Below are 41696 nucleotides of genomic sequence, written 5' to 3' on the forward strand. Positions count from 1 at the left end.
ATCGCCACATTATCCTAAAGCACGACAGCTTTACAAATGTAGCAGATTGGTGATATTATGCTCAGATTAACAGATATCTTGGGCTGAAACTAGAAAAGCGCGGCATAAAGTAAGTTAGCTATTCGGCTGATGTGGCGTTGCAGCCCCGATTAAGTCCTCAAACCTACTCCCTAGGGGAGAGCTTCAATGTGCGCTAGTTCAGCCCATCTATCTGGAATCCTGATCACTTGTGTTCTTCAGGAGTAAGAGGCCTGTCTCTCGAAGCGATTTCAATTCCACCAGCAAACGGTCAACTACCAGCACGATTGGTCGTAGCTTTACACGGTTGGGGTGCTAATGCTCAAGCTGTGGCATCTCTAGTGCCATTGTTAAACTTGCCCAACACCCAATTTTTAATTCCCGATGCTCCTTTTAGTCACCCTCAGGTAACTGGTGGCAGAATGTGGTACGACTTGTCAAGAGACGACTATCGGAGATTAGAAGAAAGCGAAGAGCGCTTGAACTACTGGCTCCATTCTCTCCAAGGTTTTACAGGTATTCCCCTGTCCTCGACAATTTTGTGTGGCTTTTCTCAAGGTGGGGCAATGGCTCTAGATGTAGGGTTAACCTTACCCCTGGCAGGTTTAGCCTTATTGAGTGGCTATATGCATCGAACCCCTCAAAAGGTTGATTCATCCTTGCCGTCCATTCTAATTGTTCATGGTAGACAAGATACGGTTGTTCCTTTAACTGCTGCTAACCGGTTACGAGATTATTTGCTCAACTTGGGAGCAGCAGTGCAGTACAGAGAATTAGATATGGGTCATGAGATTTCATCAGAGCTTTTAGAATTGCTCCGGGAATTTATTATATTCAATAGATAGTGAACAGAGATGCTCAATATCCTAACTTCTGTGGAATCCCTTTAAAATAGAAAAAACATTATAAAAAACATTATAAAACATTAATTGGGCAAAACACCTCAAATAACTATGACTGTAGTTAATATACCTGTTGAAACAAGTCCCATAGTGTTGAAAATTCCGACTGTGTTAAGTTCCCTTGTAGTTGGTCAAACCATTGCTGTTTAATGTTCCCCATTCCCAGTTCGTAAGCATTCAGCCGTGAGCCTTGGCCTATGGCCACGCTACGCGAATGGCTCACGCTAGTTGAGGTGCTGTCAGCCGTCAGCTTAAAATAAAATTCAAAGTCTGGGGATTTACCCTTGGCCTTGGCCTTTGGCTGATAGCACCTCAACTAGCACCTCAAGTAGTCCATAGGCTGATACTTGAGGTGCTGATAGCTGATAACTTACCCCTGTTCCCTGGTTTGATCAGTAATTCAGAGGCACAATAGTGGTGCTCAAACCATAACTACTGAGTAATTTCAGCACCCGATCAATATTTTCGAGGGTTGTGAACAATCCGGCTTGCATCACAGTTCTTCCTTCAAAGGAGGTCAGGAAAGAATCGGGAATTAGCGATCGCATTAAATCTTGTTGCTGCTCACTCTCAGCATTTACCAAAATCCGGTAACCCTGACTGGGTAGAGCTGAAGTAGGATTATTCTCTTGAGGTCCCCTTTGTTCCGAGTTTGATTGGGTACTTGTAGAAAACACTGGAATTGAGCTACCTGAATTGGAGCTAGCACTAGTATCTTGATTACTAGTATTTTGATTAACCGGTGTACTGATCTGACTAGACATTGACATCATAACGTTAACCTCCTCAGTCGAGGCTGCTGCCGGTGTTGGTTTTGACCTGTCACTTGACGCATCAATCACTTCCTGTGACGGTGAAGCTGTAGTAAAACTGCTAGAATCCTCTCCTGGTTTAGGTGAAGATGTTGGTTCCTCAAAAGATGACTGCTCCTGATTTTGAATAACTTTCAGAGTTAGGGGTGTCAGGGGTTGAGAATGTGAACGTTGAGTCCTAGCATCAGAAGGCTGTTGGGTTTGAGAGGTTTCCTGACTCTGAGTTTGGGACCTTGCTGCTGGTCTAGAAGATTCAGTACTTGCAGAATTATTTAGTGCTGCGTCTTTGCTGATGTTATCAGTCGAGGTAGATGCCTGAGACTCCAAACTCGATGGAACGGGAAATGAAGCTGCTGAGACCTGAGCAGATGTCGGTTCCTTTGTAGGTTCCTTCTCGGCAGGTGGTTGGGATGGGACGACTTGGCTGGGGGTGGTTGGATTCTCCTGAGAATTAGGCTTAGTCTTCTGTGAGTTATTAGAGTTTTCTGCCATGACAACGGCTTGGTTATCAGAAGCATCAGGTGTACTGGCTGGTTTACTAACAGCTGGTTTACTAAAAGCTGGTGTTTCAACCTCCGACTTTTGAATGATATCGTTTTCAGTTTTTACTGAATTAACCTCACTTTTAGTTTCCTGCCCTAGCTGATTACCAAAAGCAATCACAGTAGGCTCAGACTCCTGATTGTTAATGTCAAACCGCCCATTGCCTCGAAATGTATTGTTTAATTTATTGTTTAATGTATTGTTTGTTGATTCTGGTGAATTTCCCCAATCCGGATTAGCTCCGACCTTGAGGACTAATCCATCCAGTTGGGAATTTTCAATGAGGTTATTCTGGAAAAATGGTTGAGCATTGGTTTCAACCACTACCCCATTTTTATTGCCAGTGATGCGATTATTAACGATATGGGGTGCAACGTTTTCGGCAATCAGAATTCCTAAGTCATTATTTTCAAATACATTGTCATCCACTTGAGTGTTTGAGGTTCCGTAAATACTGAGCCCATTGCCTTTATTGTTGTAGAAGTAGTTACTGCGAATTGTTGGTGTACTATTTCCCTCCACAGCAATCCCACTTTTGGTATTCCCAGTTAAGGTATTGTCTTCCACTAAAACCGAACCGACTTCCAGCCACAAACCATAACCTTCTGGATTAGTATTGTTAAGGGTCACGCCAGAAATAATCGTTTGGTCAGCACCTACGATTAGGACATCGTGACTAGCAGCCGTGGCACTAACAAAGGTACCACCGCCGCGAATCACCACATCGTGACCTCTAGTGCGGGGGTTGCCCTGTAGCTTGATACCGGGTTTCAGAAGTAGGGGGAAGGTTTCACCCATGTCACTGCTGTAGATACCGCTAGAGAGTACAATCACAGTATTGGCCTGGGCAGCTTGTAGCGCCTGAGTGATAGTTTTCAACGGTGAATCCTGGGTGCCATCACCACTACTGTCGTTTCCGGTAACTGGGTTTACAAACAAAAATTTTCTTTCTATGGTAAGATCCAGGTTTCTTGCCCGATCATCCTGAGTTGATTGGGCTAAAGCCGTGGTTCCTCCTAATCCTAGTGGCACCATTGTTGAAGGGATAGCTTGGCTGAAGATGCTAAAGGTTAATCCCAGCAAAATCGTTGTCACTGGTAACCCAAGATCAAAGCCTCTAGGCTGATGTTGGTGATGGCAGTGGGAATGATTGGCCTTCGGCCACGCTACGGGATTGGAAATAGTTAATTCTATGGTGTGAATTCTGATCAAACTCATGGCTGTTCTCCTTTGGTCCAATGTTCATGGAATTTGACATAAGAGTTGAGTTGAATGTCAAGCTTGATCGTATCCATAAACTAGGATATTTGTAATCTATTTGTAATCATTTATCACTTGAAATGTGTCCGTTGCTAAATGTTACTGACCGGATAAACAAGCTTTCCATCCACTGTTAGGATAGAGAATAATGGAGTAGTTAGTAATGGATGACCAACACAGCGGCATTATGGGTCAAAAATCGGCGATCTGCCGAATTTTGGATGCAAATTTAGACCGAGCTAGAGAAGGCTTGCGAATTATTGAGGAGTGGTGCCGCTTTGGTCTCAACAGCGCCCAGATGGCTGGGGAGTGCAAGGAAATGCGCCAGGAATTAGCCCGTTGGCACAGCTCAGAAATCAGGATCTTCCGAGATACCTCAGGGGATCCAGGGACTGGACTAACTCATCCCCAGGAAGAACGACGTTCGAGCATTCAGCAGCTTTTACAGGCTAATTTGTGTCGGGTTCAAGAAGCACTACGGGTGTTGGAAGAATATGGTAAACTATACGATGCTCAGATGGGTATAGCCTTTAAGCAGATGCGCTATCGGGTTTACAGCCTGGAAAGCCATTTACTGGGATATCAGCGTCATCAGTTGCTGGAGCGATCGCATCTCTACTTGATTACATCCTTGTCAGACCAGTGGTTTGCCAAAGTAGAGGCTGCCCTCCAAGGTGGACTAACCTTAGTACAGTACCGGGAAAAACAAGCAGATGATGGGGACAGACTTGCCGATGCTCAGAAACTGTGCCAGCTGTGCCATCACTACGGTGCTTTGTTTATTATGAATGACCGGGTAGATTTAGCTCTAGCAGTGGAGGCTGATGGAGTTCATATCGGACAACAAGATGTACCAATTTCCTTAGCACGGCAGCTACTCGGCTCCCAGCGTATCATTGGTTGCTCGACTACTAACCCTGATGAACTACACCGGGCAATTGCTGAAGGAGCAGATTATATTGGTGTTGGACCGGTCTATGAAACCCCTACTAAACCGAGTAAGCCAGCAGCTGGTTTGGATTATGTCAAGTATGCTAAAGAGCATGCTACAATTCCATGGTTTGCAATTGGGGGAATTGATCCAAACAATTTAAACTATGTCTTGGATGCCGGAGCTCAACGAGTGGCAGTTGTCCGGGGGATCATGGAGGCGGAACAACCAACTCTAGTGACTCAATATTTCCTGTCCCAGCTCAAACGAGAGCACACTCTTCGATCTCTTGAAGCTGGGGTTTCTAAACCCTAATGTCAGAAAACTTGATAATAGTTAGACATGTTAGGTAATAAGTAATGGTTACTAATTTTTAATAGCTTGGTGGTGAATATTAGCTGATGATGTCTAACAACACAACTCAAATTACCCTTGAAGTTAATGGTGAATCCCGTACCTGCTCTTGTGACACTAAACTACCCCAGCTATTAGAACAGCTAGGCTTAAATCCGCGCCTGGTGGCAGTAGAATATAATGGTGAAATTCTCCATCGGCAGTTTTGGAACCAGACTCAAATGCAGGAGGGAGACCAGCTCGAAATTGTCACGATTGTTGGCGGTGGTTGACTTCTCGGAGCCATTTGAAAATCTCCCCATCAATCTTCTTGATGATGGGTTTCCAATCGGACTTGATATCACTAAAGCCAACAGTCAAAAACAATCAAACACAAATTAACTCAGGAGTTAACGAGTAGGGGAGTTTGAGGGGACGAAATTCCCCACCCGTCGCAGGGATGGGGAATTTCGTCCCCTCAATTAGCTTGACATGTTACTGTGATATATATATAATAGTAACAAAGGTCGATAAAAGAGGTTAGCGCAGTGAAACATAAAGCCGTCAAACTCAGGATTTATCCCACTCAAGAACAGGTTCATATATTAGCCCAACATTTTGGGTGTGCTCGCTGGTGGTGGAACTATGCACTAAATCAGTGTATAGAAACCTACAAGGAAACTGGCAAAGGCTTGAAACAATCTGCACTTAACTCTATGCTGCCGAAACTCAAAAAAGAGAAAGAAACTGAATGGCTAAAAGATTGCTACTCTCAGGTTTTACAATCTGTGAGTCTCAATCTCAGTCGTGCATATCAAAACTTTTTTGTTCGCGTAGCGTGGCCTACGGCCAAGGTAGAGCGAAATATCCTAGATTCAAGTCATATCATCACCGTCAGTCAATCCAGTACCCCCAAAAAGTCAAACAAGTGGGCGACTGTCTTAAATTTCCTGGAAAGTTGGGAGTTGTTAAAGCAGTAATTCACCGACCACTAGATGGGGAAATCAAAACTGTAACGGTTAGCAAGACTCCTTCTGGGAAGTACTATGCTTCTGTGCTAATGGAGTATGAGTTGGGTGATGCCAAGCCATCTACAGATGGGAAGGTAATCGGTATTGACTTGGGCATTAAGGATTTTGCGATTACCTATGATGGAGAAAAGACTTCTAAGTTTAGCAATCCAAAACACCTAGCTAAATACGAAAAGAAACTAGCTAAAAAGCAACGTATTGCTGCCCGTAAGAAAAAGGGTAGTAACAGGCGCATAAAAGCCAGAAAGATTTTAGCTAAGGTATACGAACAGATTGGAAATGTCCGTCAAGACTACCTCCATAAGCTATCTAGAAAGATAGTTGACAACAACCAAGTAGTGGTAGTCGAAAATCTAAATGTCAAGGGCATGGTAAGCGCTACGCGCACGCTACGCGAACGTAACCATAAACTAGCTAAAGCAATTTCTGATCTAGGTTGGGGAACTTTTGTCAACTTTCTTTCCTATAAATGTGAAAAAGAAGGAAAAGTGTTGGTTGAGATAAACAGGTGGTTCCCCAGCTCCAAGACCTGCTCTAATTGTCATTACCGCATCAAGGAGTTGCCGCTAGACGTAAGGACTTGGGTTTGTCCAAGTTGTGGAACTCACCACGATAGAGATGGTAATGCAGCTAAAAATATTAGAGCAGAAGGGATCAGAGTGCTATCCTCCTCTGGGACAGGGGAGGTAAACGCCAGTGGAGAAGAAGTAAGACCAAGACGCGGACGTCCGTCCAAATTGAGGCATTCTTCCGTGTTCGCGTAGCGTGGCCAAAGGCCAAGCTGGAAGCCCCGACCTCAAAGAAGTAGGTCGGGGTAGTTCACACCTAGATTTTTGCATAACTGTCGAATCTCCTCTTCATAGATAGGGTTCATCACAATAACCAGATCAGGTTGGTAATCCTGGAGAAACTCTGGTGGAACAATTTCCTGTCCCGTTCCAGCAACGTACTTCCCCTGTTTGCGGGGATTGAGATCTACGATGTAATCAATCACATCTTGGCACTTGAGCAGATTCAAAAAAGTAACCCCTTTCGAGCCAGCACCCCATGCTACGGCTTTTTTCCCAGTTTGAGCGATGGTTGTCAGTTTGTGCTGCCAGCTTTCTAACTTCTCCTGAAACCTAGCGGTAAAGCTGGCAATATCGCGAGCCAATACCTCGATTTCATCCGGTTTTCCATAGCTGTTCGGGATTTCCCCATGGACTGGCTTTGCTTCCAGGCAAAGGAACTGACCACCAAACGCCTCCTTGATTTCACTAACTTGAAACCCAGCATTGACAAAAGCTTGCCCTAGAGAAGAGGGGGCGAAATAGCAGCAGTGTTCATAGATAATGTCCCACACCGCTAGATGGCGAAAGGTATCTAAGGCGTTGGGGACTTCAAAGAAAACAATGGTATTAAGGCGAGAACCGATCGCCTGTCGTAGTGGCTTGAGCAAATCTGCGGGATTGGAAATGTGTTCTAGGGTGTGCCGACAACAAATTAGATCCGCTTGATACTCTTGGTAGAGCTGTGAATAGAAATCTTGAACAAACTTGACTTGAGTCTGGAGTTGTTGATGCTCTGACCTAGGAACATAGCTCGGGTCAAAACCTACTCCTCGGTTATTACCTAGTTCACACAGGCAAAGGAGAAAATCCCCTTTGCCACAACCAATTTCAATAATTTCTTTATTGTAGAGATTGTGGCGCTTCAGCAATCCAGCGGCAAGGGATTGGGCATAGTCCTGAAATCGAGCAGAGTAGTGTAAGGAATTTTCATAGTCCTGGGAATAACCTAATTTAGTAGGGTCAAAGGCTAGGTTGCTAATAAAACCACAGCTAGGACAGAAGCCTAGTTTGATATCTCCCTTGGAACAGTTTTGAGCAGTTTGACGCGATCGCCACAGCAGATTACAGTACACTGGCACCGCCAACATCTCAAAAAACACCTCTAAATCGGCAGAGGCACATACAGGACAGTTGTGGTTAGATAACGTGTTCATTTCACGTTTTAACTCCATTAGACTAGTACAGGGAAAGTACAAATAATCAGCTATCAGCCGTCAGCTGATAGCTGACGGCTGATAGCTTTTAAGGAAACTTGGGTCAGATCATCCTTTCGAGAGTTTTCAGTGTCGGGATTTCACTAGCGATCGCATTACCAATCTCCAAAGAAGCCGTCGCACCAGGAGAGGGAGCGTTACAAACATGCATTGCTTTAGGACTATTGACAATTAAAAAATCATCCACCAGCTTGCCATCATTTTTCAAGGCTTGAGCTCTGACCCCAGCATGGGTGGGAACTAAGTCATCTGCTTGGATTTCAGGAATCAGCCGTTGCAAACTCTTAACAAAGGCAGCTTTACTGAAGGAGCGGATGATTTCCTGAATTCCTGCGTCTCCATGTTTGACAGCTAGTTTCCAGAAACCGGGATAGCTCATGACCTCCACAAAATCTCGCAAGTCAAAATCAGTCTTTCGATAGCCTTCCCGCTTGAAACTAAGTACAGCATTGGGTCCAGCATGGACACTGCCATCAATCATGCGGGTGAAATGAACCCCTAGGAAAGGAAAATTCGGATTAGGAACTGGATAAATTAGGTGCTTGACTAGGTAGCGTTTCTCTGGCTTGAGTTCATAGTACTCACCCCGGAAAGGAACGATTTTAGCTGGAGGCTCAGCATCACCCAACTTAGCAATGCGATCGCTATGTAGTCCAGCACAGTTGATTACAAAGCGAGTGGGATAGTTACCATTGTTGGTTTCCAGTACTAAACCATCCCCAGTTTCCAGGATTTTTTCAACCTTACTATTGAGACGTAAATCCCCTCCCTGGACACTCACCAGTTCAACGTATTTTTCACAGACCTGCTTGTAGTTTACAATCCCAGTCGAATAAACTCGAATTCCAGCTAAACAACGGACATGGGGTTCAATTTCCTTAACCTCTTCACCAGTAATCTTGGCAATCTCTATACCATTTTCCAAACCCCTTTGGTAAAGAGTATCCAGTAATGGTATTTCTTCTGGTTCAGTTGCTACAATCACTTTGCCACAGATGTCATAATCAATGCCATGCTTTTGGCAGAATGCCACCATCGAGCGGTTTCCTTCATAACAAAACCTAGCCTTGAAACTCCCTGGTTTGTAGTAGATTCCAGAATGAATTACACCACTGTTATTGCCAGTTTGGTGAGCAGCCCAACTGCTCTCTTTTTCCAGTACCATAATTTTGGCATCTGGATAACGTTGACCCAATGCCATGGCTGTGGATAAGCCAATGATTCCTCCTCCAATAATCGCCAAGTCGTACATGGTTATTTTTATTACTGAAATTATTCAGGTTAATTTTTAAAGTTGAATGTTGAATGTTGAATGTTGAATGTTGAATGTTAAAAGTTATAAGTTAACCGTATCCCTTAGAAAGGGATAATAAGGGGTAATATATTTTTTTGTATGGTGAGGTACACCTTAAAGCTGAAAAGCTTGTTAATTGAGACTTCTGGTCTAGCTCATTGGAGTATAAACCGCTATAAACAATTAATTAATCCTCAAAAAGTTTGGGTAAGCCTATTCACTTTCCATACTTTTTTGTACCAGAAAACCTATTATAATATTTGCCATTTTGGCCTGAAGGGGCGACCAAAAAAGAAAAAATCACAAATGACAAACACTCTTTTACCTGCAAGTATGCAAGCCTTCCGTTATTGCTAAACTTTGCTGGGTGCTTTCTGTTTGTCTTTAGCCTGATACTCCCGGCAAATGGGAGCATCCCAATTTGGCAAATCCATGGCTCAAACTAACGAGAGTACTAGGGTTTAAAAACATAATTGAAAGTGTTATGGGCAAAAATGGGATGCTCCCCGGCAAATCTCCTCAGTTGCGTCAGTCGAGCAGTTATCTGAAATGATCAACTCGAAATCCTCAAAGGTCTGAGCCAAAATTGAATCTAATGCTTCTCTGAGGAATTCTTCGCCGTTGTAGACTGGTAATCCAATGCTTAAGCGGGGTTGATCAGCACTCATTTGAACATTTTTAACATAAAAATATTTGCTTAACGTATGTAAGTATTCAGCTATCAGCGTGTTGCGTATCAGCTATCAGCTGATAGCTGACAGCTGAATGCTTACCTCATAACTAATGACTGATATTTATAGAGATATAACCTCTGTAGTTACTCCCATCTTATCCAACATTTGCTGAATTTCATCACAATATATGGAATTCATGACAATCACCTGATCGGGTTTGTATTGCTTCAAAAACTCTGGTGCCATAATTTTTTTACCAACACCAGGGATAAATTTCCCATGACGATGGGGATTAATGTCTACCACGTATTCAATTTTGTCTGTGGTATCAAGAGTGGTTAGAAAAGCCACACACTTGGAACCCGAACCCCAAACTACAACACGCTTGCCTTGAGCATGTATCTGCTCTAAGTGCTGCTTCCAATTCTCCAGCTTCTTGCTAATCTCATTGGTGAAGTTTTTGACATGCTGAGTAACTTCCTCAAGACTCTCTTCCAGAGGATGTACTTTCTCAGATGGAATGGTGACAGGTCGGGTTTCAATTAACAAATATTGTTCACCATAAGCTCGATACAGGTCAGTCACTTCAAAACCACAGTTGCGGAATAATCGCGCTAGGGATCCAGGGGTAAAATAGGAGCAGTGTTCGTAGTAAATGTCTTCAAAGGCTAAGTCTTTCAGTACTCGTATGGTATCCGGGATCTCAAAGACCACAACAGTATTGAGGCGATCGCCAATGGAGCGGCGCACGGTACTAATAAACTCAGCAGTAGGATAAATATGCTCCAGGGTATGGCGACAACAGATAAAATCACCTACATACTCAGCATAGCGCTCTGAGTAATAGTCTTGAATAAAGGTGACCCGGTCAGCGGCTTCACTATGGACTCGTCCTACTACAGCAGACGGGTCAATACCAACACCGCGATTGTTACCTAATTCGCACAGCAGCAAGAGGAAATCTCCTTTGCTACAACCAATCTCTATAATGTCTTTGTTATGAAGGTCGTATTTGTCGATCAGATGATTGGCTAGATCAAGGGCAAACTGATTGAAGGTTGGGGAAAAACTCTGTTGGTCTTCATAATTGGGAGCGTAAGCTGACCACCTGGGATCAAAGGAAACATTAGTGATGAAGCCGCAATCTTCACAAAATCCCAAAACCACATCACCGCAAGGGAAGTCTAGGGCTTCTTCCTCGGTTGACATCATTAAGCAACTGTGAACTGGTACGTTGTGTACTTCATAAAATAAGGACAATCCTTGGTTTCCACAGTTGGGACAAATATGTTCTGATAATGAAATCGGTTGTGTGTGAGCAAAATTTTTGGACAATGCTTGTTGTATCATTTTGAGTGACTTTTTTATAATTTAAATGTGCTGTCATTAGGACTGGCTATACTAGTCGATTCTGTAAGCTCAATAAAAAAAAAATTTTTTGTCTTTACTATTTTGCGATCGCATATAGCAATTCTCTATGCCATGAGGTACAAAGATATCCCCCTAAATCCCCCTTATCAAGGGGGACTTTGAGGTTGAGAAGCGTACCTCATAAATCCTAGAAACGCTATAATTCAGGCGTTGCTGAATTAAGGAATGAATGCGCGATCATTTGGTTTTATTGAAGCCCCCTAAATCCCCCAATTCTGGGGGACTTTGATAGTTTTGTTCCCCCCAAGCGAGCAATCCCTCGCTTGGGGGGCTAGGGGGGCAAAACCATACCCAGAATCAGCAACGCCATAATTCAAGCTTACGATCGCCAACACCAACGTTATCAAAACCTATAATTAGCAAAGCATTGACTTGATAGTAAGCATTTGTAACTAGATCAGTTACAAATTACACACCATCTTAACTGTTCACCAATGGTAGTTCTAAAGATCACCCAGATACTTTACGTTTTCTCCAACAGCGAGCTCAATCAGATCCCTATTAGCGTGTGCGAGCAGCAGTTATGACAGAATTAATCTGTGGTTGGAAAAATGAACCTGGGATGTTTTAGGGATGTTTTAATTTTTATGCGATCGCGTAGCGTGACCTAGGGTCAATCGCACAAGCGCGGAAGCTTCGCTTCATCGCGTAGCGTGACCTTTCGGGCTTTGCCCAACGCTTCGCGAACGGTCAATCGCACAAGCGCAGAAGCTTCGCTTCATCGCGTAGCGGCTCTTTCAGAGGATCGCGCTGATCGCTACTCCCTACTCTCTTGCTTGACCGTCAACCATAAACTCTAAACAATCTTTGGTTGTGGAATCGGAATAATAAATTTACCTCCTTGTTGTCGATACTCTTCCTGTTGCTGCAAAATCTCATCAGCAAAATTCCAAGCTAGCAGCAAGACATAATCTGGTTTATCCTCTAACAGTTTTGATGGTGGGAAAATCGGTAAATGATTAATGCCCATGTAGCGACCATGTTTGAATGGATTTAAATCCACTACATAATCCACCAGGGTTTTATTAATCCCAAAATAACTGAGCAGAGTAGTTGCTTTAGCTGCTGCTCCATAGGCTGCTACCTTTTTACCCTTTTTTTTCAAATCCCAGAGGATATCCAGTAAAGAAAGCTTAATTTCCTGGACACGATTAGCAAAATCACGGTAGTAATCAATACGGTCAACTCCCCGCGCTACTTCTTCTGCTAATAGAGATTTTACGGATTCCTTAACCTGTTCCTTAGGCTCCACAAATAGGCGTAACGAACCCCCATGGATTGGAGTACGTTGGATGTCATTTAGGAATAAACCATGTTTCCTAAACAACCGATCCAAAGCAGTTACTGAAAAATAGCATAAGTGCTGATGGTAGATAGTGTCAAATTCACAGTGATCTACCAAGTCAACCACATAGGGTACTTCAATCACAGCTACACCAGTCTCTTTCAGCAGAACCCCAATTCCTGCTACAAAGCCATTCAGATCTGGCACATGAGCCAAGACATTGTTAGCAAGAAAAACATCAGCTTTCCGTCCTTCAGAGTGTAGCTCTATTGCCAAATCTTTCGTAAAGAATGTACAAAGAGTAGGAATACCTGCTTTTTGGGCAGCTTCTGCAGGTCCAGAGGCTGGGTCAATTCCCAGCACTGTAATTCCTTTTTCAAGAAAGTTCTTGAGCATATAGCCATCATTACTAGCTGCTTCAATTACTAGACTGTTGCTGTTGAGTTGTCTTGATTCAATGATGGCTTTGGCACTATCTCCAAAGTGTTTTAGTAACGATTTTGATACAGAAGAAAAATAGGGGTAGTCTCGACAAAATAGGATTTCGGGCGGGACACTTTCGGTGATTTGGACTAAACCACTGCTAGGAGAAAACGCCAGATCCAATGGCGCAGTATATTCAGGTTTATCTAGCTGGTCTTTAGTAAGTAATCCATCAGCTAATGGGGTGTAACCGAAGGAAATAATTAACTCTAAGTCATCAGTGCTGTTAGCACGACAAATAGGCATGGAATTATACATTATTAGTTTAATAATATCACTGTTAATTGTTGACTGTAAACGGTTGGCAATTAACTGTTAACCATCAACAAAAAAAATATCCAGAACCATAGGCAAGTTAACTGTTTGTTAAATTTAACTAATTCTCCAGAGTGCCTGCAACCAGTGTTTCTGGCCTTTTGGTAATTGGTAATTGGCAATTAGAGTAGGATTACCGATTACCGATTACCAATGACCCAACAACTCCTAAACACTCATGGCTTGTATTTGAGGAGATCTAGGTAGCTCCGTACGCCAACGCAGGGTTTGATCTAATCTTCCAGTGCTAAGTAATTGTTTGATGTGAGCGATACGCTGATACCTCGGTCCCTCAAACTCTTCCAAGGTTAAGCCTACGGTTTGATAAGCCTGGTAGAGTTCTTGAGCTCCCCGAGGGGCATTCCATTGGGGTTTGAATTCGGGTAATGTCCGAATAATCTTACTACAATCAACGCGATAACAGCGCTTATCGGGTCCAGCATCTTTAGCGTATTCAATTTCGCAGCCTGGGACTGTTTCTTTGACAATTTCCGCTAACTCTCGAATCCGATAGTTGTCCTCATTCCGTCCGACATTAAACCCTTGATTGTGTACCAGCTCACGAGGTGCTTCCAACACCGCAATAAATGCTTGGGAAATATCTTCAATATGGACAATGGGACGCCAAGGGGTGCCATCGCTCTTGATATACACTTGACCCGTGGTAAATGCCCAAGCCACCAAGTTATTGAGTACTAGATCAAAGCGCAGACGGCGGGAAACACCGTAAGCCGTGGCATTGCGCAGAAAGATAGGACTAAAGTTATCGTCCGCTAACTGAGTAACATCTTGCTCGACACGAACTTTAGAAATGCCGTAAGGAGTGACGGGGTTGAAGGATGATTCCTCAGTCAACCAATCATCACCACCAGCGCCATAGTTACTACAGGAGGATGAGAATACGAAGCGCTCGATGCCTGCGGCTTTGGCTAACTTAGCCAAATGAACTGAAGCAGCATGATTGATCTCATAGGTTAAGTCAGGATTGAGATTCCCCAGAGGATCGTTGGAAAGCCCTGCTAAGTGGATTAGAGCATCAAATCCTTCCAGTTCTGTTGCCGTAACGTCACGGATATCCTTTTTTAGCTCTGGAATTTTTCGAATTCCTTCACCAAAGGTACTCTGTTCAAATAAGTCGCTATCAAGACCAAATACATCATACCCTTGAGCTAGTAGCATTGGCACCATGACTGTGCCGATGTAGCCCTTGTGACCAGTTACTAATACTCGCATTATTTTCCTCCCAAATTTTCCAAGGTGCATTGCCACTGTTCCACAGACTTTCTAACCTGCGCTTGTCACGTAAGGTGTCCATGCATTGCCAGAATGAAGTGTGGTGATAAGCGATCAGTTGCCCATCTCTAGCGAGTCGCTCCAGTGGTGCTTTTTCCCACTGGGTGTCATCACCGTCGATATAATCAAAAACTCCGGGCTCTAAAACAAAGAAAGCACCGTTGATCCAGCCTTCTCGGGTTTGAGGCTTTTCAGAGAATTCCGTAATCTGGTTTCCATCTAGTTCTAAGTAACCAAAACGTGCAGGTGGACGTACTGCAGTTAAGGTAGCTAATTTGCCATGGGAACGATGGAATTCCAGGAGCGCATTTAAATTGACATCAGAAACCCCATCTCCCCAAGTGAGCATAAATGTCTGATTGTTTACATAGGGAGCGAGCCGTTTAATCCGACCGCCTGTATTGGTGTAAATACCAGTATCGATTAAATCAACTGTCCAATCCGGTGCTCCACCACCGTGCTGGATGACTTTGCCATTGTTAAGGTTGACCGTTAAGTTACTATTAAGTGAACTATAGTCCACCATGTATTTTTTAATGACTTCTGCCTTATAGCCGAGGGCAATCACAAAATCTTGGAAGCCATAATGGTAATAATGCATCATGATATGCCAGAGGATTGGTCGCCCTCCGATTGCTACCATTGGCTTTGGTTTTGTGTCGGTTTCTTCGGCTAGACGAGTACCGAGACCCCCGGCAAGAATTGCTACTTTCATATGACTGTTGAGACCAAAATCACTAACAACAAAATAACTAACAGGTTTGACTTATAATCCATCATTTTTTTATTAATTTTATGAGGAATAAACCTATCGATGTATCCTATCAAATTCGGTTGACTAATTATCATAATTCCTGAGCGGTGAATTGGTAATTTGTAATTAGTAATTGTTAGTTGGTAGTTAGTAATTCGTAATTGCTAGTTGATGATAAACCATCCCCCATTACGCATTACCAAAAATTCAGGGATTATTGGGAAACTAATTAACCGGACTTGATATCATTCAGTATTTTCAATTAAACCCAAGTTGTACTTAGATCTGTTGCCAGATTGGCTTGAATTAAATTTAACAAAAATTAATTAATTAAAGATGAAAAATTGTGATTTATTTGACAGAAAGTGGTAAGGTAAAAATGCTAAAAACACGATTAACTAAGAACCGGTACCGCTGGATGATCAGTAAAGGTTTGGCAGTACTGCTCCACAAAGCGTTGTTTTTTATACATCTACCGCGTAAATACCAATCCCAAAGACTTAAAAATCTAGTAGGAATTCCTCCCCACCTAGCCACGCTCATGCTCTTCTCCCTAAACCTGTGCAGCCTACTATTGGTGATCGGCTTACCTGCTAGCTTTTCCAGCTTGGTCAGTTCTTCAGTAGCAGCGAATCCCCTCTATCCTTTGGATGCGAACATGGTGAATGTGCGGGATTACGGTGTCAAAGGTGATGGTATTACTGATGACACAGCCGCCATTCGCCTAGCAGTTCAGGATAATCTCACGAAACATCGCACCCTGTTGTTTCCAACAGGAAGCTATTTGGTCAGTGATTCAATGGAGTCGAAGAATCAGAAGGGTGTGTTTGGGGCATTTCTGACTTGGCAAGGTGAAGGCACTGAGAAAAGTATGAGCAAGCTTCAGGAGAAAGCCAAAGGTTTTGGTAATCCTGAGCAGCCCACCTAGTAGAGTTGAAATGTTTGTATAGGCCAATTCAAGAGCCAAGTAGACTCTCGAACCGCTACTACAGTACCATCCCGCCTTTTATCTATCTGTCTTTAAAGCAACTGTTTTTAGAGAGTTTGTTGATAAAAATAATATGAAACAGTTAGCCAATAAATTATTAGGTTAATAACTAAAACTAAACCTAGGTAAACACAGAAAAAAATACCCTTGATATGTGTTATCGTTGAGGTGTTTGCGGTTTAAATAAACCCTAGGTAATTATCAGGGCTAAGTCGAGGTTATAGCAAATTTAATGCTTGATGAAGTAAACTCGTCCTCAATGACTTACTCACACACAGCCAATGAACATAATCACTCTCATTTTATTTATTGCTGGCTTTGTACTTTTGGTTTTTGGGGCCGAAATCTTGGTCAAGGGCGCATCACAGTTGGCGTTGGTAGCAGGTGTCTCCCCCTTAGTGATCGGGCTGACTATAGTCGCTTACTGCACCAGTGCCCCAGAATTAGCCGTAGCATTGCAGTCGAGTTATGACGGACAAGCGGATATTGCCCTTGGTAACATAGTTGGCAGCAACATTGCCAATATTTTGCTAATCTTAGGCATATCTGCAACTATGTTACCCTTGGTTGTATCCCGGCAGTTGGTACGATTAGATGTACCTTTGATGATTGGCATATCATTCCTACTCTTGTTTATGAGCTTGGATGGCCAACTGGGTAGAGTTGATGGCAGCATCCTGTTGGCTGGCGCGATCGCATATACTTTATTCACCATTATTCAGAGTCGCAAGGAAAATCAGGAAATCCCAGACCAGGATACTCCTCAAACCCAATCTCGCCAGTCTCGTACTAGCCTTAAAAAGATAGTTACTCAGTTAGGGCTGATTGTTTTCGGCTTAGGAATGTTAGTACTAGGTTCCCGCTGGCTGATTAATGGGGCTATTGCTCTAGCCAAGATGTTTGGCTGGAGCGAGTTGATTATTGGCTTAACAATTATCGCTGTTGGCACCTCTCTTCCAGAAATTGCCACCTCCATTATTGCCAGTATCCGTGGTGAGCGAGATCTTGCTGTAGGTAACGCTATTGGCAGCAATATTTTTAATATCCTGTTGGTGCTGGGGATGTGTAGCTTGATTGTGCCTGATGGTGTACAGGTGTCAACTCCCGCCCTAAACTTCGACATTCCAGTAATGATTGCAGTAGCGGTGGCTTGTCTGCCAATTTTCTTTACTGGCTATCAAATTTCCCGGTGGGAGGGATTTCTCTTTTTAAGCTATTACGGTGCCTATACCTTGTATTTATTCCTCAACGCCACACAACACCAAGCTTTATCAAGATTTAGTACTATCATGATGACATTTGTCGTACCGCTAACGATAGTTACCCTAGTAATTTTGGTGATGCGCAGTATACGGACTACAATCAAGTCTGGTTAAATAATTGCCTTAAATAATTGCTGAATTGTTCCGATTAAGCAATTCAGCAATTGTATTTGTTAATTCTTGATTGAGGTAGTGCTAAGCTCAATTTGTCGAGCAGCTACCATATATCTAAAAATATAATCAGCTAACTCCAAGTAGATCTGGGCACGTTCGGTGGAAGACGCCCAAACCGTTATACCGTGGTTCCGAATTAATAGGACATTGACTGATGGGGGTGCAGCCTGAAAGCGATCGCATATCTCACTACTAATGCGAGACACATCTAGATGGTTGACGAATACTGGTACCGTGATTTGGGGGTTCTCCTCCCGTACTCCAAATCCCTTAAGCATTTCTAGCGGTGGCAAAGGCAGGGTATCTTCTTTAGTGAAGCCAGAAACTAAATTCGCCTCAATGGTGTGAACATGATAACAAGCTTTAGCATCTGGGAATAAAGAGTAGATACTTTGATGAATGCTTGTTTCAGCTGAAGGACGAGATTCAGGTGATGGTTTTTCTACCACCCTGCCATCAGCGGCTATGCGAATAAAGTCTTTGCTGCCTAGCTGCCCTTTATGGCATCCACTAGCAGTAATCCAGAAGCTGCCATCGGGCTGTTTAGCCGAGAGGTTACCCGCTGTCCCCACCATCCAACCTAATTGATAGAAGTGACTGGCAGCAGTAATTAAGGTTGGTCTTGGATCAATAGCTGAACGTAATTGCTGGTCATTTCCGATTGAGGAGCTAAGATTAACCATTCTTCCACCGCTGGGATAGCTGTTGTTGTATATCAAAAAAATCATCCCACGGAATGTAGGGCTTCAAAAAATGCTTTAACGCCAGCAGCAGGACCATCGGGATGATCCATAATGCCAGTTCCAGCATTAAGAATAACCTCCTGTCCGTAATCTGCTACAACCTTAGGGACAATCCCAGCATGAATGCCAGCGGAAGGTACAGGAAATACATTACGCGATCGCAAACTATCTCGAATTCGCTTTTCCTCCTCTGGGTCAAAGGGTAAACTACCATAATGGGCGGGATATAGCACCGCATCTGCCCCACCATGAGCCATCAGGGTTCCCAAAACCACTGAGTAAGCCATCCCGTGGTTTGGGGCTCCACACAGGGCTCCTGCTAAGGCGGGATGGGCAAAAATTGGCACATTAATCTCTGGATCAGCAGCTAAGGCTTCTAGGACAGAGAAACCGTAGGTCAAGACATTCAGCCGCAGGGCATTTGCCCCTTCTTTAACCAAGGTATGAGCTTTATCAAGCAATTTGTCAGCCGAACCAGTTACATTAACGGCATAGAGTACAGTGCGCCCAGTTTGCTGTTTGATTTCATCGAGTACCTTACGGCAGACTTCTAGACGTTTCAGGGTTGGTGCTATCTCCAAATCCCCCAGAATCTCATCATCTTTAATAATGTCAAGTCCAGCTCCAGCAACCTCTTGTAAAATCGCTCCATGGTCTTCAGCTGAGAGTCCCAAGGCTGGCTTAAAAATTGCCATAATCAGGGGACGGTCAACTACTCCTAGTCTTTCGCGAATTCCGGTAATTCCGAATTTGGGATGCCTACCGTAGTGTTCTGGCAAGCGCACTGCCATGACTTTAGCTGGTCCTGCCATGGAGTATTTGCCAAAAATCATGGTTAGTAGAGTAGGGATATCGTTTTCCACATTAGCTTCGGGAAAACGGATGGTAGCCAAACCAGAACCATCAGGGTTAATGACACCTTGAACAACAGTACCAAGATGGGAGCGAAACACATTTTCGAGATGGGCAAAACGAGCATTCCAGGTGCCTGCAGTTTGCCCAACAGCAATCACTTTCGCTTGTTTTTCCACATCAACACCGGTTGGAAAGCGGTAGTCAACTTCAATGGACATATTAAATAAGTTATCAACTGGGATATTCTCAAACAGCTACTACCGGCTTCATCCGAATTTCCGTACCCGTGTACTCCGGAACCCAGCCTTCAGTAGTGATAAAGTAGCGCACAGCTTTAACCCGTCGTGATGGTGTCAGATAAAACCAATGTTCAGTATTCGCTGGCACATTAATGTACTCCTCAGGTTGCACAGTCAACTCCATTTGGCTGCCATCAGGACGTACAAACCCAAAAACCCCAACTCCTGCAACTATGTAGCGCACTTCATCGTCAGTATGGTAGTGACAATCCTTAAATTTGGAAAGGAGGGCATCAAGATTAGGTAAGTCTGGGTAAAGAACGATTAAGTCACGGGATTGATAGCCAGCGGTTTCCTTAAGTTGTTCAAAGTAGCTATCTAAAGCTTGGAGTACTGTTTCCTTTTCAATATCACTAAGGGTGTCTTGCTCTAGAAGGCTGTGAATTTCTGGCTTCTCCCCTACAGACCAGTGATTTAGCTCAACCTTCACAGACGCTAATTCTCCGGCAATATCACTTAGCTCGGTATAAGTTTTACCATCTTCAAGTCGTAAAACCGCCATCATGTCCCTCCTGTTGGCTGTTCGATCTCCAAAGCGCTAAATTATAATATTAAGCATTGGCTTAGGTCAACCCACACCAGCCATCCAAACACTATTCTTAGGTATCAAAAGGGATAAAACGCTTCCAGAAAGGCTGTTTTAGGATAAAGTCCACCCAGTTTTCCTCAGAAAGGTTAACATAAATTAATATAAGAAGCTAAATTCTATATTTGCCACATCCTCGAATCTATGGAGGTAACAACGAGTGAATAAAAAGTGGAGAAACGCAGGGCTGTATGCACTCCTAGCCATAGTGGTGATCGCCCTTGGTACAGCATTTTTGGACAAACCGTCCCCAAGTAGAGATACGTGGCGGTACGACCAGCTGATTAGCCAAGTCGAGAGCGGCAAGGTGGAAACCGTTAGAATCAGTGCTGACCGCAGTAAAGCGATCGCGATCGCTCAAGATGGTCGTCAGGTAGAGGTCAATCTCCCCAATGACCCACAACTAATCAACCTTCTGAATAATAACGGTGTAGATATTTCAGTTCTACCCCAGAGTGATGAAGGCTTCTGGTTCAAGACCTTAAGCAGCTTCTTCTTCCCGATTTTGCTCTTGGTGGGATTGTTTCTATTACTGCGGCGTGCCCAGAATGGTCCAGGTTCTCAAGCCATGAACTTTGGCAAGTCTAAGGCTAGAGTCCAAATGGAACCCCAAACTCAGGTAACCTTTGGGGATGTGGCGGGCATTGAGCAAGCCAAGCTAGAGCTTAACGAAGTAGTAGACTTCCTCAAAAATGCTGACCGCTTCACTGCTATTGGAGCTAAAATTCCCAAGGGAGTCCTGCTCGTCGGACCTCCAGGAACCGGTAAAACTCTCTTAGCTCGTGCAGTAGCTGGGGAAGCAGGTGTTCCCTTTTTCTCCATCTCTGGTTCTGAGTTCGTCGAGATGTTCGTAGGGGTTGGTGCTTCTCGGGTGCGAGACCTATTTGAGCAAGCGAAAAACAATGCTCCGTGTATTGTATTCATTGATGAAATCGATGCTGTGGGGCGTCAACGGGGTGCCGGTTTAGGCGGTGGTAATGATGAACGGGAGCAAACCCTCAACCAGCTGCTGACTGAAATGGATGGGTTTGAAGGTAATACCGGTATTATTATTATTGCTGCTACCAACCGCCCAGATGTTCTTGATGCTGCCCTACTACGCCCTGGTCGTTTTGATCGACAGGTAGTAGTAGACCGTCCTGATTATGCCGGACGTTTGGAAATTCTCAACGTTCATGCTCGTGGGAAAACCCTCGCCAAAGATGTGGATCTCGAGAAGATTGCCCGTCGGACCCCTGGTTTCACTGGAGCAGATTTATCCAACTTGCTCAATGAAGCAGCAATTTTGGCAGCCCGTCGCAACTTAACCGAAATCTCGATGGATGAGGTGAATGATGCCATTGACCGGGTACTTGCAGGGCCAGAGAAGAAAGACCGGGTAATGAGCGAGAAACGCAAAACACTCGTAGCGTTTCACGAAGCAGGTCACGCCCTTGTTGGTGCCTTAATGCCCGATTATGACCCAGTGCAGAAAATTAGCATTATTCCTCGGGGTCGTGCTGGTGGTTTGACTTGGTTCACCCCTAGCGAAGACCGGATGGATTCAGGCATGTTTTCCCGTTCTTACCTGCAAAATCAGATGGCAGTGGCTTTAGGTGGTCGGATTGCTGAAGAAATTATCTTCGGTGAAGAAGAAGTGACCACAGGTGCTTCCAATGACTTGCAACAGGTGACTCGGGTGGCACGGCAGATGGTGATGCGCTATGGTATGAGCGATCGCCTTGGCCCAGTAGCTCTAGGACGGCAGAATGGCAGTATGTTCCTAGGTCGGGATATTGCCTCAGACCGGGATTTCTCAGATGCCACAGCATCAACCATTGATGAAGAGGTTCGCAAGCTAGTTGATGAAGCCTACGAACGGGCTAAGAATGTAATTCTTGGCAATAAGCATATCCTCGATAAGCTTGCTGAAATGCTGATTGATAAAGAAACCGTAGATGCTGAAGAACTCCAAGAGATTCTAAGCACTAACGATGTCAAGATGGCTGCGATCGCTCTTTAAAACACCGCGATTTGGGCAATCACCTAGGTAAATACAATGGTGAATACAATAGCCTCTAGCTCTTAATCATCCGTAACAGGATACCTTAATAGAACACCGTAACAGGACAGTGTAACTAAGCACTGTCCTGTATTATTTTTAAATTAAATCTTAAAAAACAATAAGGATATAACTATTCCTGTTCAAAATTCCATAAGCTAATCTAAATAATCTCGAATTCCATAGATTCCCCACGTGTGAATCTATGGCAAGGAGCGCGATCCTAAATCCGAAGGATTTTTTTGTAATACTATAGTCAAACCAAGCTAGGGGTGCCTGAGAAACCAGGCTGAGATTACACCCTTAGAACCTGAGTCCGGTTAATACCGGCGGAGGGAAGCTGTGATCGAGGAAATTAAATATGCGAATTGAATGGGTTGCCAAGCGCCGTGGTCAGAGCAATGTGACTCAAATGTACTATGCTCGCCAGGGTCTCCTGACAGAAGAGATGCACTACGTAGCCCAGCGGGAAAACCTTCCCGTTGAGCTGATCAAAGATGAAGTGGCACAGGGGAGAATGATTATCCCCGCCAATATCAACCACACTAACCTAGAGCCAATGTGTATTGGTATCGCCTCCAAATGTAAGGTGAATGCCAATATCGGTGCCTCCCCCAACTCTTCTAATATGGATGAAGAGCTAGAGAAGGTTAACTTGGCCGTGAAGTACGGGGCCGATACCGTTATGGACTTGTCTACAGGCGGTGGCAACTTGGATGAGATTCGTTCTGCCATCATTAATGCCTCACCCGTACCCATTGGCACAGTACCCGTTTACCAAACCTTAGAAAGTGTCCACGGCAAAGTCGAAAACCTTACTGCCGATGACTTTCTCCACATCATTGAAAAGCACGCTCAGCAAGGAGTTGACTATCAAACCATCCACGCTGGCATCTTAATTGAACATCTGCCTTTGGTCAGAAACCGGCTAACCGGCATTGTTTCTCGTGGTGGTGGTATCCTAGCCAAGTGGATGCTTCATCACCACAAGCAAAATCCCCTCTATACCCACTTTGACGACATTATCGAGATTTTCAAGAAATACGATGTCTCCTTCAGCTTAGGGGATTCCCTGCGTCCTGGCTGCACCCATGATGCATCTGATCAAGCCCAGTTAGCAGAATTGAAAACATTGGGGCAGTTGACTCGTCATGCTTGGGAACATGATGTACAGGTCATGGTAGAAGGACCTGGTCATGTGCCGATGGATCAAATTGAGTTCAATGTCAAAAAGCAGATGGAAGAGTGTTCAGAAGCACCTTTCTATGTCCTAGGACCACTAGTGACAGACATTGCTCCTGGATATGACCATATCACCTCTGCCATTGGGGCAGCTTTAGCTGGCTGGTACGGTACCGCCATGCTGTGCTATGTAACCCCGAAAGAACATTTGGGACTGCCCGATGCTGAAGATGTCCGCAATGGATTAATTGCCTACAAGATTGCTGCTCATGCGGCGGATATTGCCAGGCATCGTCAAGGAGCACGGGACCGGGATGATCAACTCTCCATTGCTCGCTACAACTTCGACTGGAACCGCCAGTTTGAACTTTCCCTTGACCCCGAACGAGCTCGGGAATACCATGATGAAACCCTACCAGCAGATATCTATAAGACAGCAGAGTTTTGTTCCATGTGTGGACCAAAGTTCTGCCCCATGCAAACTAAAGTTGATGCTGATGCCTTGACTGAACTAGAAAAGTTCTTGGCGAAAGAACCTGCCCATCAAGGCTAATTCAATCATCAATAAACTAAACCTTTTAAAAACCCGGTTTCCTAGGAGAAGCCGGTTTTTTTTTGACTTTTACTGCCACTTACCTATTAGAGCGCTACGGGCTGGGAATCGGGAATCGGGAATCGGGAATCGGGAATCGGCAATAGGAAATACGCAATAGGGAATAGGGAATAGCAAATAGGGAATAGGCCATAGGGAATAGGCAATATAAAAGCCAAGTTACACAGCTTTTAGCAATTATCAGATCACCATTATTTGTAAATAAAATAGCGCGTATTTATACCTATAAAAAAATAACTATATGTAGCATTTTTTAAGCTATTTTATATAAATTTGATAATTATAACTCATCTCATAAAATTAGATGCTTCACAGCTGATTAACCAGTTAATTTAAGATAAAACTCAGGAAATTTTCAGATTAGCGAATGATGGTAGTTATAGAGCTAAGATAAAACACACAAAGGATCAAAAAAATGACAACTCGTGATGAATTTTGGACGATAGCAGATCATTCTCGACTGGAAGCTGAATATCTAGCTGATAAGAAACTGCAATATTTACAACATGCCCCACTGTCAGCTTTACAGCAGATATGTATCCAGTACCGTCATTTTACGAAAGAGTTTCCTGATAATTTGGCGATTCTAATTTCAAAAGCTCCTTATGGAAAATTTAAAAGCTTAACCGCTGAGATACTAGCAGAAGAGTTAGGTGAAGGAGATCATGAGAATAATCATCTCCAACTATGGGATAACTATCTGTTAAGCATTGGTATAAATCAAGATTTATTTGATGACTCTCTTAGCGAAGAAAATAAAATTTTGCTTGATGAGATCAAGCAACTAACTTTAAGCAAGCCTACCACCTATGTTATTGGATTATGTGGCATGGGTGGAGAGTGTCTTTGTCAAGTTTATCTCTCTACTATGTACAAATATCTTGTCAAAAACCCATATATCAAAGAAAACAAACACACCATTGATTGGGATTTTTGGAACTTTCATGTTGGCGAAGCTGATATTATCCATCGTCAAAAGGTCAGAGATGCCATTAATGAGATAGTTGATGCGGATCCATCTACCGTAGATCATTTAACAGCTGGCTATCAGAAAGCCAAACATAATTGGGATACATTTTGGACGAATAACTACAAATTAGCCATGACTAAGCAGATGGCAGCTGTAAATTGAGTGAATAATTGAGTGAAATAGAAGTAAGTAGAGTCCATCAATCAAATCACTCTACTACTTCAAAATACCCAATAATAACAAATTGGCTCGATAGTTTATTATAGCAGTTGGCAATTTAATCAGGTACACCTTAAAACCCTGAACGACACACAGGACAAGGAAAAGCAAAAAAGCCGATGCCTGATAGCTCACTGCTAACTGCTATATTAGCTTGACTCAAAATGAAACAAAAATCAGAAATGAAGCATTCTCTTGAAGCTTTGAAGAAACATGGCCAAACCACAGCTTCATCTACTTTAGGCTTGTGGGATTCTATTCGAGCAGATTTTGAGGCTGTGTTTGAGAAAGATCCTGCTGCTTCCTCTTGGCTTGAGGTGTTAACTTGCTATCCAGGCTTACAGGCAGTGACGGTTCATCGCTTTGCTCATATCTTATATCGCCACCGTTTATTTTGGCTGTCTCGCTTCGTATCCTACATTGTCCGTTGGCTAACAGGAATTGACATTCATCCAGGTGCTACCCTTGGTCGGGGCATATTTATTGATCACGGTACAGGTGTAGTAATTGGGCAAACCGCCATCGTTGGAGATGGAACCTTAATTTATCAAGGCGTTACTTTAGGTGGCACTGGCAAACAACTAGGTAAACGTCATCCGACTGTGGGAAAAAATGTAATCGTCGGAGCGGGAGCAAAAATTCTTGGGGACATTGAAATTGGTAACAATAGCCGTATTGGAGCAGGCTCAGTAGTTTTACGGTCTGTTCCTAATGACTGCACTGTTGTTGGGATTCCGGGACGAATAGTTAGGCAATTCGCCCAGCCGATTAGTCCACTTGCTCACAGTAACATCCCTGATCCAGTAGCTAATGTGGTTGATAAACTTATCCAAAGGATAGATGAGTTGGAAATCAAACTAAAGCAATTACAGCAGTTTAGAGAAATGGAGTTCACCGAAAAGCTGTTGTGTCAAGATCAAGCTATCAACTTATCTCACAATACTAATTTAAATAGTCGTCAGCTAGCAAAAGTAGATTAACTGTAAGCATTCAGCCGTCAGCTATCAGCTAATGCGCTACGCGCACGCTACTTGAGGTGCTAGCAGGCGCTTTAACTCCACAGGGTCGGATCAGTACGAGCAGGGATTTTCAACCAGCCGTACCAGCACCCCCCAGCTTTTTTACTACCTCCCGTTGATTAGCATGATAGCTGACGGCTGACGGCTGATAGCTGAATGCTTACGATTAACTTTTGTTAATACAGGAGACAAATGTCTTGGAAATCATAATTGCTACTATGCCCTTGTGGGTAGCCATAGTAATGCTAGTGGTATTGCAGCGACCAAGCCAACAGGCAGGACTTGCTACTTTGATAGCTGCTATCGGATCAACACTACTATTTCCTGTTTTTCGTTTGTTTCCTGGGCAATTACTACTTGCTTTGGTGAAGGGACTTGCGACATCACTATCAGTATTCTATGTCCTATTTCCCAGTTTGCTACTTTACTATCTGCTCAAGTCTGTAGATGGTATGAGCCTTTTAGGACGGGGTATTTCTCGCTTAGTCCCTGAGCGAGACTTACAGGTGTTGTTGCTAGTGATTGGCTTCGCTCCTTTTGCCGAGTCAGTTAGTGGATTTGGAGTTGGTACCATTTTAGTCATTCCACTGTTTCTCGCATTAGGTTATAGTTCTGCTCAGTCAGCTATACTGGGTATTTTGGGTCAAATGGCTGTACCTTGGGGAGGGCTAGCCATAGGTACACTTCTTGGAGCAGAAATAACTAATCTAGATCCTAGTATTCTAGGTTCGACTACTGCTCTTTTGACTGCTCCTCTGCCCGTAGTTTACGGACTGGTGGCACTAGCAGTGAGTGGTGGCAAGAAATCCGTGCAACGCCGATGGCCAGAAGCGATCGCTGCGGGAGTGCTTCTTACCATAGGAGTTTGGGGCTTCAGTTGGATTCCTGGGGTTGAACTTGCCGGTGTACTTGGCAGCACACTGGTAATGTCATTCTTAGTGGTGTGGGCAAACCGAAAACTATTTCATAAACTATTTCATAAACTATTTCATAAGGCAAAACGAAAAAGACCAGTAAATCTAGTCAACAGTGCCCGTAATAGTTCCGAAAAAACGGCTCATGATTCGGCTGAGCATGGTATTACTAAAGTATCCCTCGGGCAGGTAATAGCTCCCTACGGGATTCTGACAGCAATTCTGCTGATTTCTCGCTTAGTTGTTCCTCTAAAAATTTGGCTGAAGAGTCATTTTGTGATATCAATAGCTGCCATCAATCTAAATCTACCCCTGCTTTACAACCCAGGCTTTTATTTACTTTTGACAGCTTTGGCTACAGTCACAATTTTGGGAACAGTCGTACACAAACTGCGAGTGATAACAATACAAGCTTGGCAACAATTTATCCCTGGAGCCATAGCACTCGCCTGTTTTCTAGCAGCTTCTCAAGTTATGCAAGCCAGTGGCATGATAGCTAGTCTAGGCATGGCCGCAGCAACACTTGGTGACAAGTATATATGGGTTGCACCTTGGTTAGCTGCTCTAGGAGGCTGGATTACTGGTTCAAATACTGCGAGTAATGCCCTACTTTCCCAATTACAACAAGAGGTAAGCATTCAGTCTGGCTTACCACTACAGTGGCTGATGGGAGCTCAGAATGGAGCTAGCGCCCACGCCACGATGATTTCACCTGCTCGTGCTATTATTGCTGCCACTGCTGTTGGGTGGTCTGGAGCTGAAGTCTTCTTGCTCCGGCAGATGGGACTAGTAGTTCTAGGAGCAGTGGCAGTTATTATGTCACTTCTGGTTTTGGCTGTACCATAAAATCTCTATTTTTAGATAGAGTAAGTATCAAATAAATAACTGAACATAAATTATGTTAAATTTATGTTCTCTTGGTTAATAAACTTAAAGTTGCTCAAACCCTTTCTGTTCCAAGATACCCGATCCCTGCTCCGAAGTTCCCTGCTCTGAACAGTCAACTTGAATTATGTCTGGCTACCGAGTATGATATGTAAATCCTAGAGATGGTTGAGCGAAATGACCCAGCTGAAATGCCCTAAATGTCAAGGAACCTTAGAAGCAGTTGTGTATTCAACGATTCCTGTAGACCGCTGCACCAGTTGTCAAGGGATCTGGTTTGATTCCATGGAAGCTCAAATGTTGAAGGAGATAAAAGGTTCCGAGATTATAGATACAGGTGACCCGAAAACAGGGAGTAACTTTAATAAAATTAGAGATATCAATTGCCCGAAATGCCAGACAAAACTGACCAAAATGGTTGATATAAAACAGACTCATATTCGGTATGAAAAATGCCCGGTATGCTATGGTCTCTGGTTTGATGCTGGTGAATTTAAGGATTATAAGGAAGAGGTAATAGCAGACTTTTTTAAGGATATCTTTAGCTAATTAATAGGCTAATTAATAGGCTAATTAATAGGCTAAGTAGCAATTTTTAATGTCAATTAATTTGCTGCCACTGGGAAAACCTATGGGAAAAGGTAGTAGCTTGACCAGGATGCTAATTTCCCTGATCAAGCAGGTTCAAAATACTCAAGTCGGAAATGATCAGGTCTATTCGGCTGGTTTAGGTAAAGTGATGATAAATTCACTATATGCTCCCACTTCAGTTTCCAGCTTCAAGGTTCCTCCCTGACTGCCTGACACATCTGTGTGAAAACCAAACAGATCAGGTTCTACACTTTAAAGACCGAATACGGGAAAACCAAATCTGGTCGTAGTAATCATCCTCAGCTTTATGGCATGCAAAGCACGGTTGCGGATCTTTAGGTAACAACGGTACTGGCCCGACTGAGTTGCCTACCTTTATTGACTACTCCTTTGAGCCAGCGCAGACCAATTTTGAGATAGCTTAGACCTCGTTTCCAATGGGGATCTACCTGCCTCCTTCTGCCTTGAAGTTGAACAGCCGAAGACGCAATCACTACTTTTGAGTGCAATTGGGGGGATTGTCATAACTGTCGGATCATCTCAAAGCCATCCATCTGTGGCATCAACAAGTCAGTGATAATCAGGTCTGGTGAAAATGCTGTGGCTTCGTCTAAAGCCTCTTGACCACTGCTAGCTTCGATCAGTTCAAATCCCAGGGGAGCCAGCAGATTGACAATCACCCAGCGATTTTCCTGTTTATCATCCACCACCAGAATGCAATACCAAGTAGGGTTCTAGTGCCAGATTCGATTGACTCAGTGATGGGATAGCCTGGAGCTGTAATCATTATGGGTTAGAATCATTGAACAACATGGACTTCTGTGAGGCCAGTTACATATAGAGTTCCCGGCTAGTCCGACCCAAATAACGGCTTTGTACTTGTAGGGGGATGATTTATGGAGATCGGTAAGAGACGGGAAGTGGGGGAAGATACTGCAAGAAGGGGAAGTAAGCGGTGAGGTATCTAATCTGAATTAGCACGTAAGCATTCAGCTATCAGCTATCAGCTATTAGCTTGCATAGGTAAGCCTTCGTTTAATCTCTGTTAGGTCAGCTGTTCGGGTAGCGTGGCCACAAGCCAAGGGCTTTTACCCAGACTTTCAATTATCATTAATCTCGAATTATTAAATTCTCCCGTTTGTGCATTGCGCATAGGCGCACGCTACGCGAACGGCGCACGCTATGGGAACGAGGTTTGTTTTAAGCTGACAGCTGACAGCTGACAGCTGACGGCTGTCAGCTTACATTAGCACTAGGAATTAGCACTATTAATGCTACAAATGATTTCTTTGATTGAATCCCTAAGGGGGCAGGGGTGCTCAAGAGCAAGGGAGAGGACTTTGAAGTTTTTCCCCCTTACTCAAAAATAGATAAAAAATAGACAATTTAAGTGGCCAACATCGTCAATTAATCCGTATCCACTGGGAAAATGTAGCCCCTTGACCACAATAGTTATTTTCCTCATCAATGAGATTCCAGACGATAAAATCTGAAATCTGGAACCGTTTACCAGTGCTAGAAATGCGGACACCTTGATAGTTGCTAATATAGCCCTGGGTTGTGACTTGGTTAAGCAAGCGTAAGCGCTCCTCCCTTTCCATTGGCTCAGCTGAATATCTCGAAGGCATCTGAGTCAATTGGTTCCAATCCATTTCCCACAATTCTAAACCTTTCCGATTGCCATAGTTTAGAATGGGGTCTGATTCAGTGTTGTGAGAGTAGACGACAAAGGGAGCTTCAAATAGTGCCTGTGCAATTTCCATAGGTGAGCCACTGGTATCGATTAGAGAACGCCCTGTCCAATGATGAAAGCTATGGATTAGACGTTGGCTCTGGCGAATTACGGCGTCTTGTTGCCAAGGAAATTGGAGCTCAGTGTTCATCGGTTTATTATTCTGTACAGATTTATCACCCTTAGGGAACTATAGTAATCCAAAACTCTGTGATTCTGAACTCCTGCAACTCCTTGATTACTCGGCTTCCCCAATCAGAGTAAAAGCCGCCCATTCCACTGGATTTGGGTACTGTTTAAGAGTCGTAAGCATGGCTTGACGTAGAGCAACTGCTTTGTCAGGTGTTTGTTGTAGCTGGCGATAGAATTCAATCATCAGGTCAGCTGTGGAGTCATCAGGTACTTTCCAGAGGGAAACAACCACACTGGGTACACCAGCAGCCACTAAAGAACGGGATAATCCAATCACGCCATCACTGGTAACTCGACCTCTACCAGTGTTGCAAGCGCTTAAAACTACTAACTCAGCACTAAGCTTGAGGTCGAGTATTTCACTAGCACTGAGAAAACCTTTATCTGTTTTAGTCGGAGCAAGGGCGATCGCTCCTGGTAAACCTAATCCCTGGAAGTCATTCAGTAAGCCGTGAGTAGCTAGATGTATGATCTTTGCCTTTGACATTTGCTCAACAACTGATTTCTTGGTGGCTTGATTGCCAATCAGGGCTTGAGTATTGAACATCTCAGCGATCGCTAGCGCTTCTGTTTCTGTTCCAGGAAGAGGGGGCAAACCTTGAGGCATCGTGGGATTACCAATTACTAGCATCTCTTCTCCAGAAACTAGTTGCCGTTGCTGGTTAGTTAAATCCAGCACCTGAATCGAGGGAGCAGTGAGCATAGTATGTTTTTCGATCAGGTATTGACCAGAAGCGTCTTGTAGTGCTGGGAAAGGTACTAGAAACAAGGATTCGTGGGGAATAAAGGTTACACGAGCTTCGGGATTTGTAGGTAAGAGTTCGGCAATTGGTTCAATGAGCAGTTGATGCAGTTGTTTTAATTGTTCAGTTTGACCAGCTCTCTCTGTTTTAGTCAATCTTTCTCTGGGAACTAAATCAACTAGGGATGGGCTTCTTCTGAAAAAAATTGATTTACGAGTGATAACAACCAATTCTTTCAGAGATGTATCTAGATTAGTTAAATCAACCTGACGAAAAGCGATTTTACCTCTAGGGTTAATTACCCAAATGTAAAGCTCTTTGTCTTCAAGTTGGCGCACACCTTCGGCTTCGACGACTTCTTTGATAAGAGAGTATAAAACTATTGTCGAGTTTTGTTCTTCAGTAATTTTTTTTATTTGTTTGATATTCGGAGGGGCAATCGGTTTATTAGTTTTGAGGTTTGATTCAGACTCTGATAAACCTCTCGCTAATAGTTCAACAAAGGCTCTTGCTCGTCCTCTTTCAGTAATTTCTAGGGCTTGATTGAATTGTTTTCGATCTACTAAATACTCTTGTAAAGCGCTATAAGTTGTTTGATGAGTTTCAAAAATGGATACTCTCTCAAGGTCATTGCTGCCTAAGTTTGACCGCAAAGACTCCCAAATTTCAATGGCAGCAAATAGAGCCTCATTTGCTTCTTTAGGATTTCCGGCTTTGTAGAGAGCATCACCTAAGTTGCTTAAAGCTCGTCCCTTGGCGTGGCGATCACCTAGTTGCTTGGCAATTTTTAAACTCTGGCGTTGGTAGTTTACTGCTTGGTTGTAGTCTTCTAGAGCATAGTAAATTATTCCCAAATTTTCTAGGGCTACTAACTGTCCATAGTTATCTTGCAATTTTTGTGCGATCGCTAAACTCTGCTGAGAGTATTCAATTGCTTGGTTATAGTCGGTCAGGGTATAGTACACCAAGCTCAAATTAGATAATGCTCTTGCCTTTCCAGGTAGGTGATCGGATGTTTTAGCGATCGCTAAACTTTTTTCTTTGTATTCAAGTGCTTTGGTATATTCCTTCTTAGCGTAGTAAGCTAATCCGATATTGCTTACTATATTCCTTTCCATCTCAGACTCATCGGTTGAGTTTACTAGTTCTAGACCCTGTTTATAGTATTCAATAGCTTTGTCATAGTTTCCTATTGCACCATAAGCTGCTCCTAAACCACTTAAAGCTTGCGGTTTTCTTCTTAAGTTTGGGTCTGATTGGGCAAGAGTAAAATGCTGTTTATGATAGTCTAGAGCTTTGCCATAATCTCCCAAAATATAGTAAGTTACTCCGAGGTTATGTAGAGCTTTTGATTCTCGCAAGTTATCACCAATTTTTCGTGCAAATTCTAAATTTTTATGATAGCATTCAGCAGCTTTAGTGTAATCTTTTGCACCAACTTGTCTAGAAAATCCTTGAGGATTTATGAGCAATTGTTCTTCTGCCAGACACTCTGTAATTTCCAGTACCAGGATTGTCAGTCGTTCTAGTCCAATTGCTTGAGTCTTGTTTAACCTCTTGCTCTGATTGACCGCCAAATCTGATCGATTAACCTGGCTTGGCAAGGCAGAGTTTTGATTGTCTGACCTTCCTGATGGTGTTGTTGGGGAAGGATTTGAAGGATTTACAGGATTTACAGGTCCAAGAATTTCTCTTCTTGGAGATTCAGGTGGTAGTAGTGCTTGATTCTCTAACTGTGGTTGTGGTGGTAGGGAAGAATTTGAAAGATTTACAGGATTTACAGGTCCAAGAATTACTGTTGTTGGAGGTTGTGGTGGTCGTAGTGGTGGAAAATCTGACTGTAGTTGTGGTGGTAGCGGTGGTAATGGCTTTGGGTCGATGACTGAAGGAGGTTCAATCATGGGTGGATCTAGATCTAAAAAAGGTGGAGGTTCAGGTGCTGGTGAGACTTGAGATTCTGAACTTTGTATAGTATAATTCTGGTTTCTGAAATCTAGAATGGAAATAATAGTAGAAGTAGCAGTAACATTTCCTTTACTGATGTCACTACCAGCAACAAGAGTAACGTTGCCACTGTCACCATTACCACTAGCAGCATTTATATCACCAGCATTAATAGTTCCCTCGGTAGCGAATAATTGAACCTCTCCTCCTTTACCTTTCACAGAGGAAGAATCAACTACGCCAGCACTAGTATCAATACTTCCTCTATCGCTAACGGCAGTAATATCACCACCATCACCATTATTACTGGAAGCCTTGAGACTCCCGGTAGTGATATTACCTTCTGCTTTCAGGTCAATATTTCCACTATCACCACTTACCGCCGTTGAATCCAGTGTGCCACTACTAGTATCAATCTCTCCTTCTCTACTATTGAGGAAAATTCTTCCACCATCGGAAGTAATTGATGCTGTCCGAATATTACCGTCTGCTTCAATAACTACTTGCTTACCAGCGCTGATATCCTGGACCACCACATCACCATCTTCCACCTGGATACCAGAACCTATCAGTTGTACTGTACCCTCACGATTTACCTCAATTCCTGTAGCATCACCGCCGCCAACTGTCAGCAGTTCCGGTAGGGAAAGGGGAGTGAAGGGAACAGTGGCAGAGGGGGAAACTTCTAAACTGAGAATATTACCTGGCTGGGAAATACGGAGTAAATTTTCTCCAGGCACAGCCTCAATAGTAACTTGACCACCAGATGCAGTAAGAGTGCCATTACTGATCACAGTACCACCTACTAAGGTTAAATTCTGCCCCTCTTTAACTGCTAAATCAGCTAAATTGATGATCCCACCTGGTTGGGAGACAGCAAAATCAAAAGTATTGGGCTTGCCTACCAAAGAAGCATAGTCATTGCTACCAATAGCGTTAAACCAGCCGCCATCAAAACCAATACCAGTAGCGGTGGTGGCGGTAAAAGAAGCAGGTAGATCGATGCTGGCACCAGGACCAAAGACAATCCCGGCGGGGTTGATCAGGAATAAATTTGAATTACCCCCTGTAACCTGGATTAAGCCATTAATGACAGAAGCATCACCACCAGTGACTCGCCCTAGGATATTTTGGATATTAGGATTAGAGAGAAAGATGGCAATCTGACCTTCACTCAGACCAAATTTCTGGAAGCTGTGAAACAGATTCGCACCATCTCCCGACAGCTTACCGCCATCAATGTTGAATTGGTTACCCTCAGGGTTGACAACAGTACCAGTACCATCGTTGGCTTCAACTATCGGTTGCGCCTGCACAGGGGTTGGCAACGGGGAACAGGTCAAATAGGTTGAAGAACAAACAAGCACGAAAAACTTACTTGCTGCCCATCTTCCCTTACCAATGATCTGGCTCAACAGGTTAAGACAGCTCAATGTTAGTCTCATAAGTTATAGAATTCATAGGGAATCTGGGTCGAATACACCCTTTTGAACAAAGTAGACCTATATTTAACAGGGGGCTACTAGAGCGGATTTGGTATCAAAGCTCTACTGCTTTATTCTTTGGAAGAAATCCCCCTTGGGATGAGGACACTTAGTTTAATCTTTGGCAAATATCGAGCATCTCAGTTTCCTGTCAACTATGTATTTATCAGGGCTAATGCCTCCGTTTTATGCCGAGTGTGGTTTTTGTCACAAAACTTAACATACAGACTCTAGGGCGTGTCTGCTTGCCTCAATAGCCCATGAGACCGAGAGTGGGATCGAGACAAAAAAGCGTTCCCGTAACGGCTCAATGCTCGCGCATCGCGTTTTGTCATGAGCAATCTGAGGGGGTAACAGGTCGGCTATAGTACTGTTGAGTATGAATGCCATAGCCAGAGGGCAAATCTCTCCACAGTGCGCCTGTTTTCAACATCCCGACCATGCCGTACAGATGTCAATAATTCCTCCACCTCCTGTTAGTTTGACACTCCCCGGTCATTAGACGCGGGGATTCTTCACTCAACGACCCAGCTTGCTGAACCTGACCGGAGTCAAGAACAGTAGAGGCCAAATCTCCTGAAGCGTATCGGCTTTCGCCGACGCTACGCGAACGGATTAATAATCCAAGTTCCGACGTGCCCCGTCGTACTTATGGCTCTATTACGGATGTTGATGGCGGCATTGTGGTCTCTATCTAGCTGGCAACCACACTTACAGGTGTGAGTCCTAGTCGATAGAGACTTTTTGACAACTTCGCCACAATCAGAGCAGTTTTGACTGGTATAGGCAGGATTTACTGCAACAGTTATCCTGCCAAACTTGGTTCCAAAATGCTCTAACCATTTCCTGAATTGGTACCAACCAGCGTCATTAATAGACTTAGCTAGACAGTGATTTTTTGCTAAATTCTTAACTCTTAAATCTTGCCTTCGGCACGCTGCGCGAACGTAAGCGACCAAATCGTTAGATTGGATTACGCAACGTGCCAGTCCTTTGGCATGTTCTTGACGTTGCCTACTTATTTTAAGGTGTTGTCTACCTAGTCTATTAACCGCTTTCCTGCGATTGGATGTTCGCGTAGCGTGGCCTACGGCCTTGCCTTTCTTTTTTCGGGAAACCCGACGTTGATAAAACTTTAATCTCTTTTCCCCGATTCTATAAAATCGGGGGTTAGGTTCAGATCGACCGTTAGAATCTGTATAGAATTCCTTAAGTCCTACGTCTAGTCCTATTATTTCGCCAGTATAGGGTAGTTCTTCTTTTACGTTAACTGCAACGCAAAATTGAACATAGTACCCATCAGCACGTTTGACTATCCGAACCCGATTAATTTGCTTCTTGTCGAAATGCCATAAGTCCCAGGTGCCCTTGAGCTTAAGTTTTCCAATCCCTTTCTTGTCCGTGAACGTTATCGATTTTTTGTCAGGGGATAGCTTCCACCCTGACTTCTTGTATTCGACAGAACGAGCACGTTTCTGGAACTTTGGAAAACCCTTATTGCCTGGAATTTTCTTCTTGCAATTATCGTAGAAGTGAACAATCGATGACCATGCCCTCTCGGACGCAGCCTGACGGGCGGTAGAGTTTAATTCATTAGCAAAGGAGAACTCTTTAGCCAGGATTTTAGAATACCTGCTAAGGTCACTTTTTCCTGTGCCTTTATTGTCTAACCACAAACGAAGACAGCTATTTCGGATAAACTTAACCGTCCGAATGGCTTCGTCTATAGCTGAATATTGGGACTCTTTGCCTTTCGCTTTAAACTCTAATATAATCACCGAATTTCGACCTATTTTCATATATATTTATAATAACATTTTTATATAAATATGTCAAGCAACAGTCAATACTTTGATCACGGCGACTAAAGTCGCTATGAGCTTTAATCCCGGAGACGAAACCTGATTAATAGGGCAGCCTTAATCATGGAGGCGCGCTTTCCATAGGCGAATTAAATTCGCCATGGGTCGCGCCTCAAAGTTTTAACCCTTTTACCCATAGCCGACCAACCATAAAGGCCAGAGACGAAACCTTAGACAGTGGAGCCTTATAACAATAGCCTTAACCTTTTTACGCATAGCCTGCCGACCATAAAGGCTCCACTGTCTTACGGTAACTTCAAACCCTATTCTTGCGGCAACTTCTGACCCCGGTTTGAAAACACGGGGCTTTCAGCTTGGGGAGTTCCGTAAAAAATCTTAGTTAACTTCGATTACCTAGCAGTTTATCCCGCAGCTGCTTAATGCGATCGCGTAACTTTGCTGCCGTTTCAAATTCCAACGTCTTCGCTGCTTCCTTCATCTGTTCTTCTAACTGATTAATCAACTCCGGAATCTTCTCTAAAGGTACATCATCCACCTGTTCAAACACCGATTCAAACTGTTGAGCATTCAACCTTCGGGAGACATCCAAAAATGTCAAAATTGGATTGTTTGCGGTTTTGCGAATCGGCTGTGGTATAATGTTATTTGTGATATTATATTCACTTTGAATCTTACGACGGCGATTAGTCTCATCAATCGCTTTTCTCATGCTTTTTGTAAGGGTATCAGCATACATAATGGCTTGCCCTCGGACATGACGTGCTGCTCTGCCTATAGTTTGAATAAGCGATCGCTCTGCCCTGAGGAACCCTTCCTTATCCGCATCCAAAATTGCTACCAGAGAGACTTCTGGCAAATCCAACCCTTCTCGCAACAAGTTAACCCCAACCAATACATCAAATTCACCCTGGCGCAACGCCTGCAAGATTTCAATCCGTTCAATAGAGTTAATATCCGAGTGTAAGTAGCTGATCCGAATATCCCGTTGTTGCAGATAGTCTGTCAAATCCTCAGCCATGCGCTTGGTTAAGGTTGTTACCAGCACCCTTTCCTGACAATCCACCCGCTGCTTAATCTCAGCCAACAAATCATCTACTTGACCTGCTGTAGGACGGACAAAGATTTCTGGATCAAGCACTCCGGTAGGACGAATGATCTGTTCCACGACTCGCCCTTGAGATTCTTCCATCTCCCAATCCCCAGGAGTAGCAGAGACAAAAATACACTGATTCACCTTTGCCCAGAATTCCTCTGCCTTCAGGGGTCGATTATCTGCTGCACTGGGTAAGCGAAAGCCATGGTCAATCAACACTTGCTTTCGAGCGCGATCGCCATTGTACATTCCCCGAATTTGCGGCACCGTAACATGGGATTCATCCACTACCAAAAGCCAATCTTCGGGAAAATAATCAATCAAACACTCTGGTGGTTCCCCAAGCTTGCGTCCAGCCAAGTGACGAGAATAGTTTTCCACACCATTGCAGTAACCAATTTCGAGCAACATTTCCAAATCATAGCGGGTACGCTGTTCCAACCGTTGGGCTTCTAGTAAGTTCCCAGCTTGCTCCAATTGAGCCAAACGTTCCTCAAGTTCTGCCTTAATAGCATTACAAGCTTCTTCCAACCGTTCATCGGGAGTAACAAAGTGACGAGCAGGGTAAATATTTACTCCCTCTACACTTTGGAAAATTCCACCCGTCACTGGGTCAACGTAGTGAATAGCATCAATTTCATCTCCGAAGAATTCTACCCGAATAATTCGGTCTTCATAAGCCGGGCCAATTTCTAACACATCCCCCTTCACCCGGAACCGTCCGCGTCCCAATTCTAAATCATTCCGGGAATACTGTACTGAGACTAAATCCCGTAAGAGTTGGCGTTGGTCAACTTCGGTATTTACCCGCAGAGGAATCGAGGCTTTTAAGTATTCTGAGGGGATACCCAAGCCATAGATACAGCTAATGGAAGCCACCACTATGACATCCCGCCGTTCAAAAAGCGATCGCGTAGCTGAGTGCCTCAGCATATCAATTTCATCATTAATTGACGCGGTTTTCTCGATGTAGGTGTCAGTGACCGGGATATAAGCTTCCGGCTGGTAGTAATCATAGTAGGAAATGAAATACTCCACCGCGTTATGGGGAAAAAACCCCCGCAATTCGTTACATAACTGCGCAGCCAAGGTTTTGTTGTGGGCAAGTAATAGGGTAGGTTTGCCAACTTTTTCAATTACCGATGCCACGGAGAAAGTCTTACCTGTCCCCGTAGCACCCAGTAGAGTTTGGATACGGTTGCCAGCCTTGAGGTAAGTGGTGAGTTGGGAAATAGCTTGGGGTTGGTCCCCTGTTGGTTGAAAAGGGGCTTCGAGGTTAAATAGCATCTTAGACGCTTCTGGCACAGCTAAAAAAAAATCCGTAAAAATACTATCTATAATTTCATCATAATTTTTGTACATTTATAGGTACTGATGGATAGATTATTCCCCAAATTCAATAGATAGTTTTAATACTTGCCCAAAATTCGGAGGGGAGGATGAGAACTATCTGGTTAAATGCTAATTGCTTAACTCATAATTATCACGTATAAAAACTATACGTTATCGGTAATTAAAAACGGTTAATTACCAAAATTCTTCCTATCAATATTTATCATTTGCTATCGACATTTTATTTCATGTTAGAGCCTTTTAATAGTTGATTTAACTAAGCTTTTTTTGTACTACATCGTTTTTCATAACTATGAGGCACACAGTTTTTTTGTTCTGTTCCTTATTCCTTATTCCCTATTCCCTATTCCCTATTCTATACAAATTAGGAATTTGTACCTAATTTAATTTAAAAAAGCTGTAATAATTAATTGATTATTAAATTGAGAATTATATCATTAAAACTATGAAACAATAATCATATATATCTAATATGAACAACTAACCCAAAAATAAATAATTGTTAATTTTGGTAATTATTAATCGGTAATTTCGAGGGAGATAAGTATTATCGATTATACCTGACAACGCCCCAATTAATCGAAAATTATATGTATTCCCAAAAAAGCCACTATAAACTCTTTACAAATTGATTGTTTTAATCTCAACATAAAAAAATCAGGAATTATGAACTATAGAAATACTATTCAGCGGATTGAAATATTGCTAGTGGAAGACAATCATCGTGACGTAGACTTGACCAAAGCTACTTTAAAAAATAGCAATACTCGCAACAATATCCAGACTTTTACCAATGGTAAGGACGCTATGGCATTTCTACGTCGAGAATCCCCTTATACTAAAGCACCCCGTCCCGACGTAATTTTGCTGGATTTGAATCTACCAGTGATGGATGGTCGTGAAGTGTTAGCACAGATTAAATCTGATCCAAAATTGAGTTTAATTCCAGTGATTATTCTGACCTCCTCAGATTCTGACCAGGACATCCTCACAAGCTACAAGCTAAACGCCAATGCCTACGTCACTAAGCCCTTTGAATTAGACCAGTTTCTCAAAGTATTGAAGTCAATTGAAAACTTCTGGCTAAGTATTGTTAAACTGCCACCCAAAAATTAAGCATTGCCAATTCATGCTATAGGGTTTGTATCTGGTAATAGGTAATGGAGACTTGGTAGTTAACGATTACCAAGTCTCCATTACCCATTACCAAAAATACCGAGACTATTTTATCAGTGATTAACCAGACTTGATAGTAATAGTCAATTGGCAATTAAAAATTTTAAATTGCTGTTAGTATACTACAAATCTTCACTGAGAACTTCATGGAAAGCAAACCCAGGGGCAGCCAGTACAAAGACAATGGTAGGAAGACCAGCAGTTTTTTGTTGTAAGCTTTCGTAATATTGAGTAAACTTATCGTCTGGTGTAGCCATACCCATAAAGATTAAGTCAGCATCAGCCGATGACTCATGAAGAATAGCATTAAAAGAACGCCCTTGGGAAACCAGCACCTGACAAATAACCCCAATCCGCAACTGTTTCACCCAATTACTTAGGTTTGCCCGTGCTGCTTGAGCTGCTATTTCATTAGGAAGCACCAACTTGAGGTAAATCTCAGCATTTTGCCACTTCAGGTCGCTGCGCAATAGATAGGCGAGGAGCAACATCAGGCTACCATTGGCTTGCTTACCGCCCCACCAAACATCAATCCGTTGACGACTACCGAAACCCTGCTCCCGATTTTCCCGCAGAATCACTACATTACGCTTTGCCTGGTGTATGTGAGTAATCAAGCGACAGTAAGGCTGGCGACGGCTAAGGGTTTCGTTATCCCCGAGTAAAACTGTATTGGGAACTAGTGGTCCTATACCGTAAGTTTCCACCAGTTGCCGGGCTCCGGTAAAGGGATCCGGTGCTGTTACCAAGCGCACTAGAGCTTGTACACTACGCCGTTCGAGATACTCACTGATGGTTTGTTCTAACTGTGCCTGCTTAGCAACACTATGGGAACTACTGGGTAAAATACTCGAAACGGTCACTAAACCGCGATTATGGGTCAGAGCATCGGCTAACTCTATCAAAGACCATCGTTTAGTGGGAGCTCCCGACAGCACCAAGATGTGGGGTCGCCAGTTTTTCGGATCAGGGTGATGACTAATCTGAAAAATACCAGTGCGCAACAGTGCCATCCAAATGCCCCGGCGTACATCCCCCCAAGCTGTGCGCAGTTCCCGCTGCTGTAGCCAAAGGTAAACCCCTAAGACAATAACAGCTGCTGCCACTGTGGCAAAGGCATTTATCAAAAACATTACGATCAGGCAACCCAATGCCCCTAACAGTGACAGAAACCAGTTAACTTTAAAGGAGGGTCGGAAGGAAGGACTTTGCAAAAAGCCCTCAATGGCAGCTGCTACATTCAACACCAGATAGGTGGTCAGAAAGAACATACTTAGCACTGGTGCAATGATATCTAATTGACCAAGGCAAACTGCAGCAGTAGCTATTCCCAACGTTACAGCGGTACCAATCCGTGGTTCATCATCTCGTCCACTACCCGTACCTAGGAATCGCATCCAACGGGGTAATAC

At 43.5% G+C, this 41696-nt stretch carries 30 protein-coding genes, 4 pseudogenes and 1 riboswitch; of the genes and pseudogenes, 14 read left to right on the forward strand and 20 right to left on the reverse strand.

Features of this window, described 5'->3' with window-relative positions; translation table 11 throughout:
- Positions 1-305: 305 nt before the first annotated feature.
- Positions 306-863 carry an alpha/beta hydrolase gene (locus F6K38_RS08205; protein ID WP_008182942.1) on the forward strand — a complete coding sequence of 186 codons (558 nt, stop codon included), beginning with the start codon at positions 306-308 and terminating at the stop codon, positions 861-863.
- 118 nt (positions 864-981) lie between these two features.
- Here the strand turns inward: F6K38_RS08205 and F6K38_RS08210 are convergent, their stop codons facing one another.
- Together F6K38_RS08210 and F6K38_RS08215 are read right to left on the reverse strand one after the other, a co-directional pair.
- On the reverse strand, positions 982-1236 hold the full coding sequence (locus tag F6K38_RS08210; protein ID WP_008182940.1) for a hypothetical protein: 255 nt from the start codon (positions 1234-1236) through the stop codon (positions 982-984).
- Positions 1237-1312: 76 nt separating this feature from the next.
- Complete coding sequence (locus tag F6K38_RS08215; RefSeq protein ID WP_287263068.1) at positions 1313-3493, reverse strand: DUF1565 domain-containing protein; 2181 nt, start codon at positions 3491-3493, stop codon at positions 1313-1315.
- 205 nt (positions 3494-3698) lie between these two features.
- Between F6K38_RS08215 and F6K38_RS08220 the strand changes: the two genes are divergently transcribed.
- The 3 genes and pseudogenes from F6K38_RS08220 to F6K38_RS08230 all read left to right on the forward strand — a co-directional run bounded on the left by F6K38_RS08220 (position 3699) and on the right by F6K38_RS08230 (position 6594).
- Positions 3699-4781: a thiamine phosphate synthase gene (locus F6K38_RS08220; RefSeq protein ID WP_008182935.1), complete on the forward strand. Its 1083-nt coding sequence runs from the start codon at positions 3699-3701 to the stop codon at positions 4779-4781.
- A gap of 89 nt (positions 4782-4870) precedes the next feature.
- Complete coding sequence (thiS, locus tag F6K38_RS08225) at positions 4871-5092, forward strand: sulfur carrier protein ThiS (RefSeq protein ID WP_044492807.1); 222 nt, start codon at positions 4871-4873, stop codon at positions 5090-5092.
- A gap of 255 nt (positions 5093-5347) precedes the next feature.
- Positions 5348-6594 (forward strand): annotated as a pseudogene (locus F6K38_RS08230) (RNA-guided endonuclease InsQ/TnpB family protein).
- A gap of 32 nt (positions 6595-6626) precedes the next feature.
- On the opposite strand, the gene F6K38_RS08235 reads toward F6K38_RS08230, so the two are convergent.
- From F6K38_RS08235 to rfbF, 7 genes and pseudogenes are all read right to left on the reverse strand, one after another.
- Complete coding sequence (locus F6K38_RS08235) at positions 6627-7814, reverse strand: class I SAM-dependent methyltransferase (protein WP_287356433.1); 1188 nt, start codon at positions 7812-7814, stop codon at positions 6627-6629.
- Between the two features lie 103 nt (positions 7815-7917).
- Positions 7918-9126: an L-2-hydroxyglutarate dehydrogenase gene (gene lhgD, locus F6K38_RS08240; RefSeq protein WP_008182234.1), complete on the reverse strand. Its 1209-nt coding sequence runs from the start codon at positions 9124-9126 to the stop codon at positions 7918-7920.
- 548 nt (positions 9127-9674) lie between these two features.
- Positions 9675-9836: pseudogene (locus tag F6K38_RS08245) on the reverse strand (glycosyltransferase family 2 protein); the annotation flags it as partial.
- A 126-nt stretch (positions 9837-9962) separates the two neighbouring features.
- The gene (locus tag F6K38_RS08250) at positions 9963-11192 is read right to left on the reverse strand and encodes a class I SAM-dependent methyltransferase (RefSeq protein WP_008182243.1); all 1230 of its coding nucleotides are present in this window, start codon (positions 11190-11192) and stop codon (positions 9963-9965) included.
- 877 nt (positions 11193-12069) lie between these two features.
- Complete coding sequence (locus F6K38_RS08255; RefSeq protein ID WP_044492613.1) at positions 12070-13299, reverse strand: class I SAM-dependent methyltransferase; 1230 nt, start codon at positions 13297-13299, stop codon at positions 12070-12072.
- A 225-nt stretch (positions 13300-13524) separates the two neighbouring features.
- Entirely contained in the window at positions 13525-14589 is a 1065-nt protein-coding gene (locus F6K38_RS08260) for an NAD-dependent epimerase/dehydratase family protein (protein ID WP_071986853.1), read from the reverse strand.
- Positions 14513-15364: a glucose-1-phosphate cytidylyltransferase gene (rfbF, locus tag F6K38_RS08265; RefSeq protein WP_008182252.1), complete on the reverse strand. Its 852-nt coding sequence runs from the start codon at positions 15362-15364 to the stop codon at positions 14513-14515. Before rfbF ends, F6K38_RS08260 begins: the two co-directional genes overlap by 77 nt.
- Positions 15365-15782: 418 nt before the next feature.
- On the opposite strand from rfbF, the gene F6K38_RS08270 reads away from it, so the two are divergent.
- The 3 genes from F6K38_RS08270 (at position 15783) to F6K38_RS08275 (ending at position 17767) form a co-directional block, all read left to right on the forward strand.
- Positions 15783-16331, forward strand: a complete 549-nt coding sequence (locus F6K38_RS08270) for a glycosyl hydrolase family 28-related protein (RefSeq protein ID WP_044492615.1) — start codon at positions 15783-15785, stop codon at positions 16329-16331.
- A 14-nt stretch (positions 16332-16345) separates the two neighbouring features.
- Positions 16346-16468 (forward strand): hypothetical protein, encoded by a 123-nt coding sequence (locus F6K38_RS44120; RefSeq protein WP_499880911.1) that lies wholly within the window; start codon positions 16346-16348, stop codon positions 16466-16468.
- 204 nt (positions 16469-16672) lie between these two features.
- Positions 16673-17767, forward strand: a complete 1095-nt coding sequence (locus tag F6K38_RS08275; protein WP_008182256.1) for a calcium/sodium antiporter — start codon at positions 16673-16675, stop codon at positions 17765-17767.
- A 59-nt stretch (positions 17768-17826) separates the two neighbouring features.
- Here F6K38_RS08275 and mtnB read toward each other — a convergent pair whose 3' ends face one another.
- The 3 genes from mtnB to F6K38_RS08290 are packed head-to-tail and all read right to left on the reverse strand — an operon-like array spanning position 17827 to position 20226.
- Entirely contained in the window at positions 17827-18510 is a 684-nt protein-coding gene (gene mtnB, locus F6K38_RS08280) for a methylthioribulose 1-phosphate dehydratase (RefSeq protein WP_044492618.1), read from the reverse strand.
- Positions 18511-18551: 41 nt separating this feature from the next.
- Positions 18552-19643, reverse strand: coding sequence for a RuBisCO large subunit C-terminal-like domain-containing protein (locus tag F6K38_RS08285; RefSeq protein ID WP_008182261.1), 1092 nt, complete (start codon positions 19641-19643; stop codon positions 18552-18554).
- Positions 19644-19671: 28 nt separating this feature from the next.
- Positions 19672-20226, reverse strand: coding sequence for a 1,2-dihydroxy-3-keto-5-methylthiopentene dioxygenase (locus F6K38_RS08290; RefSeq protein ID WP_008182262.1), 555 nt, complete (start codon positions 20224-20226; stop codon positions 19672-19674).
- A gap of 244 nt (positions 20227-20470) precedes the next feature.
- On the opposite strand from F6K38_RS08290, the gene ftsH3 reads away from it, so the two are divergent.
- The 6 genes from ftsH3 (at position 20471) to F6K38_RS08320 (ending at position 28702) form a co-directional block, all read left to right on the forward strand.
- Positions 20471-22312, forward strand: coding sequence for an ATP-dependent zinc metalloprotease FtsH3 (gene ftsH3 / locus F6K38_RS08295; protein WP_044492620.1), 1842 nt, complete (start codon positions 20471-20473; stop codon positions 22310-22312).
- Between the two features lie 297 nt (positions 22313-22609).
- A riboswitch (TPP riboswitch) is annotated at positions 22610-22706 on the forward strand.
- 6 nt (positions 22707-22712) lie between these two features.
- Positions 22713-24086 (forward strand): phosphomethylpyrimidine synthase ThiC, encoded by a 1374-nt coding sequence (thiC, locus tag F6K38_RS08300; protein WP_287356435.1) that lies wholly within the window; start codon positions 22713-22715, stop codon positions 24084-24086.
- Positions 24087-24561: 475 nt separating this feature from the next.
- The gene (locus F6K38_RS08305) at positions 24562-25278 is read left to right on the forward strand and encodes an iron-containing redox enzyme family protein (RefSeq protein WP_287266768.1); all 717 of its coding nucleotides are present in this window, start codon (positions 24562-24564) and stop codon (positions 25276-25278) included.
- Positions 25279-25499: 221 nt separating this feature from the next.
- Entirely contained in the window at positions 25500-26315 is an 816-nt protein-coding gene (gene cysE / locus F6K38_RS08310) for a serine O-acetyltransferase (RefSeq protein WP_008182271.1), read from the forward strand.
- A gap of 236 nt (positions 26316-26551) precedes the next feature.
- Positions 26552-28114, forward strand: a complete 1563-nt coding sequence (locus F6K38_RS08315; RefSeq protein WP_287356437.1) for an L-lactate permease — start codon at positions 26552-26554, stop codon at positions 28112-28114.
- A 216-nt stretch (positions 28115-28330) separates the two neighbouring features.
- A complete protein-coding gene (locus tag F6K38_RS08320; RefSeq protein ID WP_044492624.1) occupies positions 28331-28702 on the forward strand; it encodes a TFIIB-type zinc ribbon-containing protein in 372 nt (123 codons plus the stop codon).
- Positions 28703-29079: 377 nt separating this feature from the next.
- Here F6K38_RS08320 and F6K38_RS08325 read toward each other — a convergent pair whose 3' ends face one another.
- From F6K38_RS08325 to uvrB, 6 genes and pseudogenes are all read right to left on the reverse strand, one after another.
- Positions 29080-29238, reverse strand: a complete 159-nt coding sequence (locus F6K38_RS08325) for a hypothetical protein (RefSeq protein WP_229414429.1) — start codon at positions 29236-29238, stop codon at positions 29080-29082.
- Positions 29239-29265: 27 nt separating this feature from the next.
- On the reverse strand, positions 29266-29451 hold the full coding sequence (locus F6K38_RS08330) for a response regulator (RefSeq protein WP_324616710.1): 186 nt from the start codon (positions 29449-29451) through the stop codon (positions 29266-29268).
- A 696-nt stretch (positions 29452-30147) separates the two neighbouring features.
- Positions 30148-30627, reverse strand: coding sequence for an MEKHLA domain-containing protein (locus F6K38_RS08335; protein WP_008182281.1), 480 nt, complete (start codon positions 30625-30627; stop codon positions 30148-30150).
- An 87-nt stretch (positions 30628-30714) separates the two neighbouring features.
- Positions 30715-34800 (reverse strand): CHAT domain-containing protein, encoded by a 4086-nt coding sequence (locus F6K38_RS08340; protein WP_287254304.1) that lies wholly within the window; start codon positions 34798-34800, stop codon positions 30715-30717.
- A 493-nt stretch (positions 34801-35293) separates the two neighbouring features.
- Positions 35294-36617, reverse strand: a pseudogene (locus F6K38_RS08345) (RNA-guided endonuclease InsQ/TnpB family protein).
- A 424-nt stretch (positions 36618-37041) separates the two neighbouring features.
- Entirely contained in the window at positions 37042-39042 is a 2001-nt protein-coding gene (gene uvrB, locus F6K38_RS08350; RefSeq protein ID WP_287356441.1) for an excinuclease ABC subunit UvrB, read from the reverse strand.
- 732 nt (positions 39043-39774) lie between these two features.
- Between uvrB and F6K38_RS08355 the strand changes: the two genes are divergently transcribed.
- Positions 39775-40224, forward strand: a complete 450-nt coding sequence (locus tag F6K38_RS08355; RefSeq protein WP_008182291.1) for a response regulator — start codon at positions 39775-39777, stop codon at positions 40222-40224.
- Between the two features lie 16 nt (positions 40225-40240).
- Here F6K38_RS08355 and F6K38_RS08360 read toward each other — a convergent pair whose 3' ends face one another.
- Both F6K38_RS08360 and F6K38_RS08365 read right to left on the reverse strand, forming a co-directional pair.
- Positions 40241-40378, reverse strand: a complete 138-nt coding sequence (locus F6K38_RS08360) for a hypothetical protein (RefSeq protein WP_008182293.1) — start codon at positions 40376-40378, stop codon at positions 40241-40243.
- 28 nt (positions 40379-40406) lie between these two features.
- Positions 40407-41696 (reverse strand): annotated as a pseudogene (locus F6K38_RS08365) (Na-K-Cl cotransporter); the annotation flags it as partial.

It is taken from the genome of Moorena sp. SIO3B2 (assembly GCF_010692525.1).
In the GTDB taxonomy this organism is placed as follows: Bacteria; Cyanobacteriota; Cyanobacteriia; order Cyanobacteriales; family Coleofasciculaceae; genus Moorena; species Moorena producens.

Coding starts and splice junctions, on each gene's coding strand:
- F6K38_RS08255 (WP_044492613.1), bottom strand. CDS start 13,299: ATGTATAATTCCATGCCTATTTGTCGTGCTAACAGCACTGATGACTTA.
- F6K38_RS08250 (WP_008182243.1), bottom strand. CDS start 11,192: ATGATACAACAAGCATTGTCCAAAAATTTTGCTCACACACAACCGATT.
- F6K38_RS08355 (WP_008182291.1), top strand. CDS start 39,775: ATGAACTATAGAAATACTATTCAGCGGATTGAAATATTGCTAGTGGAA.
- F6K38_RS08340 (WP_287254304.1), bottom strand. CDS start 34,800: ATGAGACTAACATTGAGCTGTCTTAACCTGTTGAGCCAGATCATTGGT.
- F6K38_RS08215 (WP_287263068.1), bottom strand. CDS start 3,493: ATGAGTTTGATCAGAATTCACACCATAGAATTAACTATTTCCAATCCC.
- F6K38_RS08260 (WP_071986853.1), bottom strand. CDS start 14,589: ATGCGAGTATTAGTAACTGGTCACAAGGGCTACATCGGCACAGTCATG.
- thiS (WP_044492807.1), top strand. CDS start 4,871: ATGTCTAACAACACAACTCAAATTACCCTTGAAGTTAATGGTGAATCC.
- F6K38_RS08320 (WP_044492624.1), top strand. CDS start 28,331: ATGACCCAGCTGAAATGCCCTAAATGTCAAGGAACCTTAGAAGCAGTT.
- uvrB (WP_287356441.1), bottom strand. CDS start 39,042: ATGCTATTTAACCTCGAAGCCCCTTTTCAACCAACAGGGGACCAACCC.
- mtnB (WP_044492618.1), bottom strand. CDS start 18,510: ATGGTTAATCTTAGCTCCTCAATCGGAAATGACCAGCAATTACGTTCA.
- F6K38_RS08220 (WP_008182935.1), top strand. CDS start 3,699: ATGGATGACCAACACAGCGGCATTATGGGTCAAAAATCGGCGATCTGC.
- F6K38_RS08270 (WP_044492615.1), top strand. CDS start 15,783: ATGCTAAAAACACGATTAACTAAGAACCGGTACCGCTGGATGATCAGT.
- thiC (WP_287356435.1), top strand. CDS start 22,713: ATGCGAATTGAATGGGTTGCCAAGCGCCGTGGTCAGAGCAATGTGACT.
- lhgD (WP_008182234.1), bottom strand. CDS start 9,126: ATGTACGACTTGGCGATTATTGGAGGAGGAATCATTGGCTTATCCACA.
- F6K38_RS08235 (WP_287356433.1), bottom strand. CDS start 7,814: ATGAACACGTTATCTAACCACAACTGTCCTGTATGTGCCTCTGCCGAT.
- F6K38_RS08285 (WP_008182261.1), bottom strand. CDS start 19,643: ATGTCCATTGAAGTTGACTACCGCTTTCCAACCGGTGTTGATGTGGAA.
- F6K38_RS08290 (WP_008182262.1), bottom strand. CDS start 20,226: ATGGCGGTTTTACGACTTGAAGATGGTAAAACTTATACCGAGCTAAGT.
- F6K38_RS08335 (WP_008182281.1), bottom strand. CDS start 30,627: ATGAACACTGAGCTCCAATTTCCTTGGCAACAAGACGCCGTAATTCGC.
- rfbF (WP_008182252.1), bottom strand. CDS start 15,364: ATGAAAGTAGCAATTCTTGCCGGGGGTCTCGGTACTCGTCTAGCCGAA.
- F6K38_RS08305 (WP_287266768.1), top strand. CDS start 24,562: ATGACAACTCGTGATGAATTTTGGACGATAGCAGATCATTCTCGACTG.
- cysE (WP_008182271.1), top strand. CDS start 25,500: ATGAAACAAAAATCAGAAATGAAGCATTCTCTTGAAGCTTTGAAGAAA.
- F6K38_RS08275 (WP_008182256.1), top strand. CDS start 16,673: ATGAACATAATCACTCTCATTTTATTTATTGCTGGCTTTGTACTTTTG.